At 63.6% G+C, this 44,617-nt stretch carries 41 protein-coding genes, 5 pseudogenes and 1 CRISPR repeat array (1 of these 47 cut by a window edge); of the genes and pseudogenes, 18 read left to right on the top strand and 28 right to left on the bottom strand.

The window, feature by feature from the left end:
• The 3 genes from F1643_RS21840 to F1643_RS21500 form a co-directional block, all read left to right on the top strand.
• Positions 1-379 (top strand): hypothetical protein (locus tag F1643_RS21840; RefSeq protein ID WP_206692612.1); only part of this gene is annotated, 379 nt, incomplete at its 5' end.
• Positions 380-389: 10 nt separating this feature from the next.
• On the top strand, positions 390-764 hold the full coding sequence (locus F1643_RS21505; protein ID WP_194915331.1) for a hypothetical protein: 375 nt from the start codon (positions 390-392) through the stop codon (positions 762-764).
• A gap of 335 nt (positions 765-1,099) precedes the next feature.
• The gene (locus F1643_RS21500) at positions 1,100-1,702 is read left to right on the top strand and encodes a hypothetical protein (protein WP_194915330.1); all 603 of its coding nucleotides are present in this window, start codon (positions 1,100-1,102) and stop codon (positions 1,700-1,702) included.
• A 1,247-nt stretch (positions 1,703-2,949) separates the two neighbouring features.
• On the opposite strand, the pseudogene F1643_RS25220 reads toward F1643_RS21500, so the two are convergent.
• From F1643_RS25220 to F1643_RS24205, 4 genes and pseudogenes are all read right to left on the bottom strand, one after another.
• Positions 2,950-3,920 (bottom strand): annotated as a pseudogene (locus F1643_RS25220) (hypothetical protein).
• 109 nt (positions 3,921-4,029) lie between these two features.
• A pseudogene (gene dnaE2 / locus F1643_RS25215) lies at positions 4,030-4,509 on the bottom strand (error-prone DNA polymerase); the annotation flags it as partial.
• A 5-nt stretch (positions 4,510-4,514) separates the two neighbouring features.
• Positions 4,515-4,601: a hypothetical protein gene (locus tag F1643_RS25210; RefSeq protein ID WP_370540747.1), complete on the bottom strand. Its 87-nt coding sequence runs from the start codon at positions 4,599-4,601 to the stop codon at positions 4,515-4,517.
• A gap of 493 nt (positions 4,602-5,094) precedes the next feature.
• A complete protein-coding gene (locus F1643_RS24205) occupies positions 5,095-5,421 on the bottom strand; it encodes an ImuA family protein (protein WP_255543140.1) in 327 nt (108 codons plus the stop codon).
• A gap of 682 nt (positions 5,422-6,103) precedes the next feature.
• Between F1643_RS24205 and F1643_RS21485 the strand changes: the two genes are divergently transcribed.
• The 6 genes from F1643_RS21485 to cas2 all read left to right on the top strand — a co-directional run bounded on the left by F1643_RS21485 (position 6,104) and on the right by cas2 (position 10,559).
• Positions 6,104-6,532 carry a hypothetical protein gene (locus tag F1643_RS21485; RefSeq protein ID WP_194915328.1) on the top strand — a complete coding sequence of 143 codons (429 nt, stop codon included), beginning with the start codon at positions 6,104-6,106 and terminating at the stop codon, positions 6,530-6,532.
• Entirely contained in the window at positions 6,483-6,992 is a 510-nt protein-coding gene (locus F1643_RS25205) for a hypothetical protein (RefSeq protein WP_370540746.1), read from the top strand. Before F1643_RS21485 ends, F1643_RS25205 begins: the two co-directional genes overlap by 50 nt.
• Positions 6,916-7,332 (top strand): hypothetical protein, encoded by a 417-nt coding sequence (locus F1643_RS21475; protein WP_194915324.1) that lies wholly within the window; start codon positions 6,916-6,918, stop codon positions 7,330-7,332. The genes F1643_RS25205 and F1643_RS21475 overlap by 77 nt, the downstream gene beginning before the upstream one ends.
• Before the next feature lie 54 nt (positions 7,333-7,386).
• Positions 7,387-8,595 (top strand): type II CRISPR RNA-guided endonuclease Cas9, encoded by a 1,209-nt coding sequence (gene cas9 / locus F1643_RS21470; protein WP_194915322.1) that lies wholly within the window; start codon positions 7,387-7,389, stop codon positions 8,593-8,595.
• A gap of 979 nt (positions 8,596-9,574) precedes the next feature.
• Positions 9,575-10,276: a type II CRISPR-associated endonuclease Cas1 gene (gene cas1 / locus F1643_RS21465; RefSeq protein WP_206692615.1), complete on the top strand. Its 702-nt coding sequence runs from the start codon at positions 9,575-9,577 to the stop codon at positions 10,274-10,276.
• Positions 10,269-10,559 (top strand): CRISPR-associated endonuclease Cas2, encoded by a 291-nt coding sequence (cas2, locus tag F1643_RS21460; RefSeq protein ID WP_255543139.1) that lies wholly within the window; start codon positions 10,269-10,271, stop codon positions 10,557-10,559. Before cas1 ends, cas2 begins: the two co-directional genes overlap by 8 nt.
• Before the next feature lie 75 nt (positions 10,560-10,634).
• Positions 10,635-12,319: direct repeats of the CRISPR family, unit length 36 nt; unit sequence ATTGTAGCCGCTGGGGGATCGGGGTCCAGCCGCAAC.
• 74 nt (positions 12,320-12,393) lie between these two features.
• Here the strand turns inward: cas2 and F1643_RS21455 are convergent.
• The gene (locus tag F1643_RS21455) at positions 12,394-12,663 is read right to left on the bottom strand and encodes a hypothetical protein (RefSeq protein WP_194915321.1); all 270 of its coding nucleotides are present in this window, start codon (positions 12,661-12,663) and stop codon (positions 12,394-12,396) included.
• A 395-nt stretch (positions 12,664-13,058) separates the two neighbouring features.
• Between F1643_RS21455 and F1643_RS21450 the strand changes: the two genes are divergently transcribed.
• Complete coding sequence (locus F1643_RS21450) at positions 13,059-13,826, top strand: hypothetical protein (RefSeq protein WP_194915320.1); 768 nt, start codon at positions 13,059-13,061, stop codon at positions 13,824-13,826.
• 274 nt (positions 13,827-14,100) lie between these two features.
• Here F1643_RS21450 and F1643_RS21445 read toward each other — a convergent pair whose 3' ends face one another.
• The 8 genes from F1643_RS21445 to F1643_RS21410 all read right to left on the bottom strand — a co-directional run bounded on the left by F1643_RS21445 (position 14,101) and on the right by F1643_RS21410 (position 21,015).
• Positions 14,101-14,877, bottom strand: coding sequence for a hypothetical protein (locus F1643_RS21445; protein ID WP_194915319.1), 777 nt, complete (start codon positions 14,875-14,877; stop codon positions 14,101-14,103).
• A gap of 83 nt (positions 14,878-14,960) precedes the next feature.
• Positions 14,961-15,656: a GIY-YIG nuclease family protein gene (locus F1643_RS21440; RefSeq protein WP_194915318.1), complete on the bottom strand. Its 696-nt coding sequence runs from the start codon at positions 15,654-15,656 to the stop codon at positions 14,961-14,963.
• The gene (locus F1643_RS21435) at positions 15,653-16,033 is read right to left on the bottom strand and encodes a hypothetical protein (protein ID WP_194915317.1); all 381 of its coding nucleotides are present in this window, start codon (positions 16,031-16,033) and stop codon (positions 15,653-15,655) included. Before F1643_RS21435 ends, F1643_RS21440 begins: the two co-directional genes overlap by 4 nt.
• A 32-nt stretch (positions 16,034-16,065) precedes the next feature.
• Positions 16,066-16,839 (bottom strand): endonuclease domain-containing protein, encoded by a 774-nt coding sequence (locus tag F1643_RS21430; protein WP_194915315.1) that lies wholly within the window; start codon positions 16,837-16,839, stop codon positions 16,066-16,068.
• A gap of 516 nt (positions 16,840-17,355) precedes the next feature.
• On the bottom strand, positions 17,356-18,486 hold the full coding sequence (locus F1643_RS21425) for a tyrosine-type recombinase/integrase (protein WP_194915313.1): 1,131 nt from the start codon (positions 18,484-18,486) through the stop codon (positions 17,356-17,358).
• A gap of 517 nt (positions 18,487-19,003) precedes the next feature.
• Positions 19,004-19,645, bottom strand: a complete 642-nt coding sequence (locus F1643_RS21420) for a hypothetical protein (protein WP_194915310.1) — start codon at positions 19,643-19,645, stop codon at positions 19,004-19,006.
• A gap of 149 nt (positions 19,646-19,794) precedes the next feature.
• Positions 19,795-20,238, bottom strand: coding sequence for a MucR family transcriptional regulator (locus tag F1643_RS21415; protein WP_206692610.1), 444 nt, complete (start codon positions 20,236-20,238; stop codon positions 19,795-19,797).
• Between the two features lie 9 nt (positions 20,239-20,247).
• Complete coding sequence (locus tag F1643_RS21410) at positions 20,248-21,015, bottom strand: IS6 family transposase (RefSeq protein WP_194915308.1); 768 nt, start codon at positions 21,013-21,015, stop codon at positions 20,248-20,250.
• A 251-nt stretch (positions 21,016-21,266) separates the two neighbouring features.
• Here F1643_RS21410 and F1643_RS21405 point away from each other — a divergent pair, with 251 nt between their 5' ends.
• From F1643_RS21405 to F1643_RS21395, 3 genes and pseudogenes are all read left to right on the top strand, one after another.
• Entirely contained in the window at positions 21,267-24,464 is a 3,198-nt protein-coding gene (locus F1643_RS21405; protein ID WP_194915306.1) for an ATP-binding protein, read from the top strand.
• Positions 24,465-24,554: 90 nt separating this feature from the next.
• Positions 24,555-25,287: pseudogene (istA, locus tag F1643_RS21400) on the top strand (IS21 family transposase); the annotation flags it as partial.
• A gap of 306 nt (positions 25,288-25,593) precedes the next feature.
• Complete coding sequence (locus F1643_RS21395) at positions 25,594-25,866, top strand: hypothetical protein (protein ID WP_149223667.1); 273 nt, start codon at positions 25,594-25,596, stop codon at positions 25,864-25,866.
• Positions 25,867-25,912: 46 nt separating this feature from the next.
• On the opposite strand, the gene F1643_RS24200 is transcribed toward F1643_RS21395, so the two are convergent.
• From F1643_RS24200 to F1643_RS21330, 14 genes and pseudogenes are all read right to left on the bottom strand, one after another.
• Positions 25,913-26,167 carry a hypothetical protein gene (locus F1643_RS24200; protein WP_255543138.1) on the bottom strand — a complete coding sequence of 85 codons (255 nt, stop codon included), beginning with the start codon at positions 26,165-26,167 and terminating at the stop codon, positions 25,913-25,915.
• Complete coding sequence (locus F1643_RS24195) at positions 26,164-28,920, bottom strand: TrbC family F-type conjugative pilus assembly protein (protein WP_370540743.1); 2,757 nt, start codon at positions 28,918-28,920, stop codon at positions 26,164-26,166. Before F1643_RS24195 ends, F1643_RS24200 begins: the two co-directional genes overlap by 4 nt.
• Positions 28,917-29,387 carry a hypothetical protein gene (locus tag F1643_RS21380; RefSeq protein WP_149226237.1) on the bottom strand — a complete coding sequence of 157 codons (471 nt, stop codon included), beginning with the start codon at positions 29,385-29,387 and terminating at the stop codon, positions 28,917-28,919. The genes F1643_RS24195 and F1643_RS21380 overlap by 4 nt, the downstream gene beginning before the upstream one ends.
• Before the next feature lie 99 nt (positions 29,388-29,486).
• Complete coding sequence (locus F1643_RS21375) at positions 29,487-31,583, bottom strand: hypothetical protein (protein WP_194915302.1); 2,097 nt, start codon at positions 31,581-31,583, stop codon at positions 29,487-29,489.
• A complete protein-coding gene (locus F1643_RS21370) occupies positions 31,540-32,982 on the bottom strand; it encodes a hypothetical protein (RefSeq protein ID WP_194915301.1) in 1,443 nt (480 codons plus the stop codon). The genes F1643_RS21375 and F1643_RS21370 overlap by 44 nt, the downstream gene beginning before the upstream one ends.
• A gap of 286 nt (positions 32,983-33,268) precedes the next feature.
• Positions 33,269-34,093, bottom strand: a complete 825-nt coding sequence (locus F1643_RS25200) for a thrombospondin type-1 domain-containing protein (RefSeq protein ID WP_219729654.1) — start codon at positions 34,091-34,093, stop codon at positions 33,269-33,271.
• The gene (locus F1643_RS21365) at positions 34,090-34,875 is read right to left on the bottom strand and encodes a hypothetical protein (RefSeq protein ID WP_194915300.1); all 786 of its coding nucleotides are present in this window, start codon (positions 34,873-34,875) and stop codon (positions 34,090-34,092) included. The genes F1643_RS25200 and F1643_RS21365 overlap by 4 nt, the downstream gene beginning before the upstream one ends.
• 243 nt (positions 34,876-35,118) lie before the next feature.
• The gene (gene traA / locus F1643_RS21360; protein ID WP_247883952.1) at positions 35,119-35,469 is read right to left on the bottom strand and encodes a TraA family conjugative transfer protein; all 351 of its coding nucleotides are present in this window, start codon (positions 35,467-35,469) and stop codon (positions 35,119-35,121) included.
• Between the two features lie 7 nt (positions 35,470-35,476).
• Complete coding sequence (gene traV, locus F1643_RS21355; RefSeq protein ID WP_194915299.1) at positions 35,477-36,100, bottom strand: type IV conjugative transfer system lipoprotein TraV; 624 nt, start codon at positions 36,098-36,100, stop codon at positions 35,477-35,479.
• 253 nt (positions 36,101-36,353) lie between these two features.
• Positions 36,354-37,040 (bottom strand): annotated as a pseudogene (locus tag F1643_RS21350) (TraB/VirB10 family protein); the annotation flags it as partial.
• A gap of 265 nt (positions 37,041-37,305) precedes the next feature.
• Positions 37,306-38,034, bottom strand: a complete 729-nt coding sequence (gene istB / locus F1643_RS21345; protein WP_194911088.1) for an IS21-like element helper ATPase IstB — start codon at positions 38,032-38,034, stop codon at positions 37,306-37,308.
• Between the two features lie 8 nt (positions 38,035-38,042).
• A pseudogene (gene istA, locus F1643_RS21340) lies at positions 38,043-39,534 on the bottom strand (IS21 family transposase); the annotation flags it as partial.
• Positions 39,535-39,615: 81 nt separating this feature from the next.
• Positions 39,616-40,044 carry an ABC transporter C-terminal domain-containing protein gene (locus F1643_RS21335; protein WP_194915298.1) on the bottom strand — a complete coding sequence of 143 codons (429 nt, stop codon included), beginning with the start codon at positions 40,042-40,044 and terminating at the stop codon, positions 39,616-39,618.
• Between the two features lie 165 nt (positions 40,045-40,209).
• Positions 40,210-40,980: a type-F conjugative transfer system secretin TraK gene (locus tag F1643_RS21330; protein WP_194915295.1), complete on the bottom strand. Its 771-nt coding sequence runs from the start codon at positions 40,978-40,980 to the stop codon at positions 40,210-40,212.
• 454 nt (positions 40,981-41,434) lie between these two features.
• On the opposite strand from F1643_RS21330, the gene traL reads away from it, so the two are divergent.
• On the top strand, positions 41,435-41,716 hold the full coding sequence (gene traL, locus F1643_RS25195; protein ID WP_109154410.1) for a type IV conjugative transfer system protein TraL: 282 nt from the start codon (positions 41,435-41,437) through the stop codon (positions 41,714-41,716).
• Positions 41,717-41,732: 16 nt separating this feature from the next.
• Positions 41,733-42,386: a TraE/TraK family type IV conjugative transfer system protein gene (locus F1643_RS21320; protein ID WP_149226220.1), complete on the top strand. Its 654-nt coding sequence runs from the start codon at positions 41,733-41,735 to the stop codon at positions 42,384-42,386.
• A 233-nt stretch (positions 42,387-42,619) separates the two neighbouring features.
• Here the strand turns inward: F1643_RS21320 and F1643_RS21315 are convergent, their stop codons facing one another.
• A complete protein-coding gene (locus F1643_RS21315; RefSeq protein WP_149226216.1) occupies positions 42,620-43,279 on the bottom strand; it encodes a DUF4400 domain-containing protein in 660 nt (219 codons plus the stop codon).
• 187 nt (positions 43,280-43,466) lie between these two features.
• Between F1643_RS21315 and F1643_RS21310 the strand changes: the two genes are divergently transcribed.
• The 3 genes in view from F1643_RS21310 to F1643_RS21300 are tightly spaced (at most 9 nt apart) and all read left to right on the top strand, a layout consistent with a single transcriptional unit that may run on beyond the window.
• Positions 43,467-43,877 carry a transposase gene (locus F1643_RS21310; protein ID WP_194910806.1) on the top strand — a complete coding sequence of 137 codons (411 nt, stop codon included), beginning with the start codon at positions 43,467-43,469 and terminating at the stop codon, positions 43,875-43,877.
• The gene (gene tnpB / locus F1643_RS21305; RefSeq protein WP_194915293.1) at positions 43,874-44,290 is read left to right on the top strand and encodes an IS66 family insertion sequence element accessory protein TnpB; all 417 of its coding nucleotides are present in this window, start codon (positions 43,874-43,876) and stop codon (positions 44,288-44,290) included. The genes F1643_RS21310 and tnpB overlap by 4 nt, the downstream gene beginning before the upstream one ends.
• A 9-nt stretch (positions 44,291-44,299) precedes the next feature.
• Positions 44,300-44,617: the 5' end (the start) of an IS66 family transposase gene (locus tag F1643_RS21300; RefSeq protein WP_194910808.1), read on the top strand. It continues 1,305 nt past the right edge of the window; 318 of the gene's 1,623 nt are visible here — the first part of the coding sequence; its start codon is at positions 44,300-44,302; the stop codon falls past the right edge of the window.

Genomic DNA, 44,617 nt, shown 5'->3' with positions numbered 1-44,617 from the left:
GCATCTGCGCTTGGGACGCGCTCTGCCGGTGGAGTTGCTGGATGGGCAGGAAGATCACGATTTCATCGTGCGGCTCATCCAGGCCGCCCCGGCGTCGCGCACAACACCTTCTCCGGCCTGGGGTACGGGCCGGAACCGTCATCACACCCGAGGTTCAACCATGCCTCACGAGCAACTTGATCTGTCCTCCAGTGCCGGCGTCCGTACAAGACGGAGGACGGATTGCGCCGGCACCTGGAGGAGCGGCACCGGGGCTCTGGTGCTGGACGAGGACATCCCCGAGATCACCGGCCGCAGCTTCATCTTCGAGGATCAGATCTACGACGTTGAGGGCTTACTGGCGCTGGTGCGCTCCGCCACCGTCCAAGTTCCCCCCTGAGCTGGTCCCATTGGATCAGGCGCTGCTGACCCATGTCGCCCTCTTCGAGCGCGATGAACGCCGGATCGCCACCATGACACCCGCCGAAGCTGAGGTGCCGATCCTCACCGTCGGTATGGCAGGCGGCACCACGCAGGTCATCGACGGCCTGCATCGCATTCACCGACGGCACCGCGACGGCAAGAGGGACATAGCGATGGTGTTCGTTCCTCACGCGGTCGCCCAACCTTCATCCACCCGCGCCCCCGCCGTGGCGCGTGAGCATCCAAGGAGATCTGTCGTTGTCCAGCTTAAACACCAAGAAACGCCATGCGCCCGTTCGAAGACGATCTGGCCGCCCTGCTGGCCGCACTGTCCGGTTACGGCAGCTTCGTGCACGAGATGATCGGGGATGCAGGGGAGGGACTCTGGGCCGGCACCGAACGCCCTGGCCCTGAGAAGCTGTTCGCCTTCGAGGTCCACAGTGCGCCGGCGACCGCTGGCTCGCTCTGCTGGTCTGGAAGGATCACGCCGACGGCGGCATCACCGGCGCCCTGGTGCGCTCCGCAGACGTGCCGATCCAATACGAGGACGAGGGGGTGACACTGGGCCAGCTGGCCGTCCGACATCGCCTGTCCAAATCGACAAGGCCCCAGTGGGATGACGTCCTCGACCTTGCCGACGAGCTGATCGCGCCGCCTGACGCCAAAACCCCTGAAACGATGACCGACCGGAAAGGCGATGATTTCCGCTGCCTTTCTCCGGCGCGCAGGCGAAGCCTTCTACCGTATCGTCGTGGCTCGACACTCGGGAAGCGCGCCGATGAGGAAATCCCTCGCCAACCCAATCAGCGAAGCCCACGCCCGTGGCCAAGTCACAGCACTTCTAAAGGGCACCTTTCACCGGGAGCGCCCCGCTGATGCCGAGTTGGTCCAGTACCTGTCGGCCGAGATCGCTGGGTCAATCTGGCGCCAGTACGAGATCGGCCCCTTTCAGTGGCAGGCGAAGCATCTGCGCTGGTTTCTGCGCGATGGGACGGCAGAGCTGAGCATGGATGATCGGCACACGTACTACCTGACCGTCGAACGGGTGTCCCAGGCCCTTGGCAAATGGGGCCGCTGGGAGGATGACCTCGCCTCCGGGCCTTGGGCAATCCCGCCCGCTGCGGCTCGTCCAGCCGGCGTTATCGCAGCCTGCTGTATAGAATTCCACGCCGTCCTCGTTAGACTTGGGCCGCTGACTTCATGCAGCGGCCCATTTTTTATCGCATGGCGAAGCTACATCTGGAATAGTGTCGGTTCATTATGCGATGTCGCAATGAGTGGAGTTTATTTCCATAACTGAACTTATGTGTGTTCTATTTCCACGTTGGAGTGATGGTGGCATTGCGGCTCTTGTGTACCGGCTCTGCTAATCGCAGCGAGTATGTCCTCACGCGCTCGCCGACGGATACGCAAAGGAGTATTTGCAGCGTGTGCGCCCTGGAATGTCGGAAGCGGATGTTCGCAGAGTACTTTTGGAAAATTCCTTGTGATGAAGTTATAGAGCGGCTGCATCAAGACAGCGGTGAATGGCAAGACACAAGACCGCCTTTAGTTTACGATGTGTCGTGCGTTACCTATACTCTCCTTACAGCGTCGATTTCCTCCCCATTGTCAAAGGGGCGGAAGGCTCAGTCGATCAGGTATTTTTGGATAGATGTTAGAGACGAAGATATGATTGCCGCTGAGGTCGCCAGAGACCATTGGCCTGCGATGGTAAAAAAGGAATGGCAGAATACGTTAGGTAAAATATACCCGTGCTGGTTCTTTGAGAATAATGCCATCAGAGCGCCTCTATGTCATAACAGCGAAGATGAAGGGTATCGGGTATGGCACTTGGGTTACATAGCAAAGCGCTTAGACCGGTGGCGCATGACCAAAAAACAAGACCTTTGTGCGCATCGATCGGCAGACCTAGCTACAGTATAGTCGCATCAGCAAACCAATCTATGATGGAGCACTTGATGCGCCTGTTTGGGGTTAAGGGTTTTCCAGCGGGCTCAGAATCCCCACCGTCGTCTGGCACGTTCGAGCCATGTCGGCCGATCGAGCGATTCAACTGGTGGAGGGGCTGCCAGACGCTGCCGGCCTGCGCCTCGTGGCTGTCGATACCGGCTGTGGCCTGCCGGTCGAAAGCGTTAGCCAAACCATGCCATGGCCGTGGCCCGACAAAGCAGCCTGAACCTTGGTGACGCTACACCCGTGCAGGCCTGCCGGCAGGCTGCGTCGGCATCTCCCTACTTTCCAAACCGACCGCAGTAGGTTCCGTTTGATCGACCAGTTGCTCCGCGATCAGGTGGATGACCTCGCCCTCGATCTGCACGCGGCCCTTCACGCTAGCATGCTGGCTCCGAGGATAATGCGTCGCCGCTGCTCGAAGAGCTTCTTCCAAACAACGATGTTCGCGACGCCGGTTTCTCTTCGAGCGGTCAGAACAACACCCCGTTGGCCGATCCCGGCCGCTGCCGGACCAGCACCAGTCCAGACACCGTCACTCTGCGTCCATCCCGCGTGCGAGCGAGATCGGCGCAGGGATGATGCCCTGCCCTCTCAGGTCCTGGCGCAGGAGAGCGACGGGGATGGCTGCGCAGGCTCAAGCCCGTCATCGTGTAGTCCTCGACCACCTCCCTGCCCTCGCTCATCGGCCTGAGGGTGACCTCCGGCTCCACCACCTCTTGCGCAGCCCCGGCGCCGCGAAGAGCGGCAGGGCCTCATCCACGGAGCGCCCGGATGGCCCAAGGCAGCCTCTCGACGCGTAAGCCCCATACCGGCGAAGCCATCGGCGGCCGCCAGTTGGCGTAGTGCCGCGACCGGCACACCCGCCCGGCGCCATAGGTCCTCAACGTCGCCATAGGGACGGTCCTCGCGGGCGGCGACGATCCAGCGCCGGCGGCGTTGGCCAACCCTCTCACCAGCCGGAGTCCGAGGCGGACCGCCAGCCTGCCCTGCCCCGCCGGCTCCAACGTGCAGTCCCAACGTGAAGCGTTGACGTCGACCGGCCGGACCTCGACGCCGTGGTCGCGCGCGTCCCGAACGATCTGCGCCGGCGCATAGAAGCCCATGGGCTGAGCGTTCAGCAGGGCGCAGGTGAAGATTTCGGGATGGTGGCACTTCATCCAGCTGCTGGCATAGGCGATCAGCGCGAAGCTCGCTGCGTGGCTTTCCGGGAAACCATAGGACCCGAACCCCTCCAACTGCTTGAAGGTACCCTCGGCAAACTCCCGGCTGTAGCCGCGCGCCACCATGCCGTCGACCAGCTTGCTCGAAAATTTGCTGACCCCGCCCGTGACCTTGAATGTCGCCATCGACTTGCGTAATTGGTCGGCCTCGCCGGGCCGTGAAGCCGGCGCATTCGATGGCCCTCGCATCGCCTGCTCCTGGAAGAGCGGAACGCCAAGCGTCGATCCCAGGACCGCTTTGAGCTCGGGCGTGGGATAGTCCACCGGCTCCAGCCCCTCGCGGCGCGCAGGTAGGGGTGCACCATGTCCGCCCTGGATCGGACCGGGCCGGACGATCGCCACCTGGATGACCAAGTCGTAGAAGGTCCGCGGCTTGATCCGCGGCAGCAATGGCCATCTGGGCGCGGCTTTCGATCTGGAAGACGCCCAGTGTGTCGGCCTTCCTGATCATCGCGTAGGTCGACGGGTCCTCAGCTGGAATGCCCGCCAAGTCCATGCGGATGCCCTTGTGCTCCTCCAGCAGCTCGAAGGCCCAGCGCATGCAGCCGAGCATCCCCAGCGCCAGAATGTCGACCTTCATGATGCGGAGGAGGTCGATGTCGTCCTTATCCCACTCGATGACCTGCCGGTCCTCCATGGCGGCGGGCTCGATCGGCACCAGCTCGTCCAGCCGGTGCTGCGTGAGGACGAAGCCGCCCGGGTGCTGAGACAGGTGCCGGGGCGTGCCCATCAGCTGTTGAGCAAGCTCCAGAGTCAGACGCAGACGCCGGTCCTCCAGGTTTAGGCTCAGCTCCTTCGCGTGCTGCTCCTCGACACCCTCATCCGACCAAGCCCAAATCTGCCCTGCCAGTGCCGCTGTGACGTCCTCGGTGAGCCCGAGCACCTTGCCAACGTCGCGGATGGCGCCGCGCGCCCGGTACCGGGTGACCACCGCCGTCAGGGCGGCGCGGGTGACGGCCGTAAGTCTCGTAGATTCCACTGGATGACGATCTCTCGGCGATCGTGCTCGAAATCGACGTCGATGTCCGGCGGCTCCCGACGTTCGGCCGATGCGCGGCGACGTCCACCGCGGTGATGACGCGCTGCGCGCCGGTCGACGCGACGACGAAGGGTGTGCCGGGCGGCTCGTCGGCCTCAAGTGCCGAACCGGAGCCCGACCGCTCGTGCCGTTCCTTCGATGAGCGTGCCCTGACGCGAAGCCGATCCGTCGGCCAAGTGGGCAGGTAGACCGAGACGACCCTCTTCATCGCAGCCCTCAATGTCCCACTCACCCGCCACGCCCCCACGACACCGCACCAGTTCCACCCGCCATCGCCTGCGGCCTATCCCCGGCGCTGGCAGTGGGCTGGACGGCAGGGCTGAAACGCGCCAACGGGTGACGGCAGCCGTCGGCTGGCCGATCTCGGCGGCAGCCGCGGCCGGGCTGCGCCACCGGCGCAGGATGATGGCTGTGACGCCGGAGTGTTCGGCGGCGATCTGCATGCGTCTGGACGCCACCATGGGGAGCTTGGCCAGTTCACCTTACCACGGCCGCCAGTCCGCGGTGGCGCAGCCCCTCCTCCACCAGCAGAGGCAGCGTCCTTTCATCGGGTGCCTCTGCATAAATGACCCGGTTCGGATCCAGCCCGACTTGGGAGAGCGCCGGGGCGTACAGGTCCGACGCCCGCAGGCACCAGAGCACCGGCCCGGTCATTCTGGCCAGGATGCCCGCGGCGAACAGAGTGGCCGCCGCGGCGTGGATCACGCCCAGGTCACCGCCCTCGGCCACCTCGTGGACGGCTCCCAACGCCAGCCCGCCACCTGGCAGCCGATCGTCGACCTCGCTGATCCCGAAGGGTAGCACGCGCATGGCGCGCCGCCCGCCAATCTCCAGCTGGTGGATGCGGTTGCGCAGGTCTTGTAGGGCGGTACTAGGGCGCGGCTCAGGATGCATGTCTCTTGAGACAGAAAGGGAAGGATTATGTTCCCTTTTTGTTCGCCAAAAACAGGAGCACTGTCAAGCTCTGGTTTTTCGCTCCTTGCCCGTCCAGCCCTTGCTACGAGCTAGCGAGACACACCAGGCTGGATGGGTCCCCATATGGAAATCCATTCCGATAGCGGTCGACGGTCAGAATTGCGGCCCCGAAGAGAGCGTCTGGACAGGTCGGCCCGAGGCCAATGAAGAACAGTTGTTTTCCAAGAAGGCACTGTCGTCCAGAACAGCGGAGCGGTTGCAAGCTGGAGCAGAGCTTGGGTATCAGAGCTTTGGCATCAAGCCAAAAAGAACGCGGCGGGCCGAAGCCCGCCGCACATCTTGTGCCACAAAGGGGAAACCCTTGCGACGTGTTAACGGAAGGACCCCGATCCCCCAGCGGCTAAGCAAGGTGATTGTCTTTCCGCGAAGAGCATCTCACGGGATTTCGCGATCGTCAATCCAGTTGAGACCTTTTTGCTTCTGGACACGGGCGGGGTGCGCTTAGACAATTCCGCACTTCAGGTGCGAATGCTCCTTTCCCATTCGCATCATGTGCGGGAGGAATTCCTTCGTGTCCAAGCGTCTCCGCTATCGCCTCGCCCTGGATCTCGGCACCAACAGTATTGGGTTCTGTCTGCTGGATCTGAACGGGGATGGCAGGCCCTGCGGGGTGCGCCGCATGGGCGTTCGCATCTTCCCCGATGGCCGGGATCCGAAGTCACAGCAATCTTTGGCGGCCGATAGGCGCTTAGCTCGGTCGATGCGCCGGCGCCGCGATCGCTATCTGCGCCGGCGCAAGGCTCTGATGAACGCCCTGGTCGCCGCCGCCCTGATGCCGGAAGACCTGCAGGCGCGCAAGGCATTGGAGGGGCTGGACCCCTACGAGCTGCGCGCGGCGGCGGTCGCCGGCCCGCTGCCGGCCCCACCAGCTCGGCCGTGCCCTTTTTCACCTGAACCAGCGCCGCGGCTTCAAGAGCAACCGCAAGGCGGCCGGGGATGAGAACGAGGCGGGCAAGGTCAAGACCGGCATTTCCGCTCTGAAGGCCGAGCTGGCCGCCAGCGGCGCCGGCACACTCGGCCAGTGGCTTGCCGCCCGCCATGCCACCCGCCAGCCAGTAAGGGCAAGGCTGACCGGCACGGGGGCCAGGGCGACCTACAGCTTTTATCCGGAGCGTGCGCTGGTCCATGAGGAATTCCAGGCGATCCGCGCCGCCCAGGCGCCGCATCATCCCGGCGTCACCGCCGAACAGTGGGACCGGATCGAGAGCGTCATCTTCCACCAGCGCCCGTTGAAGCCGGTGAAGCCCGGCAAATGCACCCTCTATCCGGAGGAGGAGCGGGCGCATTGGGCGCTGCCCATCGCCCAACGGTTCCGCATCCTGCATGAACTGCACAATCTGCGCATCGTCCGGCAGGGGGAGGAGGGGCTGTCGCCGGCCGACTTCGGACCGCTTCTTTGACCGGCTGTGCCGTAAGGGCGATCTGACCTTCAAGACGCTGGCCAAGGAGCTGAAGCTCCCACCCGACGCCCGCATCAATCTGGAGGACGACAAGCGTGACCGGCTGAAGGGCGACGCCACCGCCGACGCGCTGGCGGCCGAAAAGGGCAAGCGCCGGCGAATCGGCGCGGCTTGGCACAGCTTCCCGGCCGACCGTCAGCGCGAGATCGTCGGCCGCCTGATCGATGCCGAGGATGAGGGAGAACTGGCGGCCTGGCTGGTGGAGGAGCTGGGGCTGCCGTGGGAGGTGGCGATCCTGACGGCCGAGCGGCCGGGCCTGCCGACGGCTATTGCCGACTGAGCGAAAAGGCGCTGGAGCAGGTGGTGCCGCTGATGCACGAGGAGCATCTGCCCTATGACAAGGCGGTTCGCGCGCTCGGCCTCCATCACTCCGATTATCGCCCGGACGAGCTGCTGGGCGAGCTGCCCTATTACGGCCTGCCGCTGGAGCGCTTCATCGCCTTCGGGCACCGGCGAGGCGGACGACCCGGCCGAACTGCGGATCGGCCGCTTTCCCAATCCGACTGTCCATGTCGCGCTGAACGAACTGCGGCGGGTGGTGAACCGGATCATCCGGCGCTGGGGCAAGCCGGAGGAGATCGTGGTGGAACTGGCCCGAAATCTGAAGCAGAGCCGAGCCGACCGCGACAAGGAACAGCGTGAACAGGCGGAAAAGCAGAAGAAGAACTGGACGCGGACCCAGCAGCTTCGCGAATTGGGGATGGAACCGACCGGCGAGGCGCTGCTGCGGCTGCGGCTGTGGGAGGAGCTGCCGCGGATCGGCAGCGCCCATGTCTGCGTTTATACCGGCCAACCGATTAGTATGACGCAGCTGCTGCAAGGCGATGTGGATGTCGATCACATCCTGCCCTTCAGCCGGACGCTGGCCAACGGCGCCGACAACAAGATCGTCTGCCACCGTCGCGCCAACCGCATCAAGCGCAACCGGACGCCGTGGGAGGCGTTCGGCGTCGTCTCCGCCGACGGCTATGATTGGGCGGCCATCGCCGAACGCGCCGAGTCGCTGCCCAAAAACAAGCGCTGGCGCTTCCTGCCCAACGCGATGGAGCGGTTCGAGGACGAGCGGGGATTCATCGACCGGCAGCTGGTGGAGACCCGGCACCTGTCCAGGGTCGCCCGCGAATATCTGGGCTGCATCGTGCCGCTGGAGAAGGTGCGGGCCGCCCCCGGCCGGCTGACAGCGATGCTGCGCGGCCGCTGGGGGCTGAACGCTATCCTGTCCGACGCCAATCTGAAGAACCGGGCGGATCACCGGCACCATGCCGTCGATGCCGCCGTGCTGGGGGTGATCGACCAGCGACTGGTGCAGAGGGTGGCCGACGCCGCCAAGCGGGCGGAAGAGAAGGAGCTGGAAAAGCTGTTCGACGGCCTGCCCGATCCGTTTGAGGGGTTGCCCGGCCCGTCCTTCCGCGAACAGGTCCAGGAGAGGGCGCACGGGATCATCGTGTCCCACAAGCCCGAACATGGCTGGCAAGGCGGATGCACAACGACACCGCCTATGGTCCGGTTGAGCGGCTGCCCGACGGAACCCATCAGGTGGTGACGCGTAAGCCGTTGGCGGCGCTTGCCGAAAAGGATTTTGGGAATATCCGTGACCGCGCCCTTGCCGCGGCGCTGGAACGCCATGTCGCCGAACAGGCGACGCAGGGGCGCAGCTTGGGCGAGGCCCCTGTCCTGCTTCACCTGGACGGGGGGAGAGGTGCGCCGGGTCCGCATGCTGGACAAGTTGGGCAGCCCTGTCGCGGTCCAGGACGATGACGGACACACCTTCAAACTCTACAAGGGCGACAGCAACGCCTGGTACGAGATCCTGCGCGATGGGCGCGGGCGTTGGACGGGGCGGATCGTCAGCACCTATGAGGCCTATCGGCTGCATGCCGAATGGCTGGCCGAGAGGGGGGACTGCGGGCGGAACGATGCAGCCTTTCCGGATTGGGCAGCACGCCGGCTGTGCGCCAGCATCGGCACGCCGCTGTTCCGCCTGTTCAAGGGGGACATGCTGGCCTTCGGAACCGCACCGAGCCGGGGAAATTCTGAAGGTGGTCAAGTTCACGGAAGGGACAATCACCTTCGCTGGCCATCGCGAGGCTGGCAACCTCAAGGCGCGGGATGCCGACAAGGAGGATCCGTTCAAGTACCGCTACTGCTCGCCCGAGGCTTTGCGCAAGGCGCAAGCCCGGCCGGTTGGCGTGGATCCCGCCGGCTTCGTCCACGACCGCGGGGCCGTTGGAGTAGGCCATGGCGAGCGCAGCCGGAGTCGTGGTGGAGGTGGCCGAGGACGGGCGGCATCTGTCGCTCGACCGCGGTTTTATGGTTGGTGTCGGAAAAAGGGCGGGAGCTTGGCCGCGTCCCGCTCGACGACATGGCGGTGCTGATCGCCACCGCGCATGGGCTGACCTATTCCAACAACCTGCTGCTGGCCCTGCTGGAACGGGATTGCTCGGTCATCCTGTGCGGGCGGAATTTCTCCCCGGCAGGCCATCCTTTGGCCGCTGGATGGTCATCACATCCAGGCCCAGCGCATGCGGGCGCAGGCGGACATTACCGACGCCTTCAAGCGCCGGCTGTGGCAGGCCATCGCCCGCGCGAAGGTCCGCAATCAGGGGGCGATCCTTCAGGCGCTCGGCCATTCCGCCGGCGCCTTCGAGGAATTGGCCCGAAAGATGCGGACCGGCGACCCGGAGAACATCGAGGCGCAGGCGGCGCGGCGCTACTGGCCCCTGCTGTTCGGGCCGGATTTTCGCCGCGATGCCGAGGAGCCGGGAATCAATGGGCTGTTGAACTATGGTTATGCGGTGCTGCGCGGCGGCACGGCACGGGCGACGGCAGCCGCTGGGTTGCATCCCAGTCTTGGCCTGAAGCATTCCAACCGTTCTAACCCCATGTGTCTGGTTGACGATCTGCTGGAACCGTTCCGGCCGATGGTGGAGATCGCCGTTCATCGTCTGGTCTCGGATGGGCTTCTGGAGGTCGATCGGGAGACGAAGCGGATCTTGGCCGGGCTGCTGGTGCAGGACTTGCGAACGGACGCCGGAGTGACGCCGCTGTCCACCTGTCTGTTCCGGCTGGCGACATCGCTCGCACAGGTTCTTTCGGGCGAGCGTCAGGTTCTCGATCTTCCGCTGTCGCCGCTTCCCCTCGAAATAGCCCGTGGTCCTTCAGGCAAGGAGGGCGCGCATGCCACTCAGCGCGTATCGGCTCATGTGGATGATGGTGATGTTTGACCTGCCGACCGTGACCAAAACCGACCAGAAAGCGGCGACTCGGTTTCGCAATTTTCTGTTGGATGAGGGCTTCGAGATGTCGCAATTCAGTGTCTACATACGCTTTTGCGCCGGCACACCGCAGGTCGAGGCGCGAATCGGACGGATCAGATCCAACCTGCCGAAGCGGGGAAAGGTGCAGATCCTGACCTTCACCGACCGTCAATACCAGACGATGGTGTGTTTCGACACGCGCACGAAACAAGAACCTGCCGCGAAATACGAACAGTTCAAGCTGTTTTGACGGGCATCCGATGGAAGGTCTTCAGAAAAGAAACCCGAATAACCCATTTTGTTTCAGTGGGTTATCCGGGGTCGTATTGTAGCCGCTGGGGATCGGGGTCCAGCCGCAACTTTCTGGAGGTAACCATGGTCAGCAGCCCTATTGTAGCCGCTGGGGGATCGGGGTCCAGCCGCAACAGACAGGGTCTTGATCGTGTGGGAGTTGATATTGTAGCCGCTGGGGGATCGGGGTCCAGCCGCAACCTCGAGGATGCCCTTCATCTGGTCGCCGAGATTGTAGCCGCTGGGGGATCGGGGTCCAGCCGCAACGATGCCCGCACCGATGCGCGCCACTCCGCCATTGTAGCCGCTGGGGGATCGGGGTCCAGCCGCAACCTGTCCGCTTTTCGTGCATCTTCGCGATAGATTGTAGCCGCTGGGGGATCGGGGTCCAGCCGCAACAAGCTCGGCAGCACCACCGGAACGGTGGGAATTGTAGCCGCTGGGGGATCGGGGTCCAGCCGCAACGGCGGGCGGGTCTATACCGAACTGGTATCCATTGTAGCCGCTGGGGGATCGGGGTCCAGCCGCAACCGGTGGCGCCCCGCCCTCCATCGTCAGACAATTGTAGCCGCTGGGGGATCGGGGTCCAGCCGCAACTGGGAGACCCAGTATTCCTTGATGCGGGCGATTGTAGCCGCTGGGGGATCGGGGTCCAGCCGCAACTATTCCGTCGAGTGCAAAGCGCGGAAGGAGATTGTAGCCGCTGGGGGATCGGGGTCCAGCCGCAACCGGTGGCGCCCCGCCCTCCATCGTCAGACAATTGTAGCCGCTGGGGGATCGGGGTCCAGCCGCAACCAACCAGGCCTTCATACCCGCTTTACCACGATTGTAGCCGCTGGGGGATCGGGGTCCAGCCGCAACTATTCCGTCGAGTGCAAAGCGCGGAAGGAGATTGTAGCCGCTGGGGGATCGGGGTCCAGCCGCAACTGTTTTCGCTGGGGTGTGCGGGAGCGCCCGTATTGTAGCCGCTGGGGGATCGGGGTCCAGCCGCAACTCAATAGCCATGCGTCTCCGCCGCCTGAAAATTGTAGCCGCTGGGGGATCGGGGTCCAGCCGCAACGGAACCGACTCGGTTGCTATATTGGCGGGGATTGTAGCCGCTGGGGGATCGAGGTCCAGCCGCAACTGGTCGATCTGTCGGCCTTCTCGACCAACGATTGTAGCCGCTGGGGGATCGGGGTCCAGCCGCAACTCCACCGGCTTGGCGACAGCATCGTATTGCATTGTAGCCGCTGGGGGATCGGGGTCCAGCCGCAACATCCCAGACACTTGGATCAAGTTTCGGGCATTGTAGCCGCTGGGGGATCGGAGTCCAGCCGCAACAGCGGCGTCGAAGATGCTGTCCACCCGCGATTGTAGCCGCTGGGGGATCGGGGTCCAGCCGCAACGACGCATGGAACGTGCTCGGCAGCGTGCTGATTGTAGCCGCTGGGGGATCGGGGTCCAGCCGCAACGACGGCACCGATCAGATCCCGAACACTGCATTGTAGCCGCTGGGGGATCGGGGTCCAGCCGCAACGAGCCAGTGTATGATCCCGCCTTTGACCCTATTGTAGCCGCTGGGGGATCGGGGTCCAGCCGGAACTGCCGCGCACATCGCCGCAGGCGATGTATAATTGTAGCCGCTGGGGGTATTGGGGGGCCAACCGCAGCCTGAGCATGGCGCGCACCTCGTTGTACTTCATTGTAGCCGCTGGGATATCGGAGTCTAGCCGCTGTATCTGGTATATCCGCTGGCAATGCTAGCAGAAGCTCTCATTGCAGACCGTATCACTGTGCTTTGAGAACTACCCTTAAGCATGTTGCTTGACCTGCAATTCGAAATGCATACGCGTGGTTGCACGTTCAGCGGCCGCCAAAAAGCTGTTCGGGTGCTTCTCCCACACTGCCAATGGTTCGCCACCATTTGGAGAGGAAACATGTAGCAATATTGCAGCCCCCGGCCCTTCAGGAGGGTCTGAATGCCTTGGGTTGGTGATACGGGTTGCGCTCCAAGCGCAGTCGGGAAACTCACGCTCCAGCAACGCCACCGCGTCGGCCAAATCATTGCTGTCCGTGTTCATGGGGCCTCCGGACGCTTTGTCACCATAACGTGACGATTGCCTCAGGAATCGCAACGGAGCGTTTGGTGCAGGACTTTTGGGGATACACACGTACCCGACCATCCACCGGGCGGTTTCGAGACTGCACTGAGGCGGTCGACGAAGATGAAGCCGGGCGCGGCAACCCGCGTTGAATGGACGATTCGTCCGGGCGTTTGCTGTCTCCAGTTCGGGCAATCGTTTGCGAGCAGCCACACGCTGCCGTCCTCTATGACGGTGCATACCTTGAGTGAACGGCCACGCGACTGTTGCATCAGCGCAAAGTTCAAACACATTGAATAGGATGCTGAAGCGATAAACACGAGCAGCGAGTGAGCTCGCGTGCTGTTGGCAGCCGAAGACAGGAGTTTCATCATATGGCCACTGTGCGATTGATGCGAAACGGCACGATCATCATCGCCGAGCACCGTGAACCAGATCGGATCATGGACGCCACAGACCACCTCGCTCTACTGGGGCATGTCCGCTCATTGCCGGAATTCGAGCCCGGTCTGACCGTAGCCGAACTCATGCGATGCCTCAGGCCTTGGGCTGAGGTGCTGTCGCGCATGGGCTGGTGCGACTTCGACGCCTGGGACCGCGCGTTGGCCCCGCCCCACCTCAGACTGGTTGGCGACACCGATGGCAAACCTACGGCTCAAGACGAGCCACCGGTTGCGGAGATGGTCATCACTCCAACCATCACGGCCACTGCAGAGCGCACCGGACAATGGGCACTCGACATCGCCTGGGAAACTCTGGGAGTTTTCGCCTGGCCCAGAGTGGATGATCACACTGGTCATCAGGACCTCTACTGCTCGCTGTCGTTCTCCCCACCGGCTGAATGGGCGCACCTGCCGATCCGCATCGAACACCACGCCAAAATCAGCAACATGGATTTCGCCGGCACAGGTCGACGGCTCCTCACCGACGCCGTCGCATCGACCAAGCACGCGCCTTCGACGATCGAGGTCTTTCCTTCTTTCCTGGATGCCATCGTCCTCGGTTTTCTCGACGACATCAGCTTCCATGGCAGTCCGGAAGAGACATTGGAAGTGCGGGAAGAGGTCTTCGAATTGGCTGAAGGTGTTCGGAACGAGCTGGGGGTCGAGCCTAACCGCGATCCGGAGCAGCACGTTGACTGATACCGACATCGGTGCCGACACTCATTGAAGCTATTTTATAAGCTGGACTTTGGCCATTATGAAGCGGGCATAGAACACGGGAAGCCTTGAGGTCCTGCGGTGTACGTGGGTTTTCTCAATATGCAACCAGCTCCGTGACAGGTCGAAATTGCTCTGCAACCTTAACGCTGACGTACACTCGACAGCACTTCAGCATGATATCCGCCATCTGGCGGTATCTCGCACCGTCAGCGTAGGGTTTGAATATTGGCCAAAGTCCAGCTCAGAGGTTGGTTCATGATCCTTCCTTGGGAAGGAAAGAAGTTACCTGCTGCAATTGGTATGGCTTCAACAGTGAGAATGTTGCCTTATCCAATGTAGACATCACCGAATTCCAGGTTCGGGTGTTGGCTCCTTCCCCCTTGGCCCTGACAATGAATGCACGGCTGTGCGAATAGCCCATCACAGCATCAAGAAGCCACTCGTACAGTTTGGTCTGGAGGAAACCATCCTGGATGATCGGGCAATGCTCCCGTAAGACCTGACGGTCAAACTTGTCTCTCGGATGCCGTGCTTCTGGAGACTCGAGTTTTGCCTCGACAGCAATGGCATGTTCCGGAGAGAGGTGGATTACAAGATCGGGCCGCGCGTGGAACGACGCCTTGAGCAAATACACAGAGCGGATGTCACTATCTTGACCGCCTGCATCGCGAATGCTTGGCCCATAGCACTCGACCCGCCAATCGCCAGGATAGATGTATCCGCCGGGAGATCCACGTCCAGCGAAGTGCAAGTTGAAGTGGCTGATGGAGAGTGATTGAGCCCACTCAATAACGCTTGAACTCATGCTAAGTCGGGTGAAGGCAGAGATCAGAAAGGAACGGCCAAGAGCAGTTGGTTGGGTTTTGCTCTTTCCTTCCTGGCGAGCCAAGGACATCCAGTGGTCACGCAAAAACGCGTATTCGGGATAGATCGCAGTCTCAGCCCAATTGATGGGCCAGTTGATGCCGAAATGATCGAGGAAAAGCCTCAGGTTGTCTCCCTGATGAAGCAGGTAGTAGAGCGTTGCCACCAGAGCCGCTTCCGAACGGTTTGTAGTCCCATAGGGAAGGGCTGAGAGCGGTGTCTGATTGGGCATTTCCGTCGGCCGAGTGATTAAAGGCTGTTTGGCAGGAGGGTAGCCAGACTAGGCGGCAAACCCATCAGGCGCGCGTTGAAACCGCGCCAGAGACGAGGGTCCAGATCGATGCGCTCGGCGACCCAGATGATCAAAGCCCTCGCGTCCTCGTGGGTGATCCGGGCCCATTCACCGCGGATGAGAAGGTCGTTTCCGGCAAGAACGCCCAGCACAACATTCTCGACGGCCTGGCGGACAGAGGCGGTGAATTCGGCCTCGATCTTGCGGGCGCACCAATCGCGGTGCTCGGCGATGCGGACGTGTGGCTGGTCCGAATACCCGACCTTAGTGATCTCCTCGCCGTCCACGACGACCGTCAGCGCATAGACGGTCGGCTCGCTCGCCCAGTAGCGCGACGGATACCGACGGGAGCCGGGGACGGTGTCATCCTCCCCAGCCCGGTCGAGCGCCCTGATCGCGTCGGCGAAGGTCAGGTCGAACCAACCGCCGCCGTCGCCGTGCTCGCGCGCCGTCGGACGCAGACGCAGACGATTCAACCGCTCCCAGATGGCCCTGGCCCGCACGACCGCCGCCTCGGTGTCAATGGCGTGCATCAGATCCAGCACCTCGTGGTTGCTCGTCTGAATCTGACCGATGCGCCGGCGAGGGTCCGACGAGTAGCCGATGTAGACCGGGCCGTAGCGGTGCGCCGCCAGGGCGAACAGCGTTGTCATCGCGGCACGCAATTGTACTCGAAGTGCTTTGTGACGGTCCCGGTGACGTAGACGTAGACCAGGCGCCCGGTTGACCGTTCAAGCGAGATGGCGACTGGAACCCGCATCCGCATTGCGCTGACGCTCACCCACTCAGGATCGATGAGAACCTCCGCGCTGTCGGCGGAGTATTGGTCGCCGGGCGCGTATTTCCAACCATCGTTCGCGCGCGACATCCAGAGGTCTGCCCGGTTTCGGCCGCTGTCGGCGACGAAGGTGTCGACCGATGCCTCGCGCTCGTGATCGCCGGCAACGAAGCGGCAGGAATAGCGCAGCACATCGGCACGGGCTTCGGCGGCGGTCAAGGTGAGGAGGACAGCGAGAAGGACGAGGCGCATGATATTCCTGATCGTGTCGTAGGCAGCGAGGCTCAGATTTCGTCGCAAATCGGGCAGACCGGCTGCCAGTCCTCCATCCATTGCCGCATGGCGGCCAGGGCAGCGCGGAACGCGGCGACCTTCTTTTCTGACGCCGCGGACTGGTATTCGTAGCGCAGGGCCGGCATGCCCGAGAGGTCTCGCGCCGTCGCGATCACCCGGCCGATCGGCTCGGGCATCTCCGGCGCCATGTCCTGCACCTCGGATCGGGCGTAGCCGTGGACCCGCTCCAGGTGGTCCAACCGGGCACGCGCGATCTTGCGGTGGGCGAAACGGGCTTCGATGTAGGCCGACAAAACCTCGACGACCTGCTCGCTGCGAAAGTTCAACTCCGCGCCTGAGAACCGCAGGAAGTCTAATCCGGTCTGCTTCCGAATGGCCGCCTCCCGCGTCCGGTCGTCGCGCAGTCCTCCGGCTTGCGGGCCGTGAAATTCGCTGCCATCGCATTCGACCGCAAGGAGATCAAAGTCGTTGAAGGCGTCCAGCGTCGTCATCACACGGTCGGTCGCGGCCACAAGGAAGTCCATGCGGTACCCGCCGACTGCCACCTGCGGAAACACCACAAGACGGGCGCGGGAGAACGCTTCCGGGTGGTCTCGCAGGGTGGCCTTGGCCTCGCTCCAAGTGTTCACCGCGCAGAACTGGGCTCGAACACCAAGGTCGAGACCACCTTCGAGAAGGTCCAGCATAAGGCGCTCGATGGGCGATTCCGGCGGCTTGATCTCGATGATCGCGTAACCAGGGAGCAGGCGGGGTTCGGGCGACATCAGGACCTCACGACGGACCAACCGGCCAGCACGATACTCCGTCCCGCTGGGGTTGCAAACACCGGAGGAATGATTCCCTTTGAGGTTCCGCTCCTAGTTGACTGAACACCGCGGCCAGCCTTCTCGTCCGTGGCTGGGCGACCAACCGCGATCTATCCTGGACCCGTGTGCGAATTTCGGTGGCGAACTCCCGGCGCCGATTCACCTGAGCTGGACTTTGGCCAATATTCAAACCCTACGCTGACGGTGCGAGATACCGCCAGATAGCGGATATCACGCTGAAGTGCTGTCGAGTGTACGTCAGCGTTAAGGTTGCAGAGCAATTTCGACCTGTCACGGAGCTGGTTGCATATTGAGAAAACCCACGTACACCGCAGGACCTCAAGGCTTCCCGTGCTCCATGCCCGCTTCATAATGGCCAAAGTCCAGATAAGGAGATTCGCAGAAATAACTGCGTCAAGTGTCCTCCCCATTCTGCGAGTATCCCGATGCCTCCGACCGAGGCAGTTGGAGCATCTATTTCTGCATCTGTCCTAAGTCATCTTCGTCACCTCCGACACCACCCCGCCCCTGCTTCTCCGCCAGCTGCGCCATAGCGCCGGCGCCGGCGGCGATGCGCTCACCGTAGCGGGCGGGCATGGTGGGAGAGGTCCAGTCGCCGGCTTGTTGGATAGCGGGGAGGCCGAACCCGGCGGCCACCAGGTCCTGGGCAGCGCCAACCCGCAGGCTGTGGCCCGACACCGCCCCCTCCCCTGGCACGCCAGTGCCCTCCAGCCCCACAGCCTTGGCTCGCTCTTTGAAGATCTCGCCCACCCGCTTGCCAGGGTCCGGCCCCGACACCGCCAAGGGTCCCAGCACAACGTCCGTCCCGCGGGTCAGCCGGTCGGTGCCGATCTGCAGCCAGAGGACAGCGCGACAACATTCCAAACGGGACTGCCTGCGCTCCAGCTTCTCACGCCGGGCCCCATCTCCACGGCTGCAGCGCCGGATCAGCTGCTCTCCCTCTGCCAAGGCCTCGTCGAGCAGGAGGGCGCGCAGACGAAGCCACCGCTGCAGCAGGGTCATGGTGTCAGGCCCCAGCCAGCACCAACGGCCCTGCCCACCCTGGTCAGTCTTCGACCGGGACACGAATAGCCGGCCGCTGCCGTCGCGTTCAGCCTGGACATCGGCGACCGTCAGCCGCACCAACTCGGCCCGACGGCGCAGCGTGTCGTAGCCGACGGCGATCAGCGCCGCATCACGCACCGCCTGTGGCCCCTCTTCACGATTGAGAGCCGCGAGAATCTCCTGCACGTCCTCGCGGCGAAGCCCGACCGCCTGGGCGGGGCGCCGACCGAGGCGGCCAGCGAACCCCTTCATCTCCAGCCGCACCAGCCGGTCCTTGCAAGGATCCGGCAGGCCGGCCGCCTCATGCAGAGTTGCGATGGTGGACTTCCGCCTTGCCACCGTTCCATAGGCGGCCGGCTGCCCGTCGCGGCCGCCGTTCTTGGAGAGCGCCGTCAGGTAGGCGATTACCGTCTCCGGCACCGCAGGGACCGCAACGCGGCCGTTGAACCCGCACCAGCGAATGTAATGGCGGGCATCGGCCCACAGGGCGCGAACGGTGTTGGCCGGCGCGTTGCGCTGAAGCGCCCGCCACCAGGGCACCAAGCGCCGTGCGATTGCGAGAGCGATCGGCGCGTGCGGCAGGATCACGCCGTCGAGGGCGAGAGCGCGATCGAGAGGATTGTCGTCTCTGGACCCAGTTACGACCGGGAGGAGCGGCTGGGAGGTCATGGATCACGCGGTCAGAGGGTTAGGGACGGTTGCCGACTGGTCCGGACTTTTCGCATGAACTGCCAGCATTTTGCATGAACCGGCTTACGGAACGGTGGACGGGGGAGGCTGTTGATATGCGATCAGGATTTCCGCTGGTCCTCCGTCAGTAAAGGCTATTTCGTCCACCAACACCGGCTTTTCGCATCAACTGTCTGTCACCGACGACGATAGCCGCCCTCCCCTGCTGGCGATAGCGCAAATTATCACCAGAATGCAATCGCATCGCATGGTAAAGCCAAAGATGTTTAGTTAAACATGCTATATGAAATAACTCGTTGATTTCTATTCAATAACGCTACCACCTTCTCCTGAGACTATTTCAACAACGAACGCCAGCAGTACCCTCTCACGTCTCGCGGCTGTCCGGTGCCATCAACAGAATACGTTGGGCAAGGGGTGTATCGGGATGGCTCAGCATTGCCGCAGCATCCCCGCTGTTCCAGCAGCGCAGCCCCTGGAGCTTCTCCACACAGGCGGTCGCCGCTTTCCGCGTCAGGAACTCGCGAGGCAGACGTTGTCCAGTCAACAGATGCGTGATCACCCAGACCGCAACCTTATCATCGGCCACTCGTTGGTCGATCCCGAAGGCGCCGCACACTTCGCCGGAAAGTGTGATGGTTATTATGCAGTCACCTCCTGCGGGATCGGCGGCGACTGCCTCGTAGGTCGCTGATGTCCACTGCCCGTTCCCAACAAGATCAGCGTTGCGCCCAACTACCATCGGGGGTTCGATCATCGTGCTTTCGGGGGCGGTCGGCTCGGGGCGTGCGGTCGCCCGAGGGCTTGGCGGCTCCGACTTACGGCGGGTGTTGCGTTTGGACAATGACGCCTCCGAGGGCCAACGCACGATCGCCCGCACGGCTGACAGAGCATCCTCATTGCGCTGGAGCGGGAAGTACCGCCGCAGTTCGGCCACCGCAGCCCACTCGCCCCCGGCTTCAAACGCCTGACAGATGGCAGACCGCTCGTCCTCGCTTACGACAAACATTGCCTCTCCTTACCGCCTGGAGGCCGCTTGTGCCCTGAGCCCCCTCCAGCTTACAGCGATTTAGGGCAATCTGGGCGTTGTCATCAACTGGCTAATGGGCTGATCTTGGCGGGCTTCCGGACATCTTTACGGCCGAAATGCCGACGTTCTCAGCGCCTTCTGGTGTCGGCACGCAGCCAGGGGGACAGCGGCGCCGGAGCGCCATCTGGTATTCGAAGCCAGCACTGACCGTCGTCGATGCCCTGCGCCAACGTGAGCCGCGCTCCCTGTGCGTTAAGCTGCGGAGCCACTTCCACCGGCAGCTCGTTGCGTTCAGAGTCTGGTTGTACACTGCGCAGGCGTCCCAGCCTGTGAGCCTTGGCCAGTTCAGATCGCTGTGCAGCGTAGTTGGGGGCGGTCATCGGGTAGTCCCCCGACAAACCCCCTTTGGCCCTGTACTCATCAGGCGTCAGATCGTGTTCTCTCCCCAGGTGCCGCTTGAGTATCCGGTTGCGCTTACTGCATTCCAGGCAAGTGATTGCATCCGGACCGACTTTGGGCTCTGTTGCAAACTCTTCCTGTAGTAGGCGCGTGATGATGACGACCGGCATCATTTTCGGAGGCTACGCGGCCTGGAGTTCGAGCTGCTGGTTGACGAGCTGAACGGCTTCGGCGAGCACGCAGGGGCCGACGTTGAAGGCGCGCTCGACAAGGCGTGCCTCGCCGTGTATGTCGCGGGTCAGGTTGAAGGCGGCCGCCTGCCCTTTGCGGAGCGCACGCATCACCTCGAACCCCTTGATCGTCGCATAAGCCGTCTTCAGGGTCTTGAAGCCCCGCACCGGCCGAATCAGCTGCTTCAACTTGCCGTGGTCGGCCTCGACGACATTGTTCAGGTACTTGACCTGCCGATGTTCCGTCTCCTCGGGACATTTGCCCTCGGCCTTCAGCTCCGCCAGGGCTGGCCCATAGGTGGGCGCCTTGTCGGTGTTGATGACCATCGGCTTCTCCCAAACCTTCAGGCCGTTCAGCGCCTTGCCGAGGAAACGCTTGGCGGCCGCGGTATTCCGCGTGGGCGATAGGTAGAAGTCGATGGTGTTGCCATGCTTGTCGACGGCCCGGTACAGGTAGGCCCACTTGCCACCGACCTTCACATAGGTTTCATCGACCCGCCAACTGGTCGATCGTGGGCAGCGCCACTGCCAGCGCAGCCGTTTCTCGATCTCGGGGGCATACTTCTGGACCCAACGATAGATGGTGGTGTGGTCGACCGTGACGCCGCGCTCGGCCATCATCTGCTCGAGGTCACGGTAGCTGATCCCGTACCGGCAGTACCAGCGAACGGCCCACAGCACGATCTCGCCCTCGAAATGGCGACCCTTGAAGTCCGACACGGTTTGGCTCCCTCCAACGTCCAGCCATTCCGCCGCGTGCCGGCCAACTTTGCAACAGAGCCTCCCAAACGCCCTTGCCGGAACCCGGCCAACTGGTGTTCCGCGCTTACGAAACAATGCGGCCTCGGCTCCGTTTAGCTGTCTTGCGGTGTGCATCGCCTCGCCGAGGTGGGCATTGCCGGCGGGAGGCCGTCAGCGTGGGCTGGAAAAATCCCAGAAGCCACGTAACGATCGCACTCGGTGCGGCTGTGATGGCCGCTCCGCTGCTCGGCTACGAGGTTCTCTCCCTGACCACACTGCGCCAGGAGCGTGAACAGGAATTGGAGGCGGAGGCCGGACGTCTCCTTGTGCTGGTGGACACCGAACAGCGAAAATCCGTGGAGGACATCCGCCACATTTTCGCGACCCTGCAGGCGACCGGGGTCCCCCACCTGCCGCCTGCCGATTGCCGGAGCATCATGGAAAAGCTCAGGCCTTCATACCCAAACCACCTCGAAATTCAGCTTGCCGATAAGACTGGCCGGGTGTGGTGCGCAACACAGCCCGGATCGGTTGGGACCGACATCGGCGATCTGCCGAGTTTCCGGGAGGCGCTGCAGAACGACCGGGTTGTCGTCGGCGAACCTGGCCCGATCCGGGCGACACCGACCGCCCAAGGGCGCACGATCCTGCCGTACAGGCAACGCTATCAAGGGGCGAACGGACAACCCGACGGCACGATGACCGCTTTGATCGACTTGGACTGGCTGAAGGACTATGTCGTCAAGCTGCCCTGGCCGCCATACGCCGTGGTCACGATCGTGCATCCGGACGGACAGATCCTCGCACAGGCGCCGATGGACAAGGGGCTTGTCCTCGGCACCAGGCTTCCGGACCGGCTGCGCTACACCTTGTCGGGGTCTGCACCCGGCTTCGGGCAATCTCCCGGTCTCGACGGGGTGGAACGGCGCTTCGCCTTCCTGCCGCCGAAGGCAACCGATGCTGGGCTGATGCTGGCGGTGGCCATCGCCCCCGGTGAAGCGTTGCAGCCCATCGACCGGTCGGCCGCCAGTTCCCTTGCAGCGTTCGTGCTGCTGCTTGCATTGGTGTTCGCCGGCGGCGCGTACGGGACGTCGCGACTCGCCACCGCCAGGCGCCAGGAGGCCGCCGCAGCCGCCCGGATGTCGTCCGTTCTGGAGAGCACGTCGGACGCAGTGATGGAAATCGAAAGCGATTGGACGGTCTCCTACCTGAATCCCCAGGCATGGGACCTCCTGAGCCTGGAGCGTGACGTCACCGGAGATCATGCGCAGGCCGCGTTCGACTGTCTCGCCGGCTCCGACCTCGAAGCCTGCCTCAAGACCGTCATGGATCGTCGCGTAGAGGTTGAGTTCGAGTTCCTCTACCAACGGACCGGACGATGGTTCGCGCTGCGGGTGTTCCCGTCGCGCAAGGGTGTGGCCATCTATTTCCGTGACATCACCCAGCAAAGGGCGGCGGACGGTGAACGCCGTGCCTTGGCTGGAGAGCTGGAGCGGGAGAGGTTTCTGCTGCGGGCGATCAGCGACAGCCTGCCCATCGGGTTGCTGATCGTCGAGGCGCCGTCGGGGCGCCTCCTCATGCACAATCCTGCAGCCGAGCAGCTGATCGGACACAGCATCATGGCTACGTCCGGTGTTGCGGATTACAGCGCCTATGGCGGCGTCCAGGCCGACGGTACGCCGTTGCCCGCCGATGAGTACCCTCCCGCCCGAGTGCTGCGGGGAGAGGTGGTGTCACAGGAAGAGATGCATTACCGCCGGGGTGACGGCTCGGTAACCACGATTCTTGTCGAGGCGGTGCCCGTGCATGGAACCAACGGCAGGGTGGACCTCGTCGTGGTCGCCTTCCATGACATCTCGCGGCGAAAAGCCATGGAAGAGGCGTTGCGGCAAAGCGAACGGACCTTGAGCGCCGCCCTGGCCTCGGCCAGGGCGGGGACCTGGACATGGGACATCCGATCCGGGGAAATCAATTGGTCGCCGGGCAACTACCTGATCCATGGCATACAGCCCGGCGACGGACATGCCCGCTTTTCGCAGTGGGTGGCTGCGCTTCATCCGGAGGACCGGAGCGAAGCGAAAAGGAAGGTCAGGAGGACGTTGGCATCGCGGCAGACCGCTTACAACATCGAATATCGGGTCCTGCTGCCGGATGGCGGCATTCGGTGGGTCGCCGGCATCGGCAAGGCCGAGTATGACGAAACCGGCCGGCCGCTGCGAATGTCGGGCCTCACGGTGGATATCACCGACCGCAAAACTTTCGAAGTCGCGCTGAGGACAGCGAAGGAGGAGTCCGATCGGGCGAACAGGGCGAAGGCTCGCTTTCTGGCGGCGGCCAGCCACGACCTGCGCCAGCCACTCCAGTCGATGGCTTTGTTCGGCGGCGCGTTGCACGCCCATGTGAAGGATGGCCGCGGAACGGAGATGCTGCTCATGCTGGAGCGCGGAACCGAGACGATGAAGGCACTCCTCGACAGCCTGCTCGACGTCTCCCGCCTCGACGCCGAGGTGGTCAAGCCGCAGGTGTCGAGCTTCGATCTCGACGCGCTCATCCAGGAAATCACCGACTCCTACCGGCCGCTCGCCGCCACCAAGGGGCTGTCCGTTTCTTCCGACGGCTCATGCTGCGGCGTGGCCGTCCGCAGCGACCGCACCATGCTTGGGCGGATCATCCGCAACCTCGTCGAGAACGCGGTTCGTTACACCGAGCAGGGAGGGATCACGGTTTCCTGCCGGATCGAGCGGGAAAGCGCATGGATCGACGTCGCAGACACCGGTATCGGCATCCCTCACGACCAGATCGCCATGATTTTCGACGAGTTCCACCAAATTGGCAATCCCGAGCGGGACCGCAGCCGCGGTCTCGGCCTGGGATTGTCGATCGTGCAGCGCCTGTCCCGGATCCTTGCCCATGAGGTCCGCGTGCACTCGAGGCTTGGAGAAGGATCGGTTTTCTCCGTCGAGGCCCCGATCGACCTCAATGCGGATGTGCGGCAGGCCGTGAGCGCGCACAACGAGACAGCCCGTCCGATCGGCCGCGGGCGACTTGCGCTTCTGATCGATGACGACACCATCGTCCTGATGTCGCTGCGGACACTGCTGGAGGAATGGGGGTATGACACGCTGATTTCCGGCTCCCCCGAGCAGGCCATGGCCATTGTCGCCGAGGCTGACCGCCGGCCGGACGTGGTTGTCGCCGACTATCGTCTTCGGGCTGGCCGGAATGGGTGCGAGGCGATCAGGGAGGTTCGCAACCAGCTGGGATTGGAGATTCCGGGTGTTATCCTGACCGGCGAGACCGGAGCGGAGTGTGCGCGTGACGTTGCCCAGTATGGGCTGGGAATAATCCACAAGCCGGTCATGCCGGGCCAATTGTGGGCGGCCCTGGAACGGCTGCTCGGCTCCACACGCCAGGACACCAGGCTGTGATGGTGTGCCGATCGGCTTGGACGTGGCGTTCATCCACGCATCCAGTGCTGCGGCGGACGGTTCATCACCGTTGGCGCACAGGGGTTTTGCCAGGAGTTTGGATTGTCCCGGAAGGTCGCAAGGACGATGATCCGGACGGAAGCCACGGAGTTCCGCGACACGCGCACGACGCAGCCTTTGCCGAAGATCGGCCCCTGGCGTGAAGAGCTCGACGCTCTGTTGCTGGCCAATGAGGGCAAGTCGCCACGGGAGCGCCTGGCGCTGGTCCGGCTGTTCGAGATGCTACGATCCGGTGGATATGAGGGCGGCTACGACGCGGTCCGCCGCTACGCCCGGGTTTGCCGGCAGGAGCAGGAGCCCTCCATCACCCAAGCCTACATGCCGTTGAGCTTTGCCCCGGGCGAGGTCACCCAGCTCGACCGGAGCCATGAGGTCGTCCCGATCAACGGAACGACGGTCACGGTGAAGGTGGCCCATGTCCGTCTGTGCCATAGCCCGATGCTGTTCGTACGGGCCTGCCCGCGCGAAAGTCAGGGGATGGTGTTCGACGCCCACGACCGCGCCTGCGCCTTGCCACAGGGAGCCTGTACGCGGGGCCTCTGCGACACCATGAAAACGGCCATCGATACGAGGATCGCCGGTAAGGAGCGCGTCCACAACCGGCGCTTCCCGCAGATGTGCAGCCACCATCCGGTCGATCCGGTCGCCTGCACCCCGGCTTGGGGCTGGGAACTGAAAGAGGTCGAGACCCAGGTCGGCTTGGTCTGCGAGCGCGTCTTCGCGCCGGCTGCGGGTGAAGAACTACGATGAACTCAATGACTTGCCTTGTATTTGGTAAAATGCTTGAACAGAGTGTTCCTGCCGCATCCATCCTGGGAGACCTGAGCGGACCACAGGTGTTAATTTGCAACGATGACTGTCGAGCTCAAACGACACAGCCATCCATTGTTTTATATCTCTGATATGTGCGCCAATAATATCTCCGGAGACCAGGCGCGCTTCTCATACTATAACGCTTTCTTTGCGCTTTCCCCTCTAAAACGGAGAGAGAGGATTTGGAATTCCTTTTGTAAATTCGCCACGACAGACTCGGGATTTTATTACTCTCACGTCAGGGAAATCGTGATCCATGCGTTCGTTCGTTCATTGCACCTGCACCAAGGATGGATTTTCTCTGTATCAGGTGGGGCAAAACTACCCGGTTGAGGCGGATTTTGACGCTCATCGCCAAGTGGGATGCCTGGTCGTCCTGCTCCCCGACGGTCCGATTTGGCTCGGAGACACCGCTGGGATGACGGCGAACGACATCGAGGCCACCGCCGCCGCCGGGGCGATGGTGATGGAGGTCAGCCCGCCCAACAAACTCGTCCTCGCCTGTCAGATGCCCTTTCCGGCCGTATAAGGATCATGCCAGGGATGAGGACAGGCCTCATCCCTGGCAGATGTCCTCACTCCGCCGCCCAGGCAAGCGGAGCAAAGCCCGCACGGTGAGCCATTTGCTCGAGGAGCACGGCCAAGCTTTCCTCTTGTCTGTTGAAGCGGACATGCACCGCTCCGTCGCTCAACGCTTGCACCGTAACGGTGACCGTCGCGGACATGCCGTCCGGTGCCAATCGAGCGGTATCTCCGGGTGTCAATGCGTGCTGCCGAGGCGTCAGCAGTCTGGCTCCGTCCATCGACAGGTCGGCAATGCGGACAGTCAACTGTCCTCGGGCCGCCGCGAGTTGGGCCGGGTGGTCGATGGCATAACGGGGCTGCGCCGGCGATCCGCTTCGGTTGTCGATGTCCGGACGACGCGCACCAACGTTCTGCGCAAAGCCTCGATGCTGTGCGCGACCTCTTCCGAGCCGATGCGGACCTGGGCGGCCTGGGAGCCGGTCTGGGCAGCCTCCTGCGATACGGTGGCGATGCTGGTGGACACCGCCTGAGCGGCCCGGGAGGTTTCGACGACGTTGCGGCTGATCTCCTGGGTGGCCGCGGCCTGCTCCTCCATAGCGGCGGCGATCGCTCCGGTGACCTGATCGATCTCGCCGATCGTGCTGCCGATCTGCTCCACCGCAGTCACCGCTGCGCCGGTCACGGCCTGCACTTCGGCGATGAGGCGCGTGATCTCCTCGGTCGAGCGGGCGGTCTGGGTGGCGAGGGTCTTGACCTCCTGGGCCACGACAGCAAAGCCCTTGCCCGCCTCTCCCGCCCGCGCCGCCTCGATGGTGGCGTTCAGCGCCAGGAGATTGGTCTGGCTGGCGATGTCGTCGATGAGCTTCACGACGTCGCCGATCCGGTTGACGGCGCTGGAGAGCGAGACGATCGTTTCCTGTGTGTGGGTGCCCCCTGCGACGGCACGGCGGGTAACGGTGCTCGAGTGGGCGATCTGAGCGGAGATCTCCCGGATCGAGGCCGCCAGTTCTTCGGTCGCCGACGCCACGGTCTGCGCGTTCATCAGCGCCTGTTCGGCAGCGGTGGAAACGGTGCGGGCGTTCTCGCTGACCCGGTCGGCCGCCGCGGCCATGCGGTCGGCATCCTCGGCCATGCCGCCGGTATGCCTGGCGACCTCCTCCACCGCCTGCCCCGCTTCGCGTTCAACCGTCGACGCCATGGCGAGCATCGCGGCGGCACGCTCCTCATCCGCTTGCCGCTGTCGTTCGCCCCGCTCCTGACTGGAATAATCCAGCTTGGCCTTTACCGCATTGAGCGTCGACCGGATGCGGCTGAATTCGGCGATGCCCGAACCGGGGATAGGAGCCCGCAGGTCGCCGCGGGCGATGGCGTCGAGATGGGCTTCGACAAGGGACAGGGGGTGACGAACCGTCCTCAGGATGACATGGCCGGCAACGACGGCGAACAGCCCCCCGAACAGAAGCAAGCTTAGGGGCACCGCGTCGGTGAGTTCGGCGTGGAAAAGGGGCGGCAGACCCAGACCAGCCATCACGAGCATGAAAAGGACGAAGGTGGCGGTCAGACGGCCGGTGACGCTCCTGGCCCATCGGATCAACGTCGGCCCGATCCCGCGGCTGACGATGTCGCCGTCCAACAGGGCATACGCGTGCGGCGTGCCGGAGCCGAACAGGGCGTAAACCCGCTCCGCCTCCTCAACGGATGCCCGGTCGGGTTTGGAGCGGATGGAAATGAAGCCGGTGATCCGGCCGTCCTCGGTGACCGGCGTGACGTTGGCCTTGACCCAATAATGATCGCCGCTCTTGGTCCGGTTCTTCACCAAACCTTCCCAGGGGCGCCCCTCTTTGATCGTCGCCCACAGATTTGCGAAACGCGTCCTTCGGCATGTGCGGGTGGTGACCACGACGGTCGGATCTATAGAGCGCACCCGCCGTTCCGTTGCCTCCGGCAGCTCGTCGAACCGGGCCTTGCTCCAGAACTCATCTCGGGCTCGGCGCTTGTAGCCCTCAAGATCGAAGTCCTTGGCTTTCACCTGCAACACCTCGATCAGATCGGGCTCTACGACCTCAACTGTGGGGCCGAGAACGCCAAGATCACCAGTCGCGCCCGCCCTCACCTTGTCGACGATGAACTCCGGAGAGCTAAGGCCGGTGGCATGGGCGAGCACATTCGCACCCTCCGTGTACGCGACCACCGGTGCCGCCGTAACGGACAGTTCACGAAAGACCGTTGGATCGATGATCACGTTCGGCAGCGGGTCCATGTCCCGCAGCATTGCGTGAAGCCGGCGGACGCCCTGGCCAAATGTCTCACCTGGCAGAACGCCCCTGAAGACCACCTGCACGTCGTCGCGGCCGGCGACGCTTTGGAAAAGTTCCTTGAGCGCTGCGTCTCCCAGCGCCCAGGATGCCAGGATTTTCACCCGCACCCCCTCGTCACGCGGAGGTTGGCCCGCGACAGGCCCAGTGTCAGGCATGGACATCTGTCGCTCGGCGGCTTCCTTGCCATAGAGCCACGCCGGTGGTGGCTGGGTGACTGCCTGCTGCTTGAGGCGGTACGCTCGTCCAATGATCTGAGCGGCTGGTAATTCACCCCAGTACCGGCTGTCGTAGGAGTCGATGGTCCGCCCCATCACCCAAATCGATCCAGGCGACACCACCAGGTCGCGCACGAAGTCGCCTGCGGGCCGGCCGAGCGTGCGGGCAAGGGCCAGCCCCTCGCCCACCCTGGCTCCGTTGACAGTTACCGCAGCCTCATTGACGGCGATGCGATCACCGGACACACCGTCGATCACCTTCACCATCGTGGTGCCGTTCTTGAAGTAGGGCGCGAGCCCACTCGCCGCGAAAGCGACGAGCTGCCCACGCTCCACACTCCGATCCCAGCGATCGATGAGCACCACCCGCGTATCCGGCAGGCACCGGGAGATTTGCGGGTCGATCCCGATGCGATAGCGGTCAGTAACATAGGCGCCGGCGGCGTAGAGCGCCGCCAGCAGCGCTCCTGCTTTCAGGGCGAAGCGCCCCCACGGCTCCCGCTGGCGTGCGGCGGCGCCTGTCACTCCCTCTTCTCCTGGCTGCCGGGCTGCAGTGCCGGCTGCGACACCGGCTTGGCGCCGGCTGGCATCATCATGGCCTCGTCCGGGGCGGCAAGCACCGACTGGCCATCCAGAACGATGTAACCACCCTCCTGAAGCCGGCGAATATCACCGCGGACGCGACCCATCGCTGTCTCGATGACGTCGTTCGGTTGCCCCTGCAGCGCCGCTGCCATTTTCGTGAAGTCGACGACGATGACGGGAGGACGGGCTGCGATCTCCGCTTCCAGCAGTGCCACCCGATGCCCCATCCCGAGGTAGGCGACACCGACACTCACCACCACGGTGAGCACGAAGCGGAGCATGCCGTCGAGAATGTCCGGCTTGCGGCCCGCATTCTGGCGCGCCGCTGGAGCCGGAGAGGGCACACCGTCAGGTCCGGTGCTGGAGGCAGCCTGTGCGTCAGGCGGCGGAACGGCGGTTTGCACCATTTCTCTCCTCGATGAGCATGTAAACTGCATCCCGAACCGAAACACCCTGCGCGCTCAGGCGCTTAATGGCGTTCACCTCCTCGGCCTTTGTCGAGTAGATCAGCTGGCGGAACGGATCGACGATGAGGCGGTGTGTTGGCCACTACGGTGACGGTCTGCGTGGCCCCAAAGCTCCATCCCATCAGCGTCTTCGCTCGCGCCTCCACCGTGTGCGTACCCTCGCCCAGGCTCATCTTCGAATAGGACCCGGCAGGCCCCGGTCGGCGCGCCGTTCAGATAGTACGCGAGCGATGTGATCCGGTCACTTGGATGGCCCCCCGTAATCGATGGCTTCAACGTTAGGTCCAGAGGGGCTCTGTAGTATGGGTTGGACGGAGACACTGCTAGCGTCATGTTGTAGTTCGGAGCGGCAAGCATGTTCACCGTCGTGGTCACCGTCGACGAATTGCCGCGAGCGTCGGAAACGGACGCAGAGAACGGATAGGCCCCCGGCGTCTCGGTTCGGACAACTCGCATCGTCTGGTTGGCGTCTTCGAGCAATGTGGCGGCCGGCGGTAGCGTCCAGTTGTAAGTCGGGTTGTCCAGCTGCATCGGCCGTCCGATCTGGCGCAGGCGCACCGTCACATCCGCCGGCGCATACTGCGAGCTTCTGGTCGGCTCCAGGCTGAACTCCGGCCAGACGTACTCCCAGACACGCACGCGCTTGTCTTCGCTGCCCAAGGTACCGTCGAACCCGACAATCTCAGCGTGGTAGGTGAGCGTCACCGTGTCAGCCGCCAGGTTCTCCGACGTAGGCCCCCAGGTCAGCAGCGGCCCATCGACACGAGTCCCGTCGGGAAGTGTCCACCACCCACGCAGTTCCACATCCATGTTCCGGTAGGGCAGGCCCATCACGCCGCGGAACGTGCCGGTCTGCGGGTACTCGACACGCGCCGGGCCAACGATGCGGATCATCGGCGGACGAACCGGCACGAAGTTGACGCGCCGCCGCAGTTCACGCCACGCAAACGGGTCGTCGGCAGGCGCGTCCAGCATACGGGCGCGGGCGACCAGAACCATGCGTTCCGGCTCGTTGCGGGTGACGTTGAATTCCAGCTTGCCGGGGTTGAAGGATTTCCCGGCATCCAGCGACCATTCGACCGAGACTTGCTCGTCGGTTACCGGCTCGCCCTTGTGCGTGAGCAGCAGCTTGTAATGACCACTGCCGCCGAGGAAAACGTGCTCGGGGCCGTCCAACTTGCCCTGCGGCACGTCGTAAGCGATGACATGGATCGGGTCTGTCGTGTGTTCCGCACCGGAGAACTTGTTCTGGAGGACCGCACGCACATCGTACTCACCTTTCGGGAACGTGTACGACAGGCGCATTTTGTTGTTCCGCATTGGGGGAACAACGCTCGACGTCGATCCACCATCAGCGCTCACCTGCCAGGTCACGGTGCCCAGCGCAGTAGCATCCAGGCGGTGATCGAGGGCAAGACTAAAGATGGAAGTGAGCGGTGCTTCACCGGTGATCCGGCGTGCCGTCAGGCCGGCGCCGATCGCACCGCCCTTGACGACGGTGAGGTTCAGCGGCCGGATCGCAAATTCGGTGCGCGAGTATTCCGGAACCGGCGACTTGACGCGCGCCTCAGCCGTGAGGCGGACGTAGCCGGTGTCGAAGGTGCCCTCCGGCAGCGTGAACGAAACGTCGCCGTTGTCCGCCGAGACGAATTCGGTCAGCGGCTCGGTCGTCTGATAATCGATGTACTTGACGAGGCGGACCTCCCACACGCCCATCGTCTCGGCATTGTAGCCCGCCTCCTGTTTGTAGACGTCCCGAATGCCCACCGCGACCGGCAGGTCCTGGGTGTCCAACATGAACGTTGTCGGCACCGTAACGACGGGCTTGATGTTGGCATTAGGAACAGCGAGCAGTTCGAACGTACGCTCGGACTTGTTATCGGGCATCTGGGAGTAGCGGGCCTTCACGGTCCAGAGTGTGCGGCTCCACAGCTCCGCCTCTACCGCGTTCAGGCGCCGCTGTATCTCCCTCGTCTCTCCCCAGGGGGAGGCATCGAACTCACCATCCTCGATCACCTCGCCTCCGCGCACGACCGAAACACGGTAGACTGCGTTAGCTCCTTTGATCACGGAGTTGCCGGCGTAGCCGCCGTCACGCGAGACCGCGTAGAGACCGTCTTTTAGAACGGTCAGCATGTCCTCCGTGATAGCCGGCACCGGGGGGCTCAATCACGTTATACGCGAACGATCCTTCTCCAGCCGGGATCTTGGAGCCCAGCGGGGTGATGACATCGACCTTCCACCGCACGTCCTGAGTGCCGGCCTGCTCCAGTGCCCCCTTCAAGTAGGGGCGCACCCAATACTGATCCTGGGACAGCGTGTTGGGCAACGCCGTCCATGTCAGTGCACAGCGCACCACCGCATCGGAGGAACGATACTCTGCTCCCTCATAGCTCCAATACGTGTCGCAGGACGGCCCCGCAGACTGCTTCAACATCACTTCCAACGGTTGGACCAGCCGGTAGGCGCGGTCTGACGAACGCTGCGGCTGGTAGGCGAGAAGATTGCCGATGGGCGTAACTGTGAGCGTCGCCGTACCCGACGCTACGCGCACCTGCACATCGTTGGGATCGACCAAGCTGATCTTGTAGCCGACGTCGTACGCTCCGTGGACCCACATGCGTCCCTCTGCCATGGGCGTCAGCGCGGTTACGGGCTTGAGGTCCGTCGGCAGTGGTTCCCACTCAACGAGGCACTTCGGAGCGGCCAGTGCGTCACTGGATCGCGCGGTCGAACGGCTGGACGTCAGTTCGCATCGGTTTCCAGCGACCGGCTCGACCTTGAGCTTCGCCATGTCAAATGCCTGACGCACGGACCAGGATTCAGCCTTCATGGCAACATGCGGCACCCAGGTGTTCACCCGGAGATCAACGCCAGGGCTGTTCGGAGCGACAGTGGTGATCCAGAGCCGAGCCTGCCCTTCCCGCCCGTCGTCCGCCGCCATCATAGGCAACGAGAGCTTTCCCGACGCGGTGGTAAAATCGTAGGAGCCGATCGGCACACCCACATCGCCGGGATTTATCCTCACGCCGGCAATCACCAGCGAGACATTGGAGTCCTTGTGCATTGAAACGCGCATCTCGTGCGTGCCGCCAAGCGTGACCCCATTTGGGAGTTTCCAGGCCTCGGTGGTCAGCGGATTTAGACGAGCGCCGTTACGGAAGCTGTGTTGAACCCCTGGGATCCAGATTTCGTTGGCGGCCGCTGTCACGACGGGAACGGTGGCTGGCGCGTATGTGATCGTCCACTCCCGGGTGGCCGACGCCCCATTCCCATCTCTCGTCGTCGCAGATAGCTTGTAATCACCCACCCAGGAAGAGGGGAGAGGATTATCGGTGATGATCTTGTAGCCCTCGGCACGGTTGGCGAGGGTCAAGATCACAGGATCACCAGTTACATTGGTTCCCGGTCCGATCACTTTGAACGATGTGCCATCGCCTGCACGATGCTCAATGTGAGGCGCTGTGCCGCCATAACTCTCAGCCATTGCAACGCCGCTGGTGATCAGCGGAACAGCGCCGATAGCCGTCACCACGGCGAGGGCTGTGGACCTCAGCCGGTTGGCGTGTTCATGGACAGTAGCGCCGCAAGACCGTGCCCGCGATATGCACCGTCGCCAGGACTGAGTCCAGTTCCCCCTGCTCGCGGAAATCAACGATTGCACAGCTTCGAATCTCCTTGCCATTCGGCCCACGACCCCAAGAGCAGTTGCAGCCGACACAGCCGCGGCGCAGGTTGTTGATGCCAGCCTGTTGGGGGCGCCGCAGTTGTTGGCGCAGTCCCCCCAGTAGACGGTCCGCGGGTTCACCGCTAGGCAGCGCTTATTGGCAGCTGCCATTGCACTGGATCCGACCATCATTAACGCCACAGCAGATGCTGTTCCCTTCAGAGCAGGACGTTATCCATCCGCCGCGGTACTGCTCGCACGTAGACGGCGTGGCGATCCAATTACCGCAGGAGTCTCCATAGGTGGACTGGCACCAATACCGGGCGCAGGCTTGGCCCATATTTCCAACACAACACCCATGTGTGTTGCAGCTCTGAGAGTCGTTTGGCCGGCTGCCCCAGCCGCAGTTGCCGCCATCGACCGACGCACCGTCTGAGCGTCGGCACCAAACCGACCGCGACTGGCTGCCGCCGCCGCACGAGGCAGAGCAACCGCCCCAGCCTTCCGCCACCCAGGAGTACGAGCAGCCTGAATAGTTGGTGCAGCTCTGAGAGCCGTTTGGCCGGCTGGCCGAGCCGCAGTTGCTGCCATCGACCGAGGTTCCGTCTGAGCGCTCACACCAGACCGAGCGGCTCTGGCTGGAGCCTCCGCAGGCATTGGCACAGGCTCCCCAGTCGCCGCTCCGCCAAGCGTAGGTGCAGGTGGCGTAGCTGGTGCATGCTTCCACCGTTTGCGGTTTCCCAGAACCGCAGAAGCTGTCGGCAACCGTTACGCCATCAGAGCGCTCACACCATACCGACCGTGAGCGGCTGGACGTGCCGCAGGCGTTTTCACAGGCTCCCCATGCAGCCGTCTTCCAGGCAACGGGCAGAAAGCCCGTAGCTGTCCCTGCGAGCGCAACACTGGGCTGGTTGTGGTTCGCGAGCAGGAGCGTGCCGGCATAGCTGCCATTGCGATCAGCGCGTGCTCGGACCGTCACATCGCAGGACGCGCCTGGCCCGAGAGACTGTCCGAGCACGCGTTGCTGACGAATTCGAAACTGCCCGGATTGTCTCCACCGAACAAAGCCACGAGCATGTCCGTGGACTCTTCGGTGGACGTGTTGGTGATCCGGAACGTGGCCGGGGTCGACATGCGCCATTCCCCTTGGGTCTCCCCGGCGACGTTCAACGATGTGGGTGCGCCCGCGATGGACGTGATCGTCAGGTTGGGCAGATCGAAATGCCGCGCTGTGCCCGACAGCGGCACGTCCATCGTGTAGCCGCCGGTGCTCAGGCGCAGTGTCCCGGACAATGGGCCGAACCAGCTGGCGCGCGGCTGCACTGTCACCTGGCAGGTGCTTCCCGCATCGCCCGGTGGCCCGAGCAGGGCACCGGAGCAATTGTCACCAGTGATCGTGAAGTGTTCCGCCCCGGCGCTGATCGTGGCGGCGAGCGGCTTGTCCATGTAGAGACCCAACGCCTCGGCCCGTCCGGCGCTGCGCCCGCCATTCTGCAGCAACACGCTGGTCGCCGCCGCCGGCGCACCATCGACCGAGAGCACCAGATCACGGAAGTCCGTGATGGTGATGGCGCTGCCGCTTACCACCGCGTCCGGCCGCGGCGCGGCGGGGCTGACAACGCTCGGATACGTCCCGCCCTCAGGCCCCGTGGCCTCCCCTGCATTCTTCACCCGCAGCTCAAGCGATGGGCCACTCTGCGCCCAGGAAGCGAGCGGCATGGCAATAATCGAGAGCAGCAGGGCCGCGGTGACTTTTCTCATAGACCCTCTCCAGCATAGCCCGAACCTGCCTGCCGACGGCGGCTACGCGCAGCCTGGAGAGTTCCACAATGCTGCGTCTCTTCGCGCCTCGAAAGGCACTCGAAACCATCATCTTTCTGCAGAGTCGCCGTGTGTCGCGTGAGCGTCCAACTGCAACGGTAGGGCTCCGACAAAACATGGCAAAAGGGCGCTTCCACACCGGAAGCGCCCTTGTTGTCCGTGCAGCTCTGCGCGCCGAGTGTTTCAGATGGGAAGCACCGGAGTGGTCGCGACCACTTCCGAGACTTGCACGGGCAAAGTACCGGTCATGATCGAGTCGATTACGGTGGGGGTGTTGTAAAGACCCATGCCCGAGCCAACTCCGAGGCCCAGCGGCATCAGGCTCTGGCGAGCGACGCCGCCAACCAAGCCGACGACGACCATGGAGCCGGCGATGATGCGGCCGAGCGTTCCTTGGGTCCAATCGGTCAGCGTCAGCCAGATGTCGTCGAACGCCGTGCCGCCTGTGCCAGCGAACACATCGCCCGCGGTAAAGGCGACGATCAGCGCGAGCGCCAGCGCGACCTGCGTGTTGGGGTGAATGCGGTGCTTCATGGTCTTGCTACTTCCCTTGCTTTACGGGGATTGAGGAAACGTGCTCCGACTTGTCCGCAGCTTTTGCCGGCCGGACCGGGGCGCTATCGTGGGCCGGCGGCTTCGCCTTGGGAGCAGTCGCTTCAAGGGGCCGGAAGGCCGACGGGGAACCGGACGCCGCGTCGGGCAGACCGACCTGCCACTTGCGCGGCTCGACCTCGCTAAAGACGAGGCCCGGCATATGCAGATCACCCTTGTTGTCCTGATACGGGGCAATCCAAACACGCATGACGACAGCGGGTGTGCGGATCGGCACACGGCCATCGTCGGTGTAAGCCACGGGCGTCGCGCGGTAGCCAACCGGAGAGCCGCCGAGTGCCGACGGGTCGGACGCTGCCGCTTTCCGCATGGTTTGGACCAACCCGGTCTCCGCCGCGCTTTCCGTGTTGCGCTGGGCCTCCTGGCTTAACGTCAAGCCGTTCACCGCATCGCGGGTATTTGTCAGCTCATAGACCTCCCGGGCGCTCTTGCAGGAGACACCTTGCGGCATTCCCGAGCAGCTGTAATCGCCAGCCCCGATCCCGAGGTTGGAGCACGCGCCAAGGAGGAGCGGCGCCAGGCAGGCGATAACCTTCGAGGAATTTAGGCTCATTTCTCGCAACCTTGTTTCGGGGGCAGTTTGCCGCGTTCTGATTTTTCTCGCGCCGCCGAAAGACAACGACTTTCAACGTCTTTCTCAAACATCAACGTGGCCCATTACCGGCCATACCGCCGGCACCGTTGCCACCAAACCCGAACATCGACCCCAGGAGCCCGGAAGTTCCTCCCGCGGCGCCGGAGCCTTGTTGCCCTTGGCCCGGCAACCGCATGTCCTGGAGCGCCTGCTCCTTCCCCTTCTTCTTGAAGGTCAAGCTGATGCCACGAGTTGCGATGAGGTCGATCTTGCGGCCTGCATCCACCTCGATGATGGGAAAGATGTTGGACGCCATGTCGAGATAGAACTGAGCGATCTTGTCGAGCGCGGACGATGCGCCGCCGAAAGCAGCGGACCGCAGCGATTGCTCACCCGCAAACACGTCAGCATACTGCGACTTGCCCGTGTTGCTGGTTGCCAGGACCGGGACCGGCTTCACATCGAACGCTTTGCTCACACCATCAAGAAAGCCAGCCATCAGCGCGCGGCCGATCACCTGTCCCTGCTTGCTCACCAAGCGCCCGCGGATGCCTGCCTTACCGTCTTCGCCAACGGCATAGGCCGGGAAATTTGCTTCGAGCACCTTCCCTTGCTTAGTGACGCAGCTGATCGTCTCTCCGCGCAAATACGCGCGCTCAGAGGACAGATCACCGAAGCCCGCAGCGAGCAGGAAGCACTCCTTCACGTCCGCCTTCCAGCGGTTCGGCAGGATGGCGTCATGCTTAATGCGCAGGAGGGCGGGAAACGGCTCCTTCCGGGCACTGTTTCCCGTGGGGGCATCCATGCCGGTGATGAGGGTGCCGGAGAAAATGGAGCCGGACGGGAGATAATTCTGAGCAGTTTCCTCCTGCATCTCGTCCACCGGGGTCTCTGGCACCTCCTCAACCACCACGCGGATCTCGGTGGCAGCCCGTGACGCGGGTGCAGCGGCGTTGGTACGCTCGACCTTGCCACCGTCCGCTTGCCCCTGTCCTGTATGTCAATCGGCTTGAGATAGGGACCCTGGATCGGCACGGAAAAGGGACCCCGTGATCTGGCGAGGACTTGTCGTCCAGGTAGTCCATGGAGGGGACCCGCGCGTGCCGCGCAGTGCCCTCATCTGCGACGGAGCGGCACGCGTGGGGAGGCGCTGTGGACCCACCTGGGCGACATCGGGGGGGAAGTCAGGCGCGGTTCTTGAAGCGCCAGCTTTCGTTGCCGGTCTCGAGGATCTCGCAGTGGTGGGTGAGGCGATCGAGCAAGGCGGTGGTCATCTTGGCGTCGCCGAAGACCGACGGCCATTCCCCGAACGCCAGGTTGGTGGTGACGATCACGGAACTGCGCTCGTAAAGCCTGCTGATCAGGTGGAACAGCAGCTGGCCGCCGGATTGGGCGAACGGGAGGTAGCCGAGTTCGTCGAGAACGATGAAATCCATGCGTGCGAGGTGGTCGGCCAAACGGCCCTGCCGGCCAGCCCGGGTTTCGGCTTCCAGGCGGTTGACGAGGTCGACCACGTTGAAGAAGCGCCCCCGGGAGCCGGCCCGGATGCAGGCCCGGGCGATCGCTACGGCGAGATGGGTCTTGCCGGTCCCGGTGCCGCCGACCAGGACGACGTTACGCTGCTGGGCGAGAAAAGCGCCGCCGGCGAGATCGCGCACCAGGGTTTCGTTGACCGGCGTGTCGTCGAAGACGAAATCGTCGATGTCCCTGGCGAGCGGCAGCTTGGCGATGGTGATCTGGTACTTGATCGAGCGCGCCTGTTTTTCGGAGATTTCGGCGGCAAGCAGGTCGCCGACCACCCGTTGCGGCTCGTGCTGGCGCTTGACGGCGGTGGCGATGAGTTCGTCGTAGGCGGCCTTCATGCCGTAGAGCTTGAGTTCGCTCATGGTGGCCAGGATCTCGGAACGCTCCATCACAGGGGTCTCCTCAGGCTGTCGTAGCGGGCGCAATCGGCGGCCGGCTCGTGCCGGAGCCGCAGTGCGTCGGAGGTCATGATCGTGATCGGCGCCGCCGGTTCCCGGCGCCGGGCCAGGATGTTGAGAATGACGGCAGCGGAATGGACGCCCTCGCGCAAGGCCTCGGCGCAGGCCGCCTCGACGGCCGGCAGCCCGTCGCTCAGCACGGCGCCGAGAATGTCCACCATCTGCCGGTCGCCGTCCTCGACGGCGGCGAGCTTGCGCCGAACGCGCTCCAGACCGGCCGGCAGGACCCAATCCTTGAACGGTGCCCCATTGCGCAAGGCCCCCGGTTTGCGCGCCAGGACCGGAACATAGTGCCAGGGATCGAACACCGTTCTGTCGCGCCCGAAGCACCGGGCGTGTTCACCGACAATTCGTCCATCCTGGCGCAGTTCGATCCGCTCGGCATAGGCGCGGATTTCCACCGGACGCCCCACCGCGCCGGCCGCGACCGAATACTTGTTGTTGTCGAAGCGCACCAGACAGGTCTTGGAAACCGAGGCTGGCACGGCATGGAAGCCGTCGAACCGCCCGGCATAGGGAACAAGGCTCGGCCGTTCTGCCTCGAACATCTCCCAGACCGTCCGCTCCCGTATTTCGGGATGGCGATGCGCCTTGGCGTGGGCGACGCAGCGGTCCAGGAGCAAGCCGTTGAGTTCGTCGTAGCTCTTCACCCGCAGCCGGGGAGTGAAGAAGCGCTCGCGGACCAAGCCGACCTGGTTCTCGACCTGTCCCTTTTCCCAGCCCGACGCCGGGGTGCAGGCGACCGGATCGACCAGATAGTGGCTGCACATCTGCAGGAAGCGCCGGTTGTAGACACGCTCCTTGCCGGCGAAGATCGTGTCGACCGCCGTCTTCATGTTGTCGTAGATGCCCCGCGTACAGGCTCCCTTGAAGAAGGCAAAGGCCCTGTCGTGGGCGTCGAACACCATCTCCTGGCTTTCGCGCGGGTAGGCCCGCACGAACAGCATCCGGCTGTGGCACAGGCGGACATGGGCCACCTTCACCGTGACCGTCGTTCCGTTGATCAGGACGACCTCATGGCTCCAATCGAACTGGTAGGCCTCGCCTGGCGCAAAGCTCAACGGCACGTAGGCTTGGGCGACGGAGGGCCCCTGCTCCTGCCGCCAAACCCGGGCATAGCGACGGACAGCGTCGTAGCCGCCTTCATAGCCGCGGGGACCGTAACGTTTCGAACAGCCGGACCAGCGTCAGGCGCTCCCGTGATGCTTTCCCCTCGTTGGCCAGCAACAGAGCATCCAGTTCTTCACGCCAGGGGCCGATCTTCGGCAAAGGCTGGTTCGTGCGCGTGTAGCGGAACTCCGTGGCCTCCGAACGGATCACCTTCCGCACGACCTTCCGGGACAGCCCGAACTCCCGGCAGATTACCTTGATCGGCTTCTGCTGCACGAAGTAGGCACGACGGATCTTCGCGATCGTTTCCACAATCAGCATCCCTCGACAGGCCTCCATGTCCTCCATGGCGGCCAGTGTGGACCCAAAGCTTCGGGGGTCCCGTTGGATGCCGATCACCCCCTATACGGGGTCCTTATTCCATGCCGATTCACATCCTGTAGGTTGGCCGCTCTTTTCGTACATCTCTGCCGAGCTCGGCGGTGCGGTAGGCGCGCGAAGAGCTGCGGGCGTCGGACCCGGACGCTGCGCCAATTCGGTTGGCGCACGGCCGATAGGCGAGCGGCCGCCCTGCGCCGGCACGGTGCCCTTCTCCTGATCCGCGAGCTTTTGCTGGAGGTCGCCGACACGCTTCTGCAACTCCTGAAGCTGCATATCCGACGCAGACCGATCCGGATCGCTGGCCTGCGCCGGTTCGCGCTGCTTGCGTTTCAGGTCCTCCTCCAGGCGCTCGATCTTCTGTTCCTTCTTCGCCAAATTGGTTTCGAGGTTCTCGATCCGCGCGGCCATGCTGTCGAGAGACACCTGCCGCGTGTTCTTATCGAGCAGCACATTTTCCTGGGATCGCGTTCGGGTCCTTGCGCGACGCTCGGACTCGATCGCCCGGCTGGAAAATCGCGACAAGCGTGATCAAGCACGTCGCGATCGCACCGACGGTTACTACCCGACGGAGCGTCGGATTCGCGTTCCGCCAGTGCTCAGTGATATTCAGTACGCTCACCGGACCGCTCCCGCTCGTGTCAGCAGCGACGGCCGACGCGCGTCGGTGTCCGACTGCAGTGCTGGGCGACGGATCACGAAAACCTCAGTGGACTGACCGGCGGCGAGAACGTTGTTCGGCCAATATGCGACCGCTGCGACGTTCGGTCCGGCACACCAGGGCTCGGCCAGTTCGACGGACGATCCTGACTGGTTGGAGACAACGCCGATGACGACCTGCAGGTGTGACCCTTCCATCACCTGACCGCCACCAAACTGGAACGTGACACCGGCCGGCCCGGTGCACCCGACGGTCTGTTCGCCACGCTCCATGTCGCGCATTTGATAGCCGCTGGGCACGGTGCCGAGTGCAATCTCACGCATGATCGACCGGATCGTTTCGACGTACGGCTGACTCTCCTCCCAGTGCTGCGCCTTCTTGTTGCCAGCCACGGCTGCGCCGGCCGCGCCAACCCCGCCGGCGGCAAACGAGGCATTCCAGACACCACCGCGAGGCAGCTGCAGCTGGATTTCGCGCGGGGGAACGCGCCGGGGCACGAGGGCGAGCGGAATCGCCACGGACTCATCTCCCTTCGGCGTGATGAAGATCGTCGCAGGCGAAGTGGTGGACACGTAGACGACGTTTCCGGAAACCTTGAACGTGGCATCGCTTGTCGTCATGACCGCCGGTTCGGCAAACGGCGTTACGATGCGGTTCGCGTGCCCCTCCGCCACTGCCAACAGCTCCGTGGTGCCAGGGCGGATGGTGATGACGGCCGGCTGGGTCATCGCAGCCAGATCCTCGGGCGGTGGAGCCGCGCCTGGAGCAACGACACTGGAAGGCACGGCCGGAAGCTCCACTGCGTTTTCAAACCTTCGGAGCCGCCGCGGTGCCGGACCGAACCACCGCCTGCGTCGTGGCGGGAGTGGTCGGAGATGCCGAGCGCGGCGGGGTCGTGGCGACCGGCGTTGCCGGTGCAGCACCCTTGGAAGCTTGAGAAGGCAGCGTTACGTTGGGCTTCCCACCGCGCGCGTCAATCTCCTCCTGGATAGCCTTTTGCAGGGTGTCCAACTCGGAGGCCGGAGCGGCGGCCTTGGAACTATCGTAGGCGGCCTCAATCTCACTCAACGGCGCCACCGGAAGCTCCGGAGTTTGCGCCTGTGCGATCTGGTGTCCGACGAGAACGGCGAAGCCGCGCCGAAAACGGGCATAAATGCGCCAGACGTGCAAGGGGATTGGCACATGGATCCGGTACAGCTTCCGAGACAAATCGACGAACCACCAACGGTTCTCCTGTGGAACACCGATGAGCTTGCGCCCATCGTGCTCCTCCACGTCATCGGTATTTTCACTGGAAACGTGCTGATCATGACGGCGCTCGGCTTTGCCGCCTCGTCTCTCTACAAGAGATTTCGCGACGGGCACCCGGACGGTTACTTGCAGCACCTGCTCTATTGGATCGGGTTGATGCCCACGAGCGCGCGCACTATCCGCAATCCGTTCGCCGATCACTACAAGCCTTGAGCCGGGACACGCACAGATGCATTTGAAGGATTTTCTGGCGTCCTGGCAGGGGGCCAGAGCTGAGAACAGGTTCCAGAGGGCAGCTAACCTCGGCCTTCTCGGCGTCGCCCTCCTGCTGGCCATCAACGCCATCGCCAAAGACAAGACCGTGGTGATCGCCCCGCCGGAACTGACCAAGGCCGTCGAGGTTTCGCGATCGTCCGCCAATCAGGACTATCTGGAGGCTTGGTCGTGGTCGACGTCCATGCTGCTCGGCAACATCACGCCAGCGAATGCGGATTTCGTGCGCAAGGGTCTGGAGCCCCTACTGGCTCCGGACATCTTCCACGGAGTTATGAAGTCTGTGGAAAGCACCATCGACGAAATCAAACACAACCGGATCACCGCACGCTTCGATCCGCGCAAAATCATCTATGAGCGGGAGACGAGCAAGTATTTCGTCACCGGATATCGCGTCGTAACGGGGCCTTCTGCCGATGAGAAGCGTGAGGAGGCAACCTACGAGTACACGTGGACCGTACGGAACTTCCGGCCACAGATCACCTCGGTCACGAACTACGCGGGAGCCGCGCAGACCTCCGCAGAGAGGGAGCGCCGGCAGCAAATTCAGGAGCGTGCCCAGCGGATCGAAGATCTGAAGGCTCGCAAGAACCAGGAGAACAAGCCGTGAAGCGGGTCCAGCCCATTATCCTGGCCAGCGTGAGCGCCTTCGCGCCGTTGAAAGACGCTGGAAAACGCTGCCTTTCTCGGTTGCGCGGACCAATCGGACGTGCTCCGCAAGGGCGCGTTCTTACCTCGTCCATCTCCGACGAGGACCGGCGGCTCCGCCAATGACAAAGGGCCGGAGACAAGCTCCGGCCCAGCCGCTCAACCCATCGCGCCAGCTGCAAAGGTCGGGGGCGGTCAGATGCGCTTCATCGTGTGGGACGCCACCAACATCAGCAATAGACTTACGGCGATGAAGAAGAACGGCGCCAGCAGGGGCGGGATCGGCACCGGTAGGAGGAGCGCCATGGGCAAGCCGACCAGCAGCCACTTTGCGGTCGCCGCCGCATAGCCGTGCACCAGCGGCGAGGGGTAATCGAACGTGTACTGTTTGCGCCGCCAGCTCATCATGCCGTCTAGGACCGCCGGAACCAGGAACAGCGGCACCACGGGGAGCCATAGCACCACGGCCGCAAGCCGGACGAACAGCCGCTGCAGCGATCCGAACACAGCATCCAGCCCGGCCTTGATCATCGGAAAGTAGAGGTTCGCCCCAAGCGCTTCCAGGCCGCGGCTCTCCACGATCTTGTCCTGCGTCGGCAGGAAGAACTCGTAGACATTTCGCTCGACCCCGGTGTCACGGAAGATAGTCGCATAGGCACCGAAGCCGCTCTTCTCGATCCACAGCGTCGCGTTGAGGCCGAGTTCGGCGAGGGACCACTGACGCTCCACACGCGTTAGCCAGTCCAGGGCGTCCCGTCCCAGCATCGGCGTCAGCACGGCGATCATCACGAACTCGCCCAGGATAAGCCAGAGCAGCCAGCGTGCCCAGGTGGTGTTCTGTGATTCAGCCGCCATGGCTGGCCTCCTTGAGGATGTCGCGGTGCGTCGCCGTCAGGGCGAAGTCAGCAACGGCCGCGGTGATCTGTGCCGCCGTTTGGGTGCGGTGTACGCCTCCGGTGAGCGCCGCCTTGGCAAAGTAGGGGTTGGCGTCTGAGGTTTGTGTGGCGCGTCATCGCGCGGACGCAAACGAGTTGCAAACGTCATGGCTTATCAGCGGGTCGAGGTTCTGACGGGAACGGAGCGGCGGCGGAATTACACGCCGGCGGAGAAAGTGCGGATGGTCGAGGAGGCGTTCCGCCCCGGCGTGGTGGTGACGGACGCGGCCCGCCGGCTGGGCGTGCACGAAAGCCTGCTGTATCGCTGGCGGGGGCTGATGAAGGCCACAGGGAGTGCCGTGGCCGAACCGTCCAGCTTCGTCGCGGTGACCATCGCGCCGGAGCCGACCGTAACGGAACCGCCGGTCGTGGAGCCCCCTGGGTCATTGCCGCCTCCGGCGCCGCCGGCCACGAGCCCGGCGATCCTCGAGGTCATCTTGCCCAGCGGGACACGCCTGCGTCTGGAAGGGCCGGTCGACCCGGCCCTAGCGGCGGCCGTCGTCAGTGCCCTGGCATGATCCCGGTGCCGAGCGGGGTGCGGGTGTGGCTGGCCACCGGGCACACCGACATGCGCAAGGGCTGGGCGAGCTTGGCGTTGCTGGTTCAGGAACGCTTCGCCCAAGACCCGCACAGCGGCCATCTCTTCATCTTCCGCGGGCGCCGGGGTGATCTGGTGAAGATCATCTGGCATGACGGCCAGGGCAGTTGCCTGTTCATGAAGAGGCTGGAGCGGGGCCGGTTCATCTGGCCAACGCCGGCGGACGGCGCGGTGTCGATCTCGGTGGGGCAGATGGGCTATCTGCTCGAAGGCATCGACTGGCGCAACCCGCAGAAGACTTGGCGCCCCGAGGCCGCGGGTGACTGCGACACGGTGAATCGACGGGCTGGTTCAGGGGAGATTGCGGCGGCTCGACGGCGCGATCCCGGGTAAACTGGCGCCATGACCGCCGCTCCGCCCCCTGCCGCCTTGGCCGACGACATCGCCAGCCTGCGCGCCGCCTTGGCGCAGGCCGAGGCGCGGGCGGACGCCGCGGAAGCCGAAGCGGCCCGGGCCAGGGCGATGGCGTCCAACACCGAGGCGCTGATCGCCAGCCTGAAGCTGGAAATCGAGAAGCTCCGGCGCGAGCTTTACGGCACACGCTCCGAGCGCAAGGCACGCCTGTTGGACCAGTTGGAGTTCCAGCTCGAGGAGTTGGAAGCGACGGCCAGCGAGGACGAGTTGGCGGCCGAACAGGCCGCTGCCCGCATCACCGCGGTG

Source organism: Azospirillum sp. INR13, assembly GCF_015390205.1.
Taxonomy (GTDB): domain Bacteria; phylum Pseudomonadota; class Alphaproteobacteria; order Azospirillales; family Azospirillaceae; genus Azospirillum.
This window is presented reverse-complemented; position numbering and strand designations above follow the sequence as displayed.

What these genes read in the sequence shown, in the direction of transcription:
- F1643_RS21430 (WP_194915315.1), bottom strand. Translation starts at nt 16,839, where the DNA reads ATGTCGCCCGAACCCCGCCTGCTCCCTGGTTACGCGATCATCGAGATC.
- F1643_RS21365 (WP_194915300.1), bottom strand. Translation starts at nt 34,875, where the DNA reads ATGAGAAAAGTCACCGCGGCCCTGCTGCTCTCGATTATTGCCATGCCG.
- F1643_RS21320 (WP_149226220.1), top strand. Translation starts at nt 41,733, where the DNA reads ATGCATTTGAAGGATTTTCTGGCGTCCTGGCAGGGGGCCAGAGCTGAG.
- F1643_RS21380 (WP_149226237.1), bottom strand. Translation starts at nt 29,387, where the DNA reads ATGGTGCAAACCGCCGTTCCGCCGCCTGACGCACAGGCTGCCTCCAGC.
- F1643_RS21395 (WP_149223667.1), top strand. Translation starts at nt 25,594, where the DNA reads ATGCGTTCGTTCGTTCATTGCACCTGCACCAAGGATGGATTTTCTCTG.
- traA (WP_247883952.1), bottom strand. Translation starts at nt 35,469, where the DNA reads ATGAAGCACCGCATTCACCCCAACACGCAGGTCGCGCTGGCGCTCGCG.
- cas9 (WP_194915322.1), top strand. Translation starts at nt 7,387, where the DNA reads ATGACAAGGCGGTTCGCGCGCTCGGCCTCCATCACTCCGATTATCGCC.
- F1643_RS21315 (WP_149226216.1), bottom strand. Translation starts at nt 43,279, where the DNA reads ATGGCGGCTGAATCACAGAACACCACCTGGGCACGCTGGCTGCTCTGG.
- F1643_RS21500 (WP_194915330.1), top strand. Translation starts at nt 1,100, where the DNA reads ATGATTTCCGCTGCCTTTCTCCGGCGCGCAGGCGAAGCCTTCTACCGT.
- F1643_RS21310 (WP_194910806.1), top strand. Translation starts at nt 43,467, where the DNA reads ATGGCTTATCAGCGGGTCGAGGTTCTGACGGGAACGGAGCGGCGGCGG.
- F1643_RS21435 (WP_194915317.1), bottom strand. Translation starts at nt 16,033, where the DNA reads ATGCGCCTCGTCCTTCTCGCTGTCCTCCTCACCTTGACCGCCGCCGAA.
- traL (WP_109154410.1), top strand. Translation starts at nt 41,435, where the DNA reads ATGGATCCGGTACAGCTTCCGAGACAAATCGACGAACCACCAACGGTT.
- F1643_RS21455 (WP_194915321.1), bottom strand. Translation starts at nt 12,663, where the DNA reads ATGAACACGGACAGCAATGATTTGGCCGACGCGGTGGCGTTGCTGGAG.
- istB (WP_194911088.1), bottom strand. Translation starts at nt 38,034, where the DNA reads ATGGAGCGTTCCGAGATCCTGGCCACCATGAGCGAACTCAAGCTCTAC.
- cas2 (WP_255543139.1), top strand. Translation starts at nt 10,269, where the DNA reads ATGTTTGACCTGCCGACCGTGACCAAAACCGACCAGAAAGCGGCGACT.
- cas1 (WP_206692615.1), top strand. Translation starts at nt 9,575, where the DNA reads ATGCGGGCGCAGGCGGACATTACCGACGCCTTCAAGCGCCGGCTGTGG.
- F1643_RS21475 (WP_194915324.1), top strand. Translation starts at nt 6,916, where the DNA reads ATGAACTGCACAATCTGCGCATCGTCCGGCAGGGGGAGGAGGGGCTGT.
- tnpB (WP_194915293.1), top strand. Translation starts at nt 43,874, where the DNA reads ATGATCCCGGTGCCGAGCGGGGTGCGGGTGTGGCTGGCCACCGGGCAC.
- F1643_RS21405 (WP_194915306.1), top strand. Translation starts at nt 21,267, where the DNA reads ATGGCCGCTCCGCTGCTCGGCTACGAGGTTCTCTCCCTGACCACACTG.
- F1643_RS21375 (WP_194915302.1), bottom strand. Translation starts at nt 31,583, where the DNA reads ATGCTGACCGTTCTAAAAGACGGTCTCTACGCGGTCTCGCGTGACGGC.
- F1643_RS21415 (WP_206692610.1), bottom strand. Translation starts at nt 20,238, where the DNA reads ATGATGCCGGTCGTCATCATCACGCGCCTACTACAGGAAGAGTTTGCA.
- F1643_RS21440 (WP_194915318.1), bottom strand. Translation starts at nt 15,656, where the DNA reads ATGACAACGCTGTTCGCCCTGGCGGCGCACCGCTACGGCCCGGTCTAC.
- F1643_RS21420 (WP_194915310.1), bottom strand. Translation starts at nt 19,645, where the DNA reads ATGTTTGTCGTAAGCGAGGACGAGCGGTCTGCCATCTGTCAGGCGTTT.
- traV (WP_194915299.1), bottom strand. Translation starts at nt 36,100, where the DNA reads ATGAGCCTAAATTCCTCGAAGGTTATCGCCTGCCTGGCGCCGCTCCTC.
- F1643_RS21450 (WP_194915320.1), top strand. Translation starts at nt 13,059, where the DNA reads ATGGCCACTGTGCGATTGATGCGAAACGGCACGATCATCATCGCCGAG.
- F1643_RS21330 (WP_194915295.1), bottom strand. Translation starts at nt 40,980, where the DNA reads ATGACCCAGCCGGCCGTCATCACCATCCGCCCTGGCACCACGGAGCTG.